Below are 57,520 nucleotides of genomic sequence, written 5' to 3'. Positions count from 1 at the left end.
GCCCACGGTGTGCGCGGCCCTCGGCCTGTGGCCGGCGGACGAGGAGCGCCCGGACGTCTCCCGCCGCGAGGGCTTCCTGCCGGTGGCCCGGGCCGCGGCGGAGGCGGCGTCCGAGGCGGGTACGGAGGTCGCGGCGGCGATGCCGAGCGGTCCCCGGGGCCCGTGGGCGCTGCTCAAGCGCAGGCGCCGGCGGCGGGTCGGGGAGGCGGAACCGTCGCCCACCAGCGCGTCCGGGGTGTGAAGCGGAGGCGGTCCTTCTCCGGGGGCCGCCTTCCGTACACGTACCGTTCACCCCCCGAGCGGTACGGCGTCACCGGATCACCCCCGGCTTTCGCGAAGGTGTGCTTTCGCTGTCATGCCGCTGTCAGGAGCACGCCCCCGCGATGGAAAAGCCGTTTCCGAGATCCACCGGCCAGGACCGGACCCGTGACCCCTGGTGGGACAACGCCCGCTTCGTCTCCGCCGCACTGATCGTGGTCCTGCACACCGTGGGCAGCATCATGGACCGGCACGACTCGCTGCATGTCTTCCATGTAGCGGCCTGGGCCTTCCGGGTTCCCGCGTTCGTGGTGCTGGCCGGTGTCTTCAGCAGTGCGGGGCCGCTCGGGCCGCGCCGGCTGCGCACCCTGCTGACCAGCATCGTGCTGCCCGCGCTGATCTTCAGCGTGCTGTTCTCGCTGGAGACGAAGGCGCTGGGCGGGCCGCTCGATCTGCATGTGGCGCAGCTGCCGTGGACGCTGTGGTTCCTGATGTCGCTGTTCTGCTGGCGGCTGCTGCTGCCGCTGGTGGTCCAGTTGCGCCATCCGCTGCTGGTCACCACCGCGGTGGCGCTCGGGCTCGGGTACGTCGAGGAGTTCGGGCTCCAGTTCTCCGCCAGCCGGACCCTGGTCTACCTGCCGCTCTTCTACTTCGGCTGGCGCCTGGGCCAGGGCATGCTCCGGGACTGGTTCGAGAACCGGTGGAGCCTGCCGGCCGCGGTCGCCGGAGTGCTCGGCTCGATCACCGTGGCGGTGCTGTGGCACCGGGACATCCAGGGGCACTGGCTGTCGATGCGGCACGCCTACCAGGCGGACACCCCGCTGGGCATGGAGGGCGCCTGGCTGATCCGCCTCGCGGTACTGGCCTCGGCGGCGGCGCTGGTGCTGTGCCTGCTGCGGCTGATGCCGAGGCGGAAGGTGCCCTTCGTCTCGGCGCTCGGGGCGGGCGGATTCACCGTCTACCTCCTGCACCCCCTGGTCATCCTCCCGCTGCGCGAGAAGGGCCTGATCGCCCGCGCGAACACCCCGGTGGAGCTGGTGGCGCTGGTCCTGTGCGGGGTCCTGCTCACGGCGGTCCTCGCCTCCCCCTTCATCCGCCGCCTGGCCCGCCCCCTCACCCGCCCGTCAGCGGCATGGCTCCTGACCCCCACCCCACCCCGAGCACCCACACCCACCCAGGGGCCCGCCCCCGACCTCACCGTCGCACCGGGGCCCGCTCCACACCGGATGTCCGTACCGGCCCCCACGCCCGTCCCGACACCCGCACCCGCCCCGGGCCGCGCCTCCGACTAAGCATCCGCCCCGCCCTCGGCACCACCCCGGCCGCCACACCGGGGCCGGCTTGCGCCGGGGTCGCCCGAACCCGCACCCGCCCCGGCCCCGGCACCCGCGCCGCTCACACCCGCATCGGCGCCCTCCACCGACCCGGCATACGCCCCCACACCCGCCCTCACCGCCGCCCGGGGCCGGTCGCCGCACCAGGCTCTGCTCCACACCGCGCGTCCATGCCGGGTCCCCGCGCCGGGGCCCGCGCCGCCCCCGGCGCCCACCCTCGCCCCGGCACCCGAATCGGCGCCAGCCCCCGCGCCAGGGCCCGCCTCCGACTAGGCATCCGCGCCCGCTCCCATCCCCGGCGCCACCCCGGCCGCCACACCGGGGCCCGCTCTCGAGGGGGGTGGACGGGGTGTTCAACCCCGAATCCGCATCCGTCCCCGCTCCAGGGCCCCGCACCTGTCCACGCCCCGGCACCCGCCTCCGTCTCCACCCCGGCCCCCGCACCCGCGCCACGCCGCCCCCTGTCCAGACCCGCGTCGCCCCCGGTGCCCGCGCCCGCGCCCGTCCCCGACTCGGCCTCCACCCCGGCCCCCGCACCCGTCCCCGACCCGGGCTCCGCACCCGACCTCACCGCCGCACCAGGGCCGACCGCCGCACCAGGGCCCGCTTCACACCGGGCGCCCATGCCGGTCCCCGCGCCGGGGCCCGCGCTGCTCCCGGCGCCCACCCTCGCCCCGGCACCCGAATCGGCGCCAGCCCTCGCCCCCACCCGACCTCCACCCCGCAGCCCGCGCCCGCCCGCCCTCCGCCGTACACCCTAAGCAAGCGCTTGGAAAAGAGTTCCGCATCACACCCTGATGGCCGTGACCGATGGCTTACGTACAGGTAACTTCCCAACCAGCCCTCTGCCCCGGACGCCAATGGAGCCGTGATGCCCGAAGCCGTGATCGTCTCGACCGCCCGCTCCCCCATCGGCCGCGCCTTCAAGGGCTCCCTCAAGGACCTGCGCCCGGACGACCTCACCGCCACGATCATCCAGGCCGCCCTCGCCAAGGTCCCGGAGCTCGACCCGCGGGACATCGACGACCTGATGCTCGGCTGCGGTCTGCCCGGCGGTGAGCAGGGCAACAACCTCGGCCGGATCGTGGCCGTACAGATGGGGATGGACCACCTCCCCGGCTGCACCGTCACCCGGTACTGCTCCTCCTCGCTCCAGACCTCCCGCATGGCCCTGCACGCCATCAAGGCCGGCGAGGGCGACGTCTTCATCTCGGCCGGTGTCGAGATGGTCTCCCGCTTCACCAAGGGCAACTCCGACTCGCTGCCCGACACGCACAACCCCTTCTTCGCCGAGGCCGAGGCCCGTACCGAGGCCGTCGCCCAGCAGGAGGGCACGACCTGGCACGACCCGCGTGAGGACGGTCTCGTCCCGGACGCCTACATCGCGATGGGCCAGACCGCCGAGAACCTCGCCCGCTGGAAGGGCGTCACCCGCCAGGACATGGACGAGTTCGGCGTCCGCTCGCAGAACCTCGCCGAGGAAGCCATCAAGAACGGCTTCTGGGAGCGCGAGATCACCCCGGTGACCCTCCCCGACGGCACGGTCGTCGCGAAGGACGACGGTCCGCGCGCCGGCGTCACCCTGGAGGGCGTCCAGGGCCTCAAGCCCGTCTTCCGCCCCGACGGCATGGTCACCGCCGGCAACTGCTGCCCGCTGAACGACGGCGCCGCCGCGGTCGTCATCATGAGCGACACCAAGGCCCGCCGGCTCGGCCTCACGCCGCTCGCCCGCATCGTGTCGACCGGCGTCTCGGGCCTGTCCCCCGAGATCATGGGCCTCGGCCCGGTCGAGGCCTCGCAGCAGGCGCTGCGCCGGGCCGGTCTGTCCATCGACGACATCGACCTGGTCGAGATCAACGAGGCGTTCGCCGCGCAGGTGATCCCCTCCTACCGCGACCTGGGCATCCCGCTGGAGAAGCTGAACGTCAACGGCGGCGCCATCGCCGTCGGCCACCCCTTCGGCATGACCGGCGCCCGCATCACCGGCACGCTGATCAACTCCCTCCAGTTCCACGACAAGCAGTTCGGTCTGGAGACGATGTGCGTCGGCGGCGGCCAGGGCATGGCCATGGTCATCGAGCGCCTGAGCTGACCGTAGCCGTCGCGGTACCCTGAGTGACCCATAGGCCCAGAACCCGGTAACCGCCCCGGTTCTGGGCCTATTTGTGATCCAATCTCCCCCAGGATGTGACCTATCTCCCTCCGTTGAGGGATCTACGCAGGTCAGACGCGTTTTCACGACCCATGCCAGGCCCAAAGTCCTGTCCGATTCGTGACGTTACGCACTGACAGCTGGTTAGTCCGCCCTTCAAGCTGATGTAGGAAGTCGGGGGTCGACTTTGAACCGGGAGTACGTCAGTGAGCGCCATGCCGATTGCCCTCCTGCTCACCACGGCAGCCACCGGCGCCGTGGGCGTCGCCGTCCTGCGCACGCTCTTGGTGCTGCGCCGGCAGGTCGCGGCCCTGCACACCGAGCTGGCCGCGAGCAACGCGGCCGCGGCCCGGGGCCGGGTGCCCGCCGCCCGTCTGTCCGCGGACACCGACGAGATACGCGCCGCGGTGGCCGAGGCCCTGGCCGAGGAGCGTGAACGCGAACTCGCGGAGGCGCGCGCGTTCTGGGCGGCCCAGGAGGCGCGCGACGCCTCCGACGCCCCGACGCTGCTGGGTCTGAGCGACAGCGAGCTGTTCCTGCCCCGGCAGGCGGACTTCGTGGGCCTGGAGCCCCTGGAGCCCGTGGCCGAGGCGTCCGCGGACACGGACGAGTTCGCCGGGGACTCCCCGGAACTGGCCGCGGCCCGTCGCCGGCACCCCTCGCACCCGGACTTCGTGCCGGTGCAGTCACCGGTCGTGAACGACCATGAGCGTACGGTCGCCACCCTGGAGGACCTGGCCGCCTCCGCCACCGAACTGACCGACGTCCGCCCGGGCCCGCTCGGCACCCTCGACGTCTACGTCTTCGCCGACGGCACCACCCTGTGCATGACCCCGGGCCACCGCGAAACAGCGGAACGCCTCTCCCAGGCCCTCCGCGCCGGCCAGACCCCGGTCCTGCTGGGCGGCTCGGGCATCTCAGGCGCGTACACCCTGACCTTCGCCTGCGGCGGGGAAAACGTGTACATCCTGGCCGACAGGGTCATAGCGAGCCTGTAGGCGCGGGGTCCTGGGACTCCCCAGGGGCGCGGGGAACTGCGCGACCGGCCACCACAGGCCCGCACCCGCCGACGGGACCTAGACCCCCGCCCTCTTCTGCGCCTCCGCCACCAACTGCATCGCCTCATCCACCTGGGCCTCGTCCGACAGCACGAGGCCCAAGTCATGCACGGCAACCGTCATTTGGTCAGCCGCCGCGAACATCCCCGCATCCGGCATCACCCGAGGCTCAACCCCCGGCGCCTCCAGAACCTGCGCCCGCCGAGCCAACTCCCGAGCCAGCCCCAGCGCCTCCGCCGCAGCTCCCCGTTGCAACCGGGACTGCGGCGCGGCCCGCAAACGGTCGGCGAAGTGATCAACAGCCCGGGTCAGACGCGTCGTATCCACCACGCCGCAACCGTACGCGCAGCACCCGCACTGTTGCCAACACGCGAACGCTCAGGCACGGTGACCTGAAGGACCGGCTTACATCCCCTGCGTCCGGAGGCGCCGATGTCCCACGTCCTCTCCGAGGAGACCCACCGCAACATGCTCTCCCGCATCCCTCACTGCACCGGTCGTGAAGTCTCCGACTGGCTGCGCACCGTTGAAGAAGGCCCGTCCCTCGCCCGCTTCGAGGAGAAGGTCAGCTGGCTTCGCCACGAATACGACCTCGCGTACGGCCACGCGAAGGCGATCGTCCACGAGTACGACCTGAGGAGGGCCGCGCGCAAGTTCCTCTAGCCGCGCACTGCTTCGCAGACGCCGAAGGGCCCCGGGTCGTGCAACCCGGGGCCCTTCCGAAGCGGCGAGCGATCAGTCGCTGCTGTTGAGGATCGCGATGATCCTCAGGAACTCCATGTAGATCCAGACCAGCGTCAGCGTGAGACCGAAGGCGGCGAGCCAGGCCTCCTCGCGCGGGGCACCGTAGGCGATGCCGTCCTCGACCTGCTTGAAGTCCAGGGCCAGGAAGCACGCGCCGAGCAGGATGCCGACGACGCCCATGATGATGCCGAGCGGGCCGCTGCGGAAGCCGAGGCCGTCACCGCCGCCGAACACCGCGAACAGGAGGTTGACCGCCATCAGCATGATGAAGCCGAGCGCGGCCGCCATCACGAACCCGACGAAGCGGCGGTTCACGCGGATCCAGCCCGCCTTGTACGCCACCAGCACGCTGACGAAGACCGCCATCGTGCCGATCACGGCCTGCATGGCCGCACCGTCGGCGATGCGGTTGTCCACGACACTGGAGACGACGCCGAGGAACACACCCTCGAACGCGGCGTACGCCAGGATCAGCGCGGGCGAGGCCTTGCGCTTGAAGGACTGCACCAGCGCCAGGACCATGCCGATCAGGCCGGCGCCGATGGCGATGCCGTAGGACTTGCCGATGTTGGCGTCGTCGACCGGCAGCAGCGCCCAGGCGAGCGCGGCGGTGACCATCAGGACACCGAGGGTCGTGCCGGTGCGCATGACGACGTCGTCCAGCGTCATCCGGCCAGTGGTGACCGGTGCCTGCGGGGGCGCGCCGTGCTGAAGGTCCTGCTGGGCGTAAGGGTTCTGCGCGTACGGGTTCTGGGCGTAGGGGTTGGCCCCCTGCGGCTGGGCGTACGGGTTGCCCTGCGTGCCCACAGCGGCGCCCCCGGCCTGCGGCTGGGCGCTGAAGCCCGCGTGGCCGTTGTCGCGGCTGAACCCCCGTCGCGAGAAGACCGGGTTGCTGCTCCTCATTTCACTCCTCCATGGCCACCCTGCGTAGCCTTGGCTCAAGAGTAATGGAAAGGCAAAAGAAAGACTCTAGTGCCTGGGGAGGATCTTTCCCTCGCTGTGCTGCGCAACACGCTACGCGGATCCGTGATTCCCGGTACCGGAGGGCCCCATTCATGACCAACCCGGGACATGGCCGGAACCCATCGGTGATCAGTCGGCCGATCAGTCGGCCGATCAGTCGACCGGGAAGCCCGTGTACGCCTCGGCCAGCTCGGTCTCGGCGGCCCGCGAGGACGTGATCCGCGCGAGCCGGGCGAGCTGGAGCCGGTCCTCGAAGGGGGTGGCGTCGGGGGCGCGGTGCAGGAGCGTCGTCATGTCGTAGGAGAACCGCTCGGCCTGCCACACCCGCCGCAGACAGGTCGCCGAGTAGGCGTCGAGCAGCTCGGCCGAACCGGTCTGCCGCTGGTGGGTCAGGGCCCGCGCGAAGGTCACCACGTCCCCCACGGCCAGGTTCAGGCCCTTGGCCCCGGTCGGCGGCACGATGTGGGCCGCGTCGCCGGCCAGGAAGAGCCGGCCGTGGCGCATGGGCTCGTGGACGTAGGAGCGCATGGGGGTGACCGACTTCTGGGTGATCGGGCCGCGGGCGAGCAGCCAGTCGTCGTCCGTCTCGAAGCGGCGCTCCAGCTCGGCCCAGATCGCGTCGTCGGCCCAGGACTCGGGCGCCGTGCCCTCCGGCACCTGGAGGTAGAGGCGGGAGACGGACGGGGAGCGCATGGACAGCAGGGCGAAGCCGCGGTCGTGGCGGGCGTAGACCAGCTCGTCGTGGGAGGGCGGTACGTCGGCCAGGATGCCGAGCCAGGCGAAGGGGTAGGTCCGCTCGAAGGTCCGGCTCAGCTCGGCGGGGACCGCCTTCCTCGCCACCCCCCAGAAGCCGTCGCAGCCCACGACGTAGTCGCACTCCAGGACGTCCTCGCGGCCCTCGTGGCGGAAGCGGATGCGCGGGCGGTCGGTGCCGGCGTCCTCCACGGCCAGGGCCTCGGCCTCGAACAGGAGCGGGCCGCCGTCCTTCAGCTGGAGGGCGATGAGGTCCTTGCAGACCTCGGTCTGGGCGTAGACCATCACCGACCGGCCGCCGGTGAGGGCGGGGAAGTCGACGCGGTGGCGGGTGCGGTCGTAGCGGAGCTCTATGCCGTCGTGGCGCAGGCCCTCGCGGTCCATGCGCTCGCCGGCCCCGGCCGCGCGCAGGACGTCGACGGTGCCCTGCTCCAGGATTCCGGCTCGCTGGCGTTGCTCCACATAGGGGCGGTCGCGGCTCTCCAGGACGACCGAGTCGATGCCGGCGTTGCTGAGGAGCCGGGCGAGGAGGAGGCCCGCGGGGCCGGCTCCGATGATGCCGACGGTGGTGCGCATCGGTCGTTCCCTTCCGCACGGTGTTCGTCTGGTGAAGTTTGTTTCACGAGATGGATGGCATGAGTGTCCGATCGCAATCGGCCGCTGTCAACGGTCCGTGCGGTGAAGTTCTCGATGAAGGGTGCACGGAACGGGCCGCGTACCGGCGGCCGCGCGTGGGTCGGAGGTGCCCGGAACCGGACTTGAACCGGTACGCCCGCGAGGGGCAGCGAGGTTTAAGCTCGCCGTGTCTGCATTCCACCATCCGGGCAGGCCATGGGCTCCGCGTCGAGATTCCGAGCCTATCGGGACGCATCCCCCGAACAGCGGGGAGACGGACCGATGTTGTCTTATTTTATTGACGTCTGAGGGTGCATCAGACCACGGAACGAGCCATCCGCACTTGCCAATAGCCTTGCGTGCGGTGTCCGGCCACGTATGCGGAATGACGGAATTTCACCGCCCGAACAAGGACGCTCCACCTGTTCTCGACAGGGCCCTTGTCAGGGGCCGCCGTCATCCCCAGGTATGACTCCGCCGCCCTCGGTCCGACCCGAGTCTGCCTTCGGAACCGGAACAGCGGCTGACTCCACGGACACCGGCGGCCATGACGATGGAAGACGTCCCCGAAACACTTCGTCTTCTGTCGAGGAGCGCCTACTCGTGACCACCGCATCAATCGCCGGCCGGGCCACCGCCGTGGCCGCGCGCGCCACGGATCTGTCGAAGATCTACGGACAGGGCGAGACCCAGGTGGTCGCCCTGGACCGGGTCTCCGTCGACTTCCGGCAGGCCGAGTTCACCGCGATCATGGGCCCTTCCGGCTCCGGCAAGTCCACGCTGATGCACTGCGTGGCGGGCCTCGACACCTTCTCCTCCGGTTCCGTGCGCATCGGCGAGACCGAGCTGGGCGCGCTGAAGGACAAGCAGCTCACCAAGTTGCGCCGGGACAAGATCGGCTTCATCTTCCAGGCGTTCAACCTGCTGCCGACGCTGACCGCGCTGGAGAACATCACCCTGCCGATGGACATCGCGGGGCGGAAGCCCGACAAGGAGTGGCTGGACTCGGTCATCCGGATGGTGGGGCTGGCCGACCGGCTCTCCCACCGCCCCTCCCAGCTCTCCGGCGGCCAGCAGCAGCGCGTCGCCGTGGCCCGCGCGCTCGCCTCGCGGCCGGACATCATCTTCGGCGACGAGCCGACCGGAAACCTCGACTCCCGCTCCGGCGCCGAGGTGCTGGGCTTTCTGCGCAACTCCGTACGGGAGTTGGGGCAGACCGTGGTGATGGTCACCCATGACCCGGTGGCCGCCGCCTACGCGGACCGGGTGGTCTTCCTCGCCGACGGCCGGATCGTGGACGAGATGTACCGCCCGACCGCCGACGGGGTCCTCGACTTCATGAAGCAGTTCGACGCGAAGGGCCGCACCAGCTGATGTTCCGCACCGCCCTGCGCAACGTCCTCGCGCACAAGGCCCGCCTGCTGATGACCGTGCTCGCCGTGATGCTCGGCGTGGCCTTCGTCTCCGGCACGCTGGTCTTCACCAACACCATCTCCGACGCCTACCGCAACAGCTCCGCCAAGGGCTTCGACCATGTCGACGTGGCCGTCCAGCCCAACCACCAGGAGAGCAAGGGAAATTCGGTCGGCAGGACCCCCGAACTCACCGAGGCGCTGCTCGACGAGAGCGCGCAGGTGCCGGGTGCCGCCTCGGCCACCGGAGTCGTCAACGGCTTCACCGCGATCGCCGACAAGGACGGCGACCTCATCGGCCAGGGCTGGCAGTCGGAGGGCAGCAACTACTCCGGCGCCGAGGACCCCCGCTACCCGCTGGTCAGCGGGCACGCCCCGAGCGGCAGGAACGAGGTGCTGCTCGACGCCAGGACCGCCGAGCGGGCCGGATACCGGGTCGGCGACACCGTACGGATCTCGGTCGACGGACCGGTGCTGAAGCCGACCGTCACGGGCATCTTCACGACCGACAACGGCAATGTCGCCGCGGGCGGCAGCCTGGCCCTGTTCGACACGGCGACCGCCCAGCGGCTGTTCGGCAAGACCGGGACGTACGACGAGATCGACGTCCGGGCGAAGGCGGGCGTCAGCCAGGCCGCGCTCAAGGCCGAGCTGGACAAGGCGCTGCCCGGCGACCTCGTCGAGACGACCACCGGCAGCCAACTCGCCGACGACCAGGCCGAGATGATCTCCTCCGAGATGGGCAGCTTCCGGCAGATGCTGCTCGTCTTCGCGGGCATCGCGCTCTTCGTCGGCACCTTCATCATCGCCAACACCTTCACCATGCTGGTCGCCCAGCGCACCCGGGAGCTCGCGCTGCTGCGGGCGGTCGGCGCCTCGCGCCGGCAGGTCACGCGGTCGGTGCTGATCGAGGCGCTCGTGGTCGGCGCGGTGGCCGGAGTGGCCGGTCTGGTCGCGGGCATCGGCATCGGGGTGGGCCTGCGCTCGCTCATGGGCTCGCTCGACGCGACCGTCCCCGACGGGCCGCTGGTCATCTCGCCCGGCACGGTCGTGACCGCGCTCGCGGTCGGCGTGGTGATCACCATGCTGGCGGCCTGGCTGCCGGGCCGCCGGGCGGCGAAGATCCCGCCGGTCGCGGCGATGAGCAGCCTGCACGCCCAGGCCACGACCAAGTCGCTGGTGCTGCGCAACACGCTCGGCGCGCTGTTCGCCGGCGGGGGTGTCGCGGTGGTCCTGGCGGCGACGGCGATGGACGGCTCGGACGGTCAGGCCCCCATGGGGCTCGGCGCGGTCCTGCTGATCATCGGCGTCTTCATCCTGACGCCGCTGCTGTCCCGTCCGCTGATCGCGGCGGCCTCTCCGGTGCTGCGGATCTTCGGGGTCTCGGGCAAGCTGGCCCGGCAGAACTCGGTGCGCAATCCGCGCCGTACGGCCGCCACCGCCTCCGCGCTGATGATCGGGCTCACCCTGATCACCGGGATGACGGTGATGGCGGGCAGCCTGCAGCAGGCGATCGACAAGATGGCCAGTTCGGCGCTGCGCGCGGACTACGTGGTCTCCATGGCGAACGGCAACGGCCTCTCCCCCGACGTCGACGGCACGCTGCGCGAGCTGGACGGGGTCACGGCCACCAGCCCGCTGCGCAACGCGCCCTCCCGGATCGACGGCGAGACCGAGTACCTGACCGGCGTCGACGGCTCCTCGATCGCCGACCTGACCGAGCTGCCCATGGACAGCGGCGCCTTCGAGGTCGGCGGCACCCGGGTGGTCGTCGACGACGACACCGCCACTTCCCACGGCTGGCGCACCGGCTCGGCCTTCACCGCGCACTACGAGGACGGCAAGGCCGAGCGTCTGACGGTCGCCGGGGTGTACGTGGGCAACGAGATGATCCGCGGGATCATGCTCGACAACCGCACCCTCACCCCCCATCTCACCGACCCGACCGACATGCAGGTCATGGTGAAGACGGCCGCCGGCGCCTCCGACGCCACGAAGGACGCGCTGGAGAAGGCGCTGGGCGCCAACCCGGCGATCAAGGTCCAGGACAAGAAGGACCTCTCCAACGAGATCGCGCAGATGTTCACGCTGATCCTGAACATGGTCTACGGCCTGCTCGCCATGGCGGTGATCGTGGCGGTGCTCGGTGTCATCAACACCCTCGCGATGTCGGTGTTCGAGCGCTCCCAGGAGATCGGCATGCTCCGTGCGATCGGCCTGGACCGCAAGGGCATCAAGCGGATGGTCCGTCTGGAGTCCCTGGTGATCTCGCTGTTCGGCGGAGTGCTGGGCATCGGCCTGGGCGTGTTCTTCGGCTGGGCGGCCGGTGAGCTGGTGGCGTCGCGGATGGCGACGTACGAACTGGTCCTGCCCTGGACCCGGATGGGCGTCTTCCTGCTGCTGGCGGCGACCGTGGGCGTGCTGGCGGCGCTGTGGCCGGCCCGGCGGGCGGCGCGGCTGAACATGCTGGCGGCGATCAAGTCGCAGTAGCGGCGAGGGCCTGGAGCCCCATGCACAGCCGAAGGGCCTCCCGCACCACGGATGGCGGGAGGCCCTTCGGACGGATCAGCCGGATGATCCGCCGGACGGATCAGTGACCGGAGGTCAGGAGGCCTTGGCCTTCTCCTCGGTCTTCTCGCTCTTCTGCGTCTTCGCCGCGGGAGCCGCGGGCGCCGGCTTGGCCGCCTCGTAGAACTCCTCGCGCGGGGACTCCAGAGCGCCCAGGGCGACGACCTCGCGCTTGAGGAACATGCCGAGCGTCCAGTCGGCGAAGACGCGGATCTTGCGGTTCCACGTCGGCATCGCCAGGCCGTGGTAGCCGCGGTGCATGTACCACGCCAGCCGGCCCTTGAGCTTGATCTTCATCTTGCCCATGACGATCATCGCGACGCCCTTGTGGAGGCCGAGGCCCGCCACCGCACCCTTGTTGGCGTGGCTGTAGTCCTTCTGCGGGAAGCCCCGCATGCCGGACACCACGTTGTCGCCGAGGACCTTGGCCTGCCGCAGCGCGTGCTGCGCGTTGGGCGGGCACCAGGCGTTCGGGTTGCCGTTCTTGCGGCCGACGAGGTCCGGGACCTGGGCGTTGTCGCCCGCGGCCCAGATGTAGTCGGTGCCGGTGACCTGGAGGGTCGGCTGGCAGTCGACGTGACCGCGGGGGCCGAGCGGCAGGCCGAAGCGGCTGAGGACGGGGTTGGGCTTGACGCCCGCCGTCCAGACGATGGTGTTGGAGTCGACCTCGAGGCCGTTCTTGAGCACCACGTGGCCGTCGACGCAGGAGTCCATGGAGGTGGAGAGGTAGACCTCGACCCCGCGGGCCTCCAGGTGCTCCTTGCCGTACTGGCCGAGCTTGGGGCCGACCTCGGGGAGGATCTTGTCCGCGGCGTCGACGAGGACGAAGCGCATGTCCTCGCGGGAGACGTTGGTGTAGTACTTGGCCGCGTCGCGGGCCATGTCCTCGACCTCACCGATGGTCTCCGCGCCCGCGAAGCCACCGCCGATGAAGACGAAGGTGAGCGCCTTGCGGCGGATCTCCTCGTCGGTGGTGGAGTCGGCCTTGTCCAGCTGCTCCAGCACGTGGTTGCGCAGGCCGATGGCCTCCTCGATGCCCTTCATGCCGATGCCCTGCTCGGCGAGGCCGGGGATCGGGAAGGTGCGGGAGACCGCGCCCATCGCGATGACCAGGTAGTCGAACGGCAGCTCGTACGCCTCGCCCACCAGGGGGGCGATCGTGGCGACCTTGCGGTCCTGGTCGATGGTGGTGACCCGGCCGGTGAGCACCTCCGCCTTGGGCAGCACGCGTCGCAGCGGGACGACGACGTGGCGCGGGGAGATGCTGCCGGCGGCGGTTTCGGGGAGGAAGGGCTGGTAGGTCATGTACGACCGGGGGTCGACGACCGTGACGGTCGCCTCGCCGTAGCGCATCTTCTTGAGAATGCGCCGAGCTGCGTACAGGCCTACGTACCCACCGCCTACTACGAGGATCCTGGGACGCTCCGTGGTGCTCATGCCATCGAGTATCCACCCGCCTCAGGGGGGTCGCTCGTGCGCCCCTTCACAAGCATCCTCAAGGGGTGTGCTATCCTCCGCCGCTCGCGTGATCCACGTCATGGCCGCGAGGGGGAACCGCGGCCCGCCGCGGACCGTTGTCAATGCCGCGTGAGCTGCCTCTCTGAGGATTCGGGGCCTGAGTGAGGCCCCCGAAACGATCTCTCGCGAGCCCTTCTCGCGGGACCCTCCGAGACCCCTTCCGAACACGCTCAAGCGGGTGTTGGACCCCCGGAAGGGCCAACCGGCCCCCTTCCGCACCCCGACCGGGCCCAATTCCTTGTGAAGAACTTCACGAACTTTCCCGACGGACTGTCGCCGAGGGGCCCTCAAGGACCCCTCGAACGTGCTCAGACGCTACCTGACCTGCTCAGCCGAGGCTACCGATCAGTAACAAAGGAGAGCTACGCCACCGACCAGGCGATGCCGTCGAGGATGTCGTGCTCACTGACGACGACCTCCTCGGCACCGATCCGCTCCATGATCGCCAGCAGGACCAGGGCCCCCGCCGCGATGACGTCCACGCGCCCCGGGTGCATGGCGGGAACCGCGGCGCGCTCGGCGTGGGTGGAGTGCAGCAGCCACTCGGTGATCTCCCGGACGCGGTCGCGGGAGACCCGGGAGTGGTGGATGGCCGCCGAGTCGTACGCGGGCAGCTCCTGCGCGATGGCGGACACCGTGGTGACGGACCCGGCGAGCCCCACCAGGGTGTGCGCCTCCCGCAGCGGCACGGTCCGCTCGGCGAGGTCGAGAGCGGCCTCGATGTCGGCCCGTACGGCGGTGATCTGCTCCTCGGCGGGCGGGTCGCAGACGACGCCGTCCCGCACCAGGTGCCGCTCGGTCATCCGCACGCACCCGATGTCGACGGAGCGGGCGGCGCGTACGTGCTCCTCCCCGACGACGAACTCGGTCGACCCGCCGCCGATGTCCACCACGAGGTAGGGCTTGGGCAGGTGATCCCGTCCGGCCAGCTCCCTGGTGGCGCCGGTGAAGGAGAACTCGGCCTCCTGGTCCCCGCTGATCACCTCGGGCTCGACCCCGAGGATGCCGACGACCCCGCGCACGAAGTCCTCGCGGTTCTCGGCGTCCCGGGAGGCGGAGGTCGCCACGAAGCGGACGCGCTCGGCGCCGTGCTCCTTGATGACCGCCGCGTACTCGCGGCAGGCGGCGAAGGTCCGCTCCAGCGCCTCGGGGGCGAGCCGCCCGGTGCGGTCCACGCCCTGCCCGAGCCGCACGATGGTCATACGGCGGTCCAGATCGACCAGTTCGCCCGTCTCCGGGTCGCAGTCGGCGACGAGGAGCCGGATGGAGTTGGTACCGCAGTCGATGGCGGCGACGCGGGTCATCCGGCCGTCTCCTGCCCCTGGGTCACGCACGTCCCCTTGCGCCACCACTGCGGCAGCATCGCGAGGGCCTCGTCGCCGAGCGGGTTGACCCCGGGGCCGGCGGCCAGCGAGTGGGCCACCAGGACGTGCAGGCACTTCACCCGGTCCGGCATGCCGCCCGCGCTCGGGAAGCCCGTCAGCTCCTCGATCTCGTCCCGGCGCCGGATGTAGTCCTCGTGCGCGGCGCGGTAGGCGGCGGCCAGCTCGGGGTCCCGCTCCAGCCGCTCGGTCATCTCCTTCATCACGCCGTTCGCCTCCAGCGTGCCGATCGCGGAGTTCGCCTTCGGGCACGTCAGGTAGTACAGCGTCGGGAAGGGCGTACCGTCCGGCAGCCGGGGCGCCGTCTCCACCACGTCCGGCTGCCCGCACGGGCACCGGTGCGCGATGGCCCGCAGCCCGCGCGGCGGCCGGCCGAGCTGCTGCTTGAAGGCCTCGACATCCGCGTCGGTCGGCTCGGTCCGCGGAGTAGTGGGCGGGGGCGTATCCATCACAGTCTTTCGTCTCTATCTATCGGTCGGCGGCGTCGGCCTTGTCGACCCCGTCCCAGACGTTCGCGTACCAGGGCCGGTCCGCCGTGCCCAGGTCGGTGCGCGCCTGCTTCGCCGCGTCCGGGTCGATCACGACGAAGCCGGTCTCCCCCGGCAGCACATAGTGCAGGCGCTCGCGGATCCGCTGCTCGGCGTAGGCGTCGTCCTGCCAGCGTGCCTTGAGGTCGCGCAGCTCCTCCACCCGTTGCCGGGCCTGCTGCTTCTGCTGTTGCAGATCGGCGATCTCGGCGCGCTGGGCGACGTACTGCCTTATCGGGTAGGCGAGGGCGACGACCAGGGAGCAGACGACGAGGGCGAGCAGGGCCGCCCGGCCGGTGAGCCGGGAGCGGCGGGCCTGCCGCTTGGTCTGCGAGCGGTAGACACGGGCCGCCGTCTGCTCCCCGAGCAACCGGATCCTGGTCGCGGTGGAGAAACGGTCCCGGTCCTTGACGGCCATCTCTCACTCCCGTTCACACACGCGCGTACGTCCCCGCACACGGTACGGGACCGAGTACGGGGACGTACGTACGACTGGCTATGCCGTCAGCAGCCTCAGCCCTTGAAGCGGGGGAAAGCCGAGCGACCGGCGTACACCGCGGCGTCGTCGAGGATCTCCTCGATGCGCAGCAGCTGGTTGTACTTGGCGACGCGCTCGGAGCGGGCCGGGGCGCCGGTCTTGATCTGGCCGCAGTTGGTGGCGACGGCGAGGTCGGCGATGGTGACGTCCTCGGTCTCGCCGGAGCGGTGGGACATCATGCACTTGAAGCCGCTGCGCTGGGCGAGCTCCACGGCGTCCAGGGTCTCGGTCAGCGAACCGATCTGGTTCACCTTCACGAGCAGCGCGTTGGCGGCGCCCTCCTCGATGCCGCGGGCCAGGCGCTCCGGGTTGGTGACGAACAGGTCGTCGCCGACGAGCTGGACCTTGTCACCGAGCTTCTCGGTGATGGTCTGCCAGCCCTGCCAGTCGTCCTCGAACAGCGGGTCCTCGATGGAGACCAGCGGGTACGCCTCGACCAGCTCGGCGTAGTACTCGGTCATCTCGGCGGCGGAGCGCGCCTTGCCCTCGAAGGTGTAGACGCCGTCCTTGTAGAACTCGGAGGCGGCGACGTCGAGCGCGAGGGCGATCTGCTCGCCGGGGGTGTAGCCGGCTTCCTTGACCGCCTCGAGGATGAGGTCGAGGGCCTCGCGGTTGGAGCCGAGGTTCGGGGCGAAGCCGCCCTCGTCGCCGAGGCCGGTGGCCAGGCCCTTGCTCTTCAGCACCTTCTTGAGGGTGTGGTAGACCTCGGTGCCCCAGCGCAGCGCCTCGGAGAAGGACTCCGCGCCGATCGGGGCGATCATGAACTCCTGGATGTCCACGTTGGAGTCGGCGTGCGAGCCGCCGTTCAGGATGTTCATCATCGGCACCGGCAGCAGGTGCGCGTTCGGGCCGCCCAGGTAGCGGAACAGCGGCAGGTCGCTGGCCTCGGAGGCGGCGTGGGCGACGGCGAGCGAGACGCCGAGAATGGCGTTGGCGCCGAGGGAGCCCTTGTTGTCGGTGGCGTCCAGGTCGAACATCGCCTGGTCGATCAGGCGCTGCTCGGTGGCGTCGTAGCCGACCAGCTCGGGGCCGATCTGCTCGATGACGGCGAGGACGGCCTTCTCGACACCCTTGCCGTGGTAGCGGTTGGGGTCACCGTCGCGGAGCTCGATGGCCTCGAAGGCGCCGGTGGAAGCGCCGGACGGAACGGCGGCACGACCCGTGCTGCCGTCGTCGAGGCCGACCTCGACCTCGACCGTGGGGTTGCCTCGGGAGTCCAGGATTTCCCGGGCTACGACGACGTCGATGGACGGCACGAGCATCTCCTTCTTGGGATGTGACGCTGGAAGTGCGGGGCACGTGAGCCTTGCGGCTAGAGCCTATCCGCCTGCGGGACATAGGCCAGCCGACCGACCGTCCCGTGGACAAGGACAGACGGTACCCATTGTTCGGCAGCGGAACAAAGGGACGGTGACATACCGGAAAAGAAAACCCCGCTCCGGTGCGTACGGGGGAACACGCACCGGAGCGGGGTGCCCGTGGGGACGGGGGTGGCCCGCACGAGGTCTTCAGTGTGAACCAGGCGTCTATGAGCGCGCTGTGGTTCGGCTACGGGACTACTTGAGGTGCAGCTGCTGACCGGGGTAGATCAGGTCGGCATCCGCCACGATGTCCTTGTTCAGCTTGAAGAGCTTCTCCCAGCCGCCCTTGACGTCGTGCTCCTCGGCGATGGTGCTGAGGGTGTCGCCCGTGGTGACCTTGTACTCGCCGTCGCCCTTCTTGACCTTCTTGCCGGTCGGGGTGGTGACGGTCTTCTGCTTCTGCGCCGGACGCTCGGTCGAACGCGAGGCGGACTGCTCCTCGGTCGAGCGGGTGGAGGTCTCGGTGCCGCCCTCGGAGGAGGAGCCGGTGCTGGAGCCGGTGCCGGTGCCGGAGCCGCCGGTGTAGGCGGCGCTCGACAGGCCCGTGCCGCAGTGCGGCCAGGCGCCCTTGCCCTGACCGGCGAGCACCTTCTCGGCGATCTCGATCTGCTGGGCCTTGCTGGCCTGGTCGGCGGTGGAGGCGTACTGGGTGCCACCGTACGCGGCCCAGGTGGAGGCCGAGAACTGCAGGCCGCCGTAGTAGCCGTTGCCGGTGTTGATGGACCAGTTGCCGCCGGACTCGCACTGGGCGACGGCGTCCCACTCGGAGGCGGTGGCGGCGGAGGCGTTGCCGGCCGCCATCAGCGGAGCGGCGACGGCGGCGCCGGTGACGCCGGCGATGGCGATGGCGCGAGTGGCCTTGGACGGACGACGGTGCTTGCCCTTGCCGGAAAACAGCATGGATCGATCCCCTCACCGACGCCTGCGAGGTGAGCTGTCGGGTTCGGGCCGGTTGAGTTGCCCGGCCACGCACCTTGCGGTGCGCGGCTTCACCCCGAGCCGGTTCCGGTGTCGAGTCGCCTCGACTGCCGGACCCGGCGCCTACCTTGGGTCCCCCGCTCCTGCCTACGGCGCATGACGCGACGACTGTTCCCGTACGGCCGCTGGCAGGATTCGGCGTTGCGGCAGCCGGGGCTCGTGTTGGCGAGCGGTCCCGACGGTAGACACGCGATCCGCCGAATTTCAAAGACGATCAGGGCTTCTGAGACTCATCCCACACTTTCGCCAAACCGGACATTCAGCGCGAAGCGTGACGTGAACTACCGCTGCTTTTCGCCCGGTTCGACCCCTACTTCAAGGGTCTGACCGGGGATGATGAGGTCCGGATCGGTGCCGACGGTCTCCTTGTTGGCGGCGTAGAGCCCACGCCATCCGCCGTTCACGTCAAGGGAGTCGGCGATGCCGACGAGACTGTCACCGGCCCGGACGACGTACGAGCCGTCCGACGCGCCTTCTTCGCCGCCGCGGCCGGCGCTCTCGTCGGCGGGTTCGCCGCGGTGGCGGCCGGTGCCGCTGGAGCCGGTGTCGGTGAGGGCGGAATCACCCTCGATCTGGCCGGAGTTGTCCGGGTTGTCCCGCCCGGAAGTGGCCGAGGACTCACTGCCGGCCCCCATGGAGGGGGCGCCCTCGGAGGACCGTGACGGCTCAACGGACTCGACGGACTCAGTGGATTCGGATGACTTGTCCGACTTGGCCGAGTTGTCCGCGGCCTCGGTCGACGGGGAGGAGCTGGGCTCCGACTCGGAGGAGTCACCGTCGAGCGAGTCGAGCAGACCGGACGAACCAGATGAGCCGGAGGAGTTGGCGGACTCCGACGATTCGGGCGAAGCGGACTCATCCTCCGCGACGCCGGTGTCGATGTCGACCGAACCCGACTCGGTGTCGAGACCGGAGAGCGGGCCGCAGGTCGGCCAGGCGGCGAGGCCCTGGTCGGCGAGGATGCGCTCGGCGACCGCTATCTGCTGGGAGCGGCTGGCCTGGTCCGCGGAGGCGGCGTACCGCGTGCCGCCGTACCGCTCCCAGTTCTCCTGGGTGATCTGGAGGCCGCCGTAGTAGCCGTTGCCGCTGTCCTCGCTCCAGGAGGCACCGCTCTCGCACTCCGCGACCCGGTCCCAGGTGGTGCCCTCGGCCGCGCTGGCGCCGGAGGTGCCGAGGAGCGGGATGGCGATGGCGGAGCCGGTCACTCCGGCCGCGACGAGGAGAGCCGGGGCCTGGCGGGGGCGACGGTGACGACCGTTCCCGGAGAGCATGCGGGGGCCTTTCGAAGACAGCGGGGACCGGCGCGGCGCCGGTGAGGCGAGGCGCCGCGCTGACGAGTGAACGTATCGGCAGACGATCACTTGTCACAAGTTCATGCCGCGCAGATCACGTGAAGATCACAGACTTGAGGGTGTGTCACGTTTGACCTGACGGTCCGTCGAGGCGTGCGGGCTCAGCCGCTCGGGGTGAACTCGACCGGGAGCGTGCGCAGTCCGCGCATGATGAGGCCCCCGCGCCAGCGCAGCTCGTCCGGTTCCACCGCGAGCCGGAGGTCCGGGAGGCGGCGCAGGAGGGTGGCCAGTGCGGTCTGGCCCTCCAGGCGGGCGAGCGGGGCGCCGAGGCAGTAGTGGATGCCGTGGCCGTAGCCGAGGTGCTGGTTGTCGCGGCGGGAGAGGTCGAGCGTGTCGGGGTCGGCGAACCGCTCCGGGTCCCGGTCGGCGGCGGCGAGCACGACGAGGACCGGGTCGCCGGGGGCGATGTGCTGGCCGCCGACGGTGAGGGGCTGCGTGGCGAAGCGCCAGGTGGCGAGTTCCACGGGGCCGTCGTAGCGGAGGAGTTCCTCCACGCCGGTTTCGAGGAGGGCCGTCTCCCGCGCGGCGAGGGAATGCTGGAGGCGGGCCCGCTGGTCGGGGTGGGTCAGCAGGGCGAAGGTGCCGTTGCCGATCAGGTTGACCGTGGTCTCGAAGCCCGCGAAGAGAAGGATGAAGGCCATGGCGGCGGCCTCGTTCTCGGTGAGGTGCTCGCCGTGGTCGGAGGCGCGGATGAGTCCGGAGATGAGGTCCTCGCCGGGCGCGGGGGTGTCGGGCAGGGCCGCGCGCTTGCGGTGGATGAGGTCGGCGAGGTAACCGCGCATCTTCTTCACGGACCGCGCGACTCCGCCCCTGGGGCCGCCCTGGTGGCGGATCATCATGCCCGCCCAGTCCCGGAAGTCGTCCTGGTCCTCACGCGGGACGCCGAGCAGGTCGCAGATGGCGTAGATGGGGAGCGGGAAGGCGAACTCGTGGATGAGGTCGGCGGATCCCCGGTCGGCGAACTGGTCGATGAGGTGGTCGGTCAGCTCCTGCACGCGCGGGGCGAACTCGGCGACCCGGCGGGGCGTGAACGCCTTGCTGACGAGCCGTCGCAGCCGGGTGTGGTCCGGCGGGTCGATGTTGAGCAGATGCGTCATCAGCTCGGCCTTGCGCTCGCCGGGGATACCGGTCTTGCCCTTGGCGTGCGCGGGCTCGTCGTGATGCGCGGGGTTCTTGCTGAGCCGCGGATCGGCCAGCGCCTGCTTGGCATCGGCATACCGTGTGACCAGCCACGCCTCCACCCCACTGGGCAACGTCGTCCGACGCACGGGCGCGTACTCCCGCAGCCAGGCGTAGGCGGGATAGGGATCGGCGGCGAACTCCCAGGTGAAGAGGTCGGGAGGATGGGGGGTTGCGGCGCCGTCTGGGGCGGCGGCTGCTGGGCAGGCCGAGGCGGGGGCGGGAGTGGCTGCGGGGGTTGCGGCGCGGTCTGGATCGGGGGCGGGGGTGGGGTGGTCGGTCACTCCTTGACGTTAACCGGCGGAGGGCGGGCGCTTCGCGGCGCGGGGCGAGGGGGCGGGGGCCGGGGGTGGGTGGCTGGGCGGGCGGGGGTGCTGGCGGCCGGCAGGGTTACTGCGGGGTGGGGTTTCGGGCGAGGATCGTGTCCAGGGCGTGGGCGATGGCGCGTTCGGCTGAGAGTGGGGGGACGGGGGACGGGGGCGTGGGGTCGGGGGTGTGGCGGGCCAGGGCGGACAGGAGTCGCTGGTCCGTGAGGGCCGTGCGGAGTGCGGGGAGGACCTCGGCCGCGGCGGGGTTGCCGTTCTCGGCCGCGACGCCGAGCCAGTGCAGGGCGCGCGCGAGGAGCAGGAACCCGAGTTCCTGGGCCGGTTCCCGGCTGCCCGCCTCGGCCGCCCTCTGGATATGGGGAAGGGCTTCGGTCAGCTTGCCCTGCTCCAGGAGCAGGTACCGCCCGAGCATGTACGCCTCTCGCTCGTCCTGCTCCGCGACCTCGCCCCACCAGCGCAGCGCCTCGGGGGCGTCGCCGGCCCACGTCGACAGGACGGCGAGGATCGCCGGGGCGACGGAATCCCCCGCCTCGGCCGCGAGCCGCACCGCCTCGCGAGCCGCCCGGGACACCTCGTCGCGCTCGGGCAGGTCGTACATCGCCGCCATCCAGGCCATCGACCCCCACAGATGCGGAGTCAGCGGCGGCAGGTCGGGACAGCGGATCGCGTCGGCGACCAGCGTCCCGCACGCCTGCCAGGTGTCCTTCTCGGCACCCGGCACCAGCAGCCCCGAGACTCCCAGCCGCGGCTTGGCCGCCCAGTCCAGGTCCTCCTGCGAGACGGGGGTCGCCAGGGCGCACCCGCTCCCGTACATCTGCCGTACGTTGATCAGGAACTCCCAGGTCCGGGGCGACAGGCCACTGGTGACTCCGCAACGGGCCGCGTCGATGGCCGCCCGCACCAGCAGGTGACCGTTGGCCCGCCCGCCGGGACGGCTCGCCCGGCGCCACTCCTCCCACAACTCCGGCCCCGCCGCCAGGAACTGCGTGACACCCAGCTCACCGCGCCGGCGCACCGCGTCCCTGAGCCGCGGGTCCTCCGCCTGCGCGAGCCGTGCGAGTTCCGCCTCGCTCCAGTCGCAGGTCAGATCAACCGTGCGGGCCCCGCGCAGGGCACGGGCCATCGGCAGGTCACCGAAGCGGTGCGCCTCGTACGCGGTGTCCCGCATCGTGGCGAGCACCAGCACCCCCTCGTGCGCGAGCTGCGTCAACGGCCCTGCCACCAGGCCCCGTTCGTCGAAGTGGCTCTCCAGATCGTCGAGCCACACCACATGCGTACCGGCGGGATCGCGCCCGCGCAGCGCGGCGGGCAGCTCGCGCAGCTCGGTGCCGGGGTGCGCGTTGAACAGCCGGGTGCCGTCGTCGGCGTTGCGCCTCAGGGCGGCCCACGCGGTCACCGACTTGCCGGACAGCGGCTCCCCGGTGACGACCACCAGTCCGCCCTCCCGCAGCCCCTGCGCGACCAGCCGGTCGAGTTCCGCGTCCCGGTCGCGCGCGATGTACGGCGGCAGAACGGGCTCGTCCCCGAAGGAACTGACGGGCCGTACGCCCAGGGCGCGGCCCCGTAACTCACCGAGCCGGGGCCAGCTGTCGGCGGACGCGTGCCCCGGGTGGCCGTAGTTGTGCTGCACACCGATGACCGGGACATGGAAGCTGGACCGCCTGAAGTCGACGTGGTCCCCGGGCCGTTCGCCCTGGGCGAGGGGGCCCGGAGCGTCGCGGGAGGGGACGCTCACCGGTACGGCGGCCGGAGCACCCAGCACATCGCCGCATCCCCCGCAGTAGATGTCGTCGCGCTCCACCGAGGTCGCGCAGGACGGACAGGCCAGGTGACCGGTCGGCCGGAAGTCCGCTATGAACCGGTGCACCTCATTGGCGATGACCCCCTTCTTGAACGCCTCCCGGATCTTGCTCCGCCAGATCCGCGCCGCGTCCCGCGCCGACAGCTCCCCGCTGCTCAGCTCGCTCCGGTGGCCCTCCAGAACCGGTCCCACGTCCTCGCTCATGGCCAGCGCGTAGATGTGGACGAACGCCGGCCTGGCCTTCTCCTCCCAGTCGTCGGAGCCCATCGAGGACACCAGAACCCCGGCCGCCGCAGCCGCCAGTTCGTCCAACACGCCTGACATACAAGCCCCCGTGCCCCAGAGCCGGCTCAGGAGGCAACCGTACTAACCTTCCAGGCCCTCGGCAGCCCGCACCGCATCCCGGTACGCCCGCCCCGCCGCCCGCAGCGCCGCCTCCGGATCCACGCCCTCGGCCTCGGCGCGCACCGCGAGGGCGAGGAGTTCGTAACCGACGCCCTCGGTCCTGGGCAGGGGCACGTCGAGCCCGGCCGTTCTGACCCGGGACGCCAGCTTCGCCGCGAGGGCGAGACCGGGCTGGCCGAGGGGGATGCCGTCGGTGACGGACTCGCGGCGCTTCTCCGTGGCCTTGGTGCGCAGCCAGTGCTCCTTGACCTCCTCGGGGGTGGTGGCGGTCTCGTCCCCGAAGACATGCGGGTGGCGGTGGATCAGCTTGGCGACGATGGTCCCGGCGACATCGTCGAGGGAGAAGGGCGCCTCGGGGTCCTCCTCGGCGATGCGCGCGTGGAAGACGACCTGGAGGAGGACGTCCCCCAGTTCCTCGCGCAGTTCGTCCCGGTCCCCCTCCTCGATGGCCTCGACGAGTTCGTAGGCCTCCTCGATGCCGTACTTGGCGAGGCCCTTGTGGGTCTGCTGGGAGGACCAGGGGCACTCGGCGCGGATCCGGTCCATGACCTGGACGAGGTCGAGCAGGCGGGCGCCGGGCAGGTCGTAGGAGGCGGGGAGCAGTTCCAGCTCCGGCATGCTCACGCGGCCGGAGCCGGCGAGGCGGGCGAGGCCGTCGGTCAGCGCCGGTTCGCCCTCGCCGGTGGCCACGACCACCACGGTGCGGCCGCCGGCGCAGGTGTCGACCAGCGCCTCGGCGGTGGGGGCCGCCTCCGTCACCCGTATGCCCGCCTCCCGCAGATACGGCAGCTGCGGGTGGGCGCCGTCCGCGCACAGCACGCTGTCGGCGGAGCGCAGCGCCTGCCAGGCAGGCCAGGACAGCAGGCCGGGGGCGACGCGGTGGCTGGTGGTGAGCAGGACGATACGGCCGGGGGCGGCGGGGGCGGTTTCGGGGCTGGTGGTGTTCACGGTTCGAAGCTAACGCACGGCGGTGACGGACCGGATCGCGTTGTCCACAGGCAGAGGCCGGGGTGTGATCGTATGACCGCTCGTCGTGCCCGCTCGCTCGCCTCGGCGGCTGCTGCGGGTCCGCTCGCTATGCCGGCTGCTGCGGGTCCGCCGCCGTCACCTCACGCACCCACGGCGTCTTGGCGTCGACGCGGCCGCTCTTCTGGACGTCCCAGCTGCCGTAGCGCGGGTTGAGGTCGATGTCGAGCTTCTCGGATGCCTCCGACAGGGCCTTCCAGAACTCCGGCCGCGTGGTGTCGGTGCCGAGCTTGGCGGCGAGCTTCTGGGCCTCCAGCTGCAGGCGGAGGTTCTCCTCCAGACGCGCCGGGGCCACGCCGTACTCCTGGAGCCAGGTCGTCTCCAGTGCCTTGGCACCGCCGGCCTGCTGTTCCAGGCCGTTGCGCATCTCCTGGATCTCCTTGCGGCTGACGGTGATGCCCGCGTCCTGGGCGGCCTGGTGCAGGACCCGGTCCAGGACCATGCCGTGCAGGGTGTCCCGGGTGAGGCTGCCGGTCCGGGACACGGCCTGGGCGTACTGCGCCTCGTCGGAGACGACCGCGCGCTGGGCCGCGCGCACCTCGTTCACCCTGTTCTCCAGCTGGGAGACGGTGATCCGCTGATCACCGACCACGGCCGCCGCGCCAGGGTGCGCGTCGTTTCCGCAGGCGGTGAGGAGAGGCGCCGCCGCGAGGGCGGCGGTGAGGAGGAGCGCGGTGCGACGGCGGCGGTAGCGGCGGTGCAAGGAGACCTCCCGAGGAGATTGTGCGGCGGTGCACAAAGTCTTGCGATGATCGATGGTAGGCAGTGGCCAAGCTCTGGCCAACCCATTCGACCAACGATTCACCGCGACTTCGGGCACCGGCTCGCGGGCGCGGGCGGCCGTCCTCGCTAGCCGCGCACCTGACCCAGCCACTGGAGCGTGCGCCGGATGTCCGTGGCCAGCGGGTGGCCGGGGCCGTGCAGGCGTTCCACGTCGTGCAGGAGACGGACCAGGGTGTCGTGGGCGGCGGGGCGGTCGCCGAGCGCGAGCAGCAGGTGGCCGATGCGGCGGCGGACGTCGTGGGCGAGCTCCGGGTCTCCGGCCACGTACTGGTTCTCGTAGTACGGCAGCAGCGACCGGTACTCCGCCAGCGCCGCCGCCGGGTCGCCGAGCTGCTCCAGGCACTGGGCCGCCTCGTAGCGGAAGCGCAGCGACTGGGGGTCGGCGTGGCCGGCCTCGGCGGCGCGCTCGGTGGCGAGGCCGCGCAGGACGGGAAGCGCGCGCCGGTACTGGCCGTCGTCCATGAGCGTGGCCGCGTACTGCTTGCGCAGGGTGCGCACGACCGGGGACTTCTCGCCGTGCCGCTCGGCGGCGACCGGGAGGATCGCGCCGAGGATGTCGACGGCCTGGGTGATGCGGCCCTCGCCGAGGAGGCGCTTGACCTCGTCCACCGCGCGGGCCACGTCCGGCTTCCCGGCGGCCGGAGCGACCGGGGCGGCGGGGGCGGGCTGGGGCGCGGGGGTGCGGGCGCGGTCCGGCCAGGGGGCGTGCGGTCGCAGGAACGGGCGCGTGGGGTCCAGGGGCGCCCCGGTGGGCGTCCCGCGCGTGGGCAGCAGCAGCGCCAGGTCCTCGTACACCTCCTGCGCGGAGCCGGGGCGGTGCTGCGGGTCCTTGGCGAGCAGCCGCAGCACCAGCGCTTCCAGTGCCTCGGGCACCTCGGGGCGCATCCGGCGCACGGGCAGCGGGGGCTCGTAGAGGTGCCGGTGCAGCACGCCGAGCGCGGTCGAGCCGGAGAACGGGACGTCGCCGCTGAGGAGTTCGTGCAGCAGCACGCCGAGCGCGTACAGGTCGGTGTACGGGCCGACCGCGCCGCCCATGGCCTGCTCGGGCGCCATGTAGGCGGGCGAGCCGATGGGGGTGCCGGTGTGCGTGAGGCGGGTGGTGTCGGCGTCCATCACGGAGGCGACGCCGAGGTCGAGGACGGTGATCGTGCCGTCCTGCTTCACCATCACATTGCGCGGCTTGAGATCGCGGTGGACGATCGGCACGGCGTGCACGGCGCTCAGCACGGCGCACAGTTGCGCGGCGACCGCCACCGCCCACTGCCACGGGTACGGGTCGTGCTCGGCGAGATGGTCGGAGAGGTCCGCGCCGTCGACGTACTGCATGACGAGGAACAGCTCCTCGCCCTCGCTGCCCGCGTCGTGCACGGTGACCAGGCCGGGGTGGTCGACCTGCGCGGTCACCCGGCACTCGCGCACGAACCGGCGGCGCAGTTCGTCCGCCTCCTGCCCCGCCACCTTGTCGGGGCGCAGCAGCTTCACCGCCACGCGCCGGTCGAGCCGCTGGTCGTACGCCGTCCAGACCTGGCCCATGCCGCCTTGCCCGATGAGCGTGGACAGTTCGTAACGGGCGGCGACGACGTGCCCGGTCGTCACGGTCACCTTCCGCCCTCGTGGTCGCCGCGGCCGTCGTGGTTGCGCAGGTAGTCACTGAGTTCGTCCAGCTCGGCGCGCACCTGGTCGATCCGGGCGGGCGCGGGCCGCTGCGGCGGCGTCGGTGCGGGGCCGGGGGGCGGGGTGTCCTGGGGCAGCGGCGGGGCCGGGACCGGGGTCGCCGGGTGCGGTACGGGCGCGGGCGGCTGGTGCTGCTGCGGCAGGGGCTGCTGGACCGGCGTGGTCGTGTACGGCGACACGTGCTGCGGATAGCCGTAACCGGCGGGGCCGTGCGGCGCGTGGATCGTCGTGGCCCCCGGCCGCGCGTAGCCGCCGTACCGCAACCGGAGTCGGTTGTGCACGCGGATGTCGATCACCAGGAAGTACACGGAGCTGAACGCGCCGAGCAGCAGCACCGCGGCCAGCGCGACGTCCGACTTGGGGTCCGTCTCCGGCACCGAGCCGACCACGGCGAAACACGCGATGGACACCGGCAGGCTCACCCACGCCAGCACCCAGTCCGGCCAGCGTCCGCGCAGGATGGCCACCCGGAACAGCGGCACGCACGCGAGGACCCCGCAGGAGAGCAGACCGGCGGCGGCGAACAGCACCCGCAGGGAGATGACCGTTGCCTCGCTGCGGGTGGGCGGCGCCGTGCCGTGGCCGTACATGACTGCTCCTGGACGGTTGGCCGATGGGGACGAACGAACGACAGAGTTCGAGCGTATAGGCCGACACGGACAACCGGTCCCGGGTTGTACCGAACCGTTGTTGTACTGATCACTTCCCCGGCTTCCCGCCCTCCCCCGGTGCCTCAGTCGGGGGCCACCGTCCCGTCGGTCAGGCCGTCGTACATCCCGCGCACCAGCTGGTCCCCGAGCCGGTTCGCGTGCCGCAGCGCCCGCTCGAACTCGTCCAGCGCGCGGAACCGCACGCCGTAGCGCCGCTGCTCGTCGAGCGGGAGCCGGGGCAGCTGGAGGCGGCGCACGTCCAGGCGCGTGGCGGTGGACGCGTAACTGCTGGCCTGGCGGTTGTTGGCGGTGCCGCGCAGGAATCCGGCGAGGAACCACGCGTCGAGCGCCGTGCGGTCGGGGCGCAGGAGGACGAGGTTGCGCCCCAGGGCGGCGCCCCCCGTGGTGTCGTCGATCACGCGCGCCATCGAGCCGCCGCCGAGCACCGGGACGACGACATCGCCCGGCTCCGTCAGCACCGCCTCCTCGTCGCTCTCGGGGAGCGTGCCCGAGGGGGCCGTCCCGGCGAGGACGTCATGGTCGGTGAGCACGGGCACACGCGCGTGGCCGCCGCTTCCGCCGGTACGCATCACCAGGGCGCCCCCGCGCGCGAGTTCCCCGACGGTGGTGAGCGGCCAGCGCACCGGGCGGGCGCCCGCGGCGGGCGGCGGGGTGAGTTCGGCGGCGAGCCCCAGGGTCTGTCCCAGGCGCTCGCGCACGGCCGTGAGCGCCTCGGCGCCGTCGGTCTCGGTGGGGGGCGGCAGATGGCGGGCCGGGGCGAGATCGACGTCGTCGTCGAGGAGGTCGATCACGGGCAGCGCGCGGGCCAGACCGGGCCGCTCGTCGAGCGTGCCGGCCCGGTCGAAGGCGTGCCAGGCGTCGAGCACGGCGTCCCGCACGGCCCGCCAGTCGGGCCCGCCGCGCCCCTCGGTGGCGAACTGCCCCGCGTCCGCCAGCAGCACCTCGGGCTGCGCCGGCGCCTTGTCGGGCCTGCGCAGCACCCACAGGTGGAGCGGGAGGTTGTACGGCGGTGCCGCGCCGACCGGCAGCGCGACGACGGCGCGCAGCGCACCGCGCCGCAGCAGGTCGGCGCGGATCCGGCGGCCGGAGCGGCGGGAGGCGGCGGCGGGCGGCATGAGCAGCACGGCGGTGCCGCCGTCCCTCAGCCGCGCGAGCGCGTGCTGCACCCAGGCCAGCTCGGATTCGGTACGGGCCGGGAAGCCGTACTCCCAGCGGGGGTCGTAGGCGAGTTCGTCATGGCCCCAGTTCCGCTCGTTGAACGGCGGGTGGCACAGGACGGCGTCGGCGCGCAGCTCCGGATGCGCGTCGGCGCGCAGGGTGTCACCGACGGCGGCGCGCACGGCGGCCCGGGTGCGCAGGGCGAGCCGGAGCGCGGTGACGGCGGCGAGGTCGGGAGCGCTGTCCTGGGCGTACAGCTGCTGCTCGGGGCGGGGGGCGACGGCGCGCAGGAGGGCACCGGTGCCGCAGGCCGGGTCGAGGGCGGTACGGGCGGGGCCGGCCAGGTCGGCCATGAGCGCGGCGAGTTCGGCGGGCGTGAGCGTGTACTGGCGCGGGTTGGCGTCGAGGTGCCGGCCGAGCAGGAACTCGAAGGCGGGGCGGGCGCCGCCCATCTCGGCGGCGAGCTCGGCGGCGCCGCGGAGGAGGGGGACGGAGGGGAGGATTTGGGGGCCGGTGGGGGTGTGTACGGCGGGGGTGGGCTTCGTTCGGTCGCGGGGGTTCACATGGGCCGGTCCGTTCACAGCGGCGCCGGGGTTCGATCGGTCGAAACGGGAGTTCACAGAACCCGGCGGATTCACAGAACCTGGCGAGTTCACAGCGCGCGACGAGTTCACGGCGCTCGACGAGTTCACGGCGCTCGACGGCTTCACAGCCCCCGGCGAGTTCACAGCCCCCGGCGAGTTCACAACAGCCGCCCCCCGACGCGCCGACGTCGCCCCGAACCGCGGCGTGAGCACCTGCTCCAGTGCCCCCGGCAGCATCGCCGCGAGCCGTTCGTCGGACCCGGCGCTCACCTCCAGCCAGAGCGTGGGCCGGTCGTGGATGAGGAGGAGCACGCACCCCGCGTGCGTCAGCGCGGTCACCGGACCCTCGGGATGCCCGGCGAGCTGCTGCCAGACCCGCTCGCGCAGCGGTACCTCGGCGAGTTTTCCCTGCTGGCGCAGCCAGGCCTCGACCTCGGCGAGCGCGAAGGACGGGCTGGTCTCGGTGCCGCCCACCGGCTTGGGGAAGTCGGCGTGCCGGCGCCGCCAGTTGCTCACGGCGGCCCGGCCGACGCCCGCCAGCCGGGCGATCCCGGCCGCGGTCACCTCTGTCGCATTGTCCTGCACCGCCCGGCTCCCCTCACCCGCCTGATCGCTCGGGTCCACTCGGTGACGCACGCTTGACGCGCTCTGTGACGCCCGAGCATACCGACGCACGCCAGATCCGAGGGTTCACGGCCGTGTACATCCAACATTCCGTGAACCGTGTTGACTCGGTTCACAGCCTCTGCTCTTATTGACCCATCGAACGAGCGACCTCCGGTGGAGGCGGTCGCCGCTCAGGGGGGGAACAGCCATGGGCATGAAGGGCAAGGTCGCACTGGGCGCCGTCGTGGGGATCGTCGTCATCGGCGCCGTATCGGCGAACGCGGGCGGCGACAGCAGCGGCTCCGGCGGCTCCGGCGACAGGGACTCGTCGGCGTCCGCGGACCGCGGCACCGGCGGGGACAAGAAGAAGACGGACTCGGAGGAAGTCGCCGAGAAGAAGGTCGCGTTCGGGGGAGACGGCGACTTCGAGGTCGGTTCCGACATCAAGCCGGGCACGTATCGCACCACCGGCAACGCCGACGGCCTGTGCTACTGGGAGCGGGCCAAGGACTCGTCCGGCGAGATGGACTCGCTGCTGGCCAACGACAATGTGACCGGCACCGGTTACGTCACCATCAGCGCCTCGGACGCCTACTTCAGGACGTCCGGCTGCCAGGACTGGAAGAAGTCCGCCTGACCCCCGCCATGCGGGGCGCGGCCCACAACGGCACACCCAGCCAACCCACCAGCTCATCCAGCGCCCCGCGCGCTACGTCATCACCGAGGAACCCTCATGCGTCGCACCGCACTCGCCGCCCTCTGCCTCACCGCCGTCACCACCGTGGCCGTCACCGGCTGCCAGGGCGAGGACAAGTCGGAGGGCAAGGCCAAGGACAGGGCCGCCGGCTCCAGCAAGCCGAAGGAAGCGTTCGCCGGTCTGACCGGCGGGCAGATCGCCGACCGGGCGGTGAAGGCGACCCGCGGTGCCGACTCGTTGCGGATCAAGGGTGACATCCCCGACGAGGAGAGCGGCGGCACCATCGGGATGGACATGGCCCTCAACCAGAAGGGCGACTGCGCCGGTCACATGAGCATGGACGGCGAGGGCCGGGCCGATCTGATCAAGTACGGCGACACCGTCTACATGAAGTACGACGAGGCGTTCCTGCGCAGCCAGAGCGAGGGCGAGCCCGAGGCGGAGACCGACGCGGCGGTCGCCATGCTGGCGGGCAAGTGGACCAAGATGTCGGCGACGGGCGAGGGGGCCGAGGACTTCGACGCCTTCTGCGACCTGGACACGCTCCTCGGTGACGCCACCGGCGGCACGTCGGACGCGACGCGCGGCGAGACCAGCACGGTCGACGGCACGCCCGCGATCACCCTGCACGAGAAGGACGGCAAGGAGCGGAACACCCTCTACGTCGCCACCGAGGGCGAGCCCTACGTGCTCAAGCTCGTCAGCACCAGCCCCTCGGACCCCGGCTCGCTCACCTTCAGCGACTACGGCAAGCCGGTCCCGACGGACAAGCCCACCGGCGACATCATCGACCTGGACGCACTCGGCGCCTGAGCCGGGAGGGACGCCGGGGGCGACGCCGGGGAGGACGCCGGGAGCCGGGACACGGTCGGCTCCCCCGTCAGCCTCCGCACTGCCGCAGCATCATCTGCTTGTCGGGCGGCGTCACGGGCAGCTCGTACTTCAGCGAGACCTGGGCGAAGCGCACCGCGTAGGAGCAGCGGATCTGCTTGTTCGGGGGGAGCCAGGCGGCGGGGCCCGAGTCGCCCTTGGAACTGTTGGTGCGGCCGTCGACGGGCATCAGGTTGAGCGGGTCGTTGGCGATGTCCTGGCGCTTGCCCTCGGTCCAGCGGGCGGCGCCCATCTGCCAGTCGTAGGAGAGCGGCATGACGTGGTCGATCTGGACCTCCGTGGCGCGGGACTTGGTCCAGTCGATCGTCCGGCCCGTGTACGGGTCGTCCAGCCGCATCGACATCACCACGCAGTCCGAGCCGGACCGGAAGCGCAGGTCCTCGCCGTCGCGCTGGAGGAGGTCGTTGCGGGTGTCGCAGCCGTTGCGGGCGAAGGGGATGCCGCCCGGCGCCGAGTCCATCCAGGCGTAACCGAACTCGTCCCGGTCGTACCCCGTCTTCGGGCCGCGGCCCTTGGTCGCCACCTTCTCGATCAGGGCCCGCGCCTCGGCCCGGTCGGCGTCGGAGGTGATGGCCGCCAGGCCCGGTTCCGTACCGTCGGGGTTGTCCAGAGGGTTGACCGAACGGCCCGAGCCGGCGCCCTGGGCCGAGCCGGAGGCGGCGTCGTCCAGGGGCAGCTCCTCCAGGTCGTCGCAGCCCGTGAGTACGAGCACCATGCCGAGCACCGCGGCCGACAGCGCCGCCCCGCCCCTACGCCGCATCACTGTGCGCCCCTCCCCTGCATGCCGGTTACCTGTTCCCACCGTAGCCGCCGAGAGGTCCAGACCATATGGGCCGAAAATGCGCATCCGTCGCATCACCGGCGTATTGTCGGTTCTGAGTCACCTCGGAAGGAGCTCTGGATGGGCATCCTCGACAGATTCAAGAGCAACCGCGGCGCGCAGGACAAAGCCAAGGACATGTCCGACACCGCGGAGAAGAAGGTCAACGACAAGACGGGCAACAAGTACGAGAGCCACGTCGACGACGCGCAGCGCAGAGGCGAGGGCGCGCTCGGCATGGACCGCGAAAGGCCCGACCAGCCGTAAGGCCATTCTGAGCCGTAAGGCCATTCTGATAAGAGAAGCCGTCCGCGGAGACCCACCACCCCGCGGACGGCTTCGCCTTTCCGACTCCCGTCGGCGACCGCACCGCCAGCACGGCTACGACCGCACCACGGGCACCGCTAAGACCCGAGGATCGTCGCCAGGAACTCCCCGACCCACCCCAGCAGTTCCCGCCCGACCAGCGGCTTCCCGCCCACCTTCGCCGTCTTCGGGCGCGGCACGAGCACCTGGTGCGCCGCCGGCTTGATCACGCTGCCCGGGTAGAGCCGCTTCAGCCGCAGTTCCTGCGACTCCCGCAACTCCACCGGCGCGAAGCGGATGTTGGTGCCCTGGAGGACGATCTCGCCTACACCGCACGCGCGGGCGAGCATGCGCAGGCCCGCCACCAGCAGCAGGTTCTCCACCGGCTCCGGCAACTTGCCGTAGCGGTCGACGAGTTCCTCGCGTACGGCCTTGACGTCCTCCTCCGTGTTGGCGGAGGCGATCGCGCGGTAGGCCTGCAGGCGGAGGCGCTCGCCGGGGGCGTAGTCGTGCGGGACGTGCGCGTCGACGGGGAGCTCGATCTTGACCTCCAGCGGCGGCTCCTCCTCCACGCCGCCCTCCAGCGAGGCGCGGTAGTCCGCCACCGCCTCGCCGACCATACGGACGTACAGGTCGAAGCCGACGCCCGCGATGTGCCCGGACTGCTCGCCGCCGAGCAGGTTGCCCGCGCCTCGGATCTCCAGGTCCTTCATCGCCACGTACATGCCCGCGCCCATCTCCGTGTGCTGGGCGATGGTCGCCAGCCGCTCGTGGGCCGTCTCCGTCAGCGGCTTCTCCGGCGGGTACAGGAAGTAGGCGTACCCGCGCTCCCGGCCGCGGCCGACCCGGCCGCGCAGCTGGTGCAGCTGGGAGAGGCCGAAGTTGTCGCCGCGCTCGACGATCAGGGTGTTGGCGTTGGAGATGTCGATGCCCGACTCGACGATCGTCGTGGACACGAGCACGTCGAACTTCTTCTCCCAGAAGTCCACCACCACCTGCTCCAGGGCCGTCTCCGACATCTGGCCGTGGGCGATCGCGATGCGCGCCTCGGGGACGATGTCCCGGAGGCGGGCCGCCGCCCGGTCGATCGACTCCACCCGGTTGTGGATGTAGAAGACCTGTCCCTCGCGCAGGAGTTCACGGCGGATCGCGGCGCCGATCTGCTTCTCCTCGTACGGCCCGACGAAGGTCAGCACCGGGTGCCGCTCCTCCGGCGGGGTGGTGATCGTGGACATCTCGCGGATGCCCGTCACGGCCATTTCCAGGGTTCTGGGGATCGGTGTCGCGGACATGGTCAGGACGTCCACGTTCGCGCGCAGCTTCTTCAGCTGCTCCTTGTGCTCGACGCCGAAGCGCTGCTCCTCGTCGACGATGACCAGGCCGAGGTCCTTGAACTTCGTCTCCGACGAGAACAGCCGGTGGGTGCCGATGACGACGTCCACGGAGCCGTCCTTCAGCCCCTCCAGGACCGCCTTCGCCTCGGTGTCCGTCTGGAAGCGGCTGAGGGCGCGCACATTGACCGGGAACTGCGAGTACCGCTCGGAGAACGTCCCGAAGTGCTGCTGCACCAGCAGCGTCGTCGGCACCAGCACCGCCACCTGCTTGCCGTCCTGGACGGCCTTGAAGGCGGCCCGGACCGCGATCTCCGTCTTGCCGTAGCCGACGTCGCCGCAGACCAGGCGGTCCATGGGGATCGACTTCTCCATGTCCTCCTTGACCTCGGCGATGGTGGTGAGCTGGTCCGGGGTCTCGGCGTAGGGGAAGGCGTCCTCCAGCTCGCGCTGCCAGGGCGTGTCGGACCCGAAGGCGTGGCCGGGGGCCGCCATGCGCGCGCTGTACAGCTTGATCAGGTCGGCCGCGATCTCCTTGACGGCCTTCTTCGCGCGCGCCTTGGTCTTCGTCCAGTCGGCGCCGCCCAGGCGGTGCAGCGTGGGCGCCTCGCCGCCGACGTACTTGGTGATCTGCTCCAGCTGGTCGGTGGGGATGTAGAGCCGGTCGCCGGGCTGGCCGCGCTTGGCGGGGGCGTACTCCACGACGAGGTACTCGCGGGTGGCGCCCTGCACGGTCCGCTGGACCATCTCGATGTAGCGGCCGACGCCGTGCTGCTCGTGGACGATGTAGTCGCCGGCCTCCAGGGTCAGCGGGTCGATGGTCTTGCGGCGGCGGGCGGGCATGCGCGCGCCGTCCTTGCCGGCCGCCTTCTGGCCGGACAGGTCGGTCTCGGTGAGGACGGCGAGCTTCAGCGCCGGGTCGACGAAGCCGTAGTCGATCGAGCCGCACGCCACGTGCACGACGGACGGGCTCAGCGCGGTCAGGTCGGCGTCCAGGCGGGCGGCGATGCCCTCGCCGCCGAGCACCTCGACCGTGCGGGCCGCGGGGCCGTGGGCCTCGGTGACGTAGACGGCGCGCCAGCCGTCGGCGAGCCAGCCCTTGGTGTCGGCGAGCGCCTTGGCGGTGTCGCCGCGGTAGGTCTCGGGCGCGTGCATGCCGAGCTTGAGGGTGTCGGCCTCCTCGAGGGCGTCGTCCGCGGCGAACGGCGACACCGACCACCACATCATGTCCAGCTCGCGCGCGTGGTCGCGGACGTCCGCGATGGACCACAGGGAGGCCGCGCCGACGTCGATGGGCGCCTCGCCCCCGCCCGCCGTGGCCGCCCAGGACGCCTGGAGGAACTCCTGCGAGGTCGCCACGAGGTCGGCGGCACGCGTGCGTACCCGCTCCGGATCGCACACCAGGGCCATCGCGCCCTTGGGCAGCACGTCCAGCAGCAGCTCCATGTCGTCCACCAGGACCGGAGCCAGGGACTCCATTCCCTCTACGGCGATCCCCTCGGCGATCTTGCCGAGCAGCTCGCCGAGTTCCGGGTGCTGTTCGGCGAGGGCACGCGCGCGTGCGCGGACGTCCTCGGTGAGCAGCAGCTCGCGGCAGGGCGGCGCCCACAGGCCGTGCTCGGCGACCTCCAGGGAGCGCTGGTCGGCGACCTTGAAGTAGCGGATCTCCTCGACGTCGTCGCCCCAGAACTCGATGCGCAGGGGGTGTTCCTCGGTGGGCGGGAACACATCGAGGATGCCGCCCCGTACGGCGAACTCGCCGCGCTTCTCGACCAGCTCGACCCGGGAGTAGGCGGCGCCGGCGAGGGCCTCGACGATGGCGTTCAGGTCGGCGGTCTGGCCGGTGCGCAGGGCCACCGGTTCCAGGTCGCCGAGGCCCTTGACCTGCGGCTGGAGTACCGAGCGGACCGGTGCGACGACGACGGAGACCGGGCCGGTCTCGGGGTCGTCGGGGCGGGGGTGGGTCAGGCGCCGCAGGACGGCGAGGCGGCGGCCGACGGTGTCGCTGCGGGGGCTGAGCCGCTCGTGCGGCAGCGTCTCCCAGGAGGGGTACTCCACGACGCCCTCCGGGGGGAGGAGGGAGCGCAGGGCGGCCGCCAGGTCCTCGGCCTCCCGGCCCGTCGCCGTCACCGCGAGCACGGGGCGGCCGGCCTCGCGGGCCAGCGCGGCGATCGCGAAGGGGCGGGCCGCCGGGGGGCCGACGAGGTCGACGTGCATGCGGGTGCCGTCGGTGGCCGCGGTGATCGCTTCCGCGAGGGCGGTGTCCTTGACGACGGCGTCGAGCAGACCGTGCAGGCTCATGTGGAGGGAGCTTCCGTCCGAGAGGTGGGGCAACGCGAAGGGCCCGACTCGTCGTACGGGCCGGGGGGTCTCCAGCGTACGACGCCGCACTGACAGGCGCCGGGCGCTGTGGACAACGCGGGACAGGCGCCGGGGCTGTGGACAAGCGGGGTGCCCATATGCCGGTGCCGGGAAGCCCCCCAAGGCTTCCCGGCACCGGTTCCCCCGCAACCCCCGTATGCGGTGGCTGTCCGCCCCGCCCGCTACTCGGTCGCGATCGCGTTCAGGACGTTCATCCGGCCCGCCCGGAAGGCCGGGATCAGGGCGGCGAACAGGCCCACGAAGGCCGAGCCGATGAAGACGCCGCCGATGGTGACCCAGGGGATCTCCAGCACCTTCAGGCCCTCCAGCTCCAGCAGCTGCTGGGCCGTCGCGCCCCAGCCCATGCCGAGGCCGAGGCCGAGCAGGGCGCCGAAGAGGGCGATGACCACCGACTCCATGCGGATCATGCGGCGCAGCTGGCGGCGGGAGAGGCCGATGGCGCGCATCAGGCCGATCTCACGGGTCCGCTCCACCACCGACAGGGCCAGGGTGTTCACCACTCCGAGGATCGCGACGATGATCGCGAGGGCCAGCAGGCCGTAGATCATGTTCAGCAGCTGGCCGATCTGGTCCTTCAGGGCTTCCTTGTAGTCGGTCTGGTCGCGCACGGTGTACTGCGGGTAGTCGTGCAGCGCCGCCTTCAGCGACTTGTACGCGGCGTCCTGCTGCCCGTCCTTCGCCGAGGCGAAGACCAGCTGGTCGAGCGGCATCTTGTCGGCCGGGACGTACTTGGCGAGCGTGGCGATCGAGATGTACTTGGAGCCGGCGTCGATGACGACGTCACTGCTGGTGATCGCCCGGACCGTCAGTTGGGCCGTGGCGCCGTCCTTGAAGGCGACCTTGATCTTCGAGCCGAGCTCGATGTCGTGCGCCTTGGCGAACTTCTCGTGGACGGACATCGAGTCGGGCCGGTAGGCGTCGGCGAGGTTGCCGGCGACCGTCTTGGTGCGCAGGTCCTCGGCGTACGTCGGGTCGGCCGCGGTGATGTCGGTGTCCTTGAGCGTCTTGCCGTCGGGGGTGGTGTAGTCCGCCTCGGTGATCTTGTACTGGGTGACGTGCTCCAGGCCCGGGGTCGCCTTGGCCGCCTTCACGGCATCGGGGGTGACCAGCTGGCCGCTGTCGGACTGGATGATGAAGTCCGTGCCGACGGTCTTGTCGAGCTGGTCCGTCGCCGAGGCGACCATCGAGGAGCCGACGACCGAGAGGCAGGCGACCAGCGCGAGGCCGATCATCAGGGCGGCGCCGGTGGCTCCCGTACGGCGCGGGTTGCGCAGGGCGTTGCGCTCGGCCATGCGGCCGACGGGGCCGAACATCCGCAGGACGAGGGCGCCCAGGACCCGTACCACCCCGCTCGCCAGGAGCGGGCCGATGACGACGAAGCCGATCAGGGACAGGACGATGCCGAGGCCGAGCCAGAGCGAGCCCTCCTTGGCCTTGTCGGCGGCGGTGGCCAGGTAGAGGCCGTAGCAGCCGCCCGCGGTGAGCAGGGTGCCGAGGACGGCCCGCACCCGGCCCGCCTTGGCGTCCGCCGGGGCCCCCGCGTCCCGCAGGGCGGCCATCGGGGAGACCTTGCCCGCGCGGCGGGCCGGCAGATAGGCGGCGAGGACGGTGACGACCACGCCGAGGACCAGGCCGACGGCCGGGGTGGTCCACACGATCGTCAGGTCGGAGGTGGACAGCTCCATGCCCATGGAGCCCATGAGCTTCATCAGGCCGATCGCGAGCCCGACGCCCGCGCCGACGCCCAGCAGCGAGCCGACCGTGCCCAGCAGCAGCGCCTCCACCAGCACGGACCGGTTGACCTGCTTACGGCTGGAGCCGATGGCCCGCATCAGGCCGATCTCCCGGGTGCGCTGGGCGACCAGCATGGAGAAGGTGTTGATGATCAGGAAGATGCCGACGAGGAAGGCGATCCCGGCGAAGCCGAGCATCGCGTACTTCATGACGTTCATGAAGCCCTCGACGTCCTTCTGGTTGGCGTCGGCGGTCTCCTTGGCCGTCTGCACCTTGTAGTCGCCGCCGGTCGCGGCGAGCACGTTCTTCTTCAGCTGCGCGTCGCTGACCCCGCTCACGGCCGTGACGTTGACGTTGGTGTAGACGTCCGGTTCACCGGCGAGCGTCCGCTGGGCGGTGGCGGTGTCCAGGTAGAAGATCGCCGCGCCGGGGTTGGTGACCTCGAAGTCGGCGATGCCGGAGATCTTCGCGGTGTGCGTGCCGACGGCGCTGATGACGCCGATCTCGTCACCGAGCTTCAGGTCGTGCTTGTCGATGGTGTCCGCGTCCACCATGACCTGGTCGGGGCCCTTCGGCGCCGTACCGGAGGTGATCTTCATGGTGCGGGCGTCGTTGCTGTTCCAGCTGCCGACGATGGTCGGGGCGCCGCTGGAGGGCGAGAGGTTGTCCTTGTCGCCGTCGACGACGGTCACCGAGGTGGTGAAGACGGTGCCCTCCGCCGACTTCACGCCCTCGGCGCCGCGCACCCGCTCCACCACGGTGGCCGGCATGACCGGCGGCTTGCCGTTGTCGGCGGTGGTCTCACCGGTGTCCGAGGCGTCCTTCGAGCTGACCGTCACATCGGAGGAGGTGGCGGCGAACAGCTTGTCGAAGGTGGTGTTCATGGTGTCGGTGAACACCAGGGTTCCGCAGACGAAGGCCACCGACAGCATGACCGCCACGGCCGACAGGGCCATCCGGCCCTTGTGCGCGAAGAAGTTGCGCATCGAGGTCTTCAGCACGGTCATGACGTACGCCCCCGGGCGTCGAAGTCCTTCATGCGGTCCAGGACGGCCTCGGCGGTCGGCTTGAACATCTCGTCGACGATGCGGCCGTCGGCGAGGTAGAGCACCCGGTCCGCGTAGGAGGCGGCGACCGGGTCGTGCGTGACCATCACGATGGTCTGCCCGAGTTCGTCGACCGAGCGGCGCAGGAAGCCCAGGACCTCGGCGCCCGCGCGGGAGTCGAGGTTTCCGGTCGGCTCGTCACCGAAGATGATCTCGGGGCGGGCGGCCAGCGCCCGGGCCACGGCGACGCGCTGCTGCTGGCCGCCGGAGAGCTGGGTGGGCCGGTGCTTGAGCCGGTCGGACAGCCCCACGGTGTCCACCACGCGGTCGAGCCACTGCTTGTCGGGCTTCCGCCCGGCGATGTCCATCGGCAGCGTGATGTTCTCGAGCGCGTTCAGCGTGGGCAGCAGGTTGTACGCCTGGAAGATGAAGCCGATCCGGTCCCGGCGCAGCTGAGTGAGCTTCTTGTCCTTCAGCCCGGTGATCTCGGTCTCGTCCAGGTAGATCTGACCGCTGGTCACGGTGTCGAGACCGGCGAGGCAGTGCATCAGGGTGGACTTGCCGGACCCCGAGGGGCCCATGATCGCGGTGAACTGTCCCCGCGCGATGTCCACGTCCACATGGTCCAGGGCCACGACCCGGGTCTCCCCGGACCCGTAGGCCTTCACGACCTGGCGCGCCCGGGCGGCAACGGCCGTACGCCCTCCAGTGCCCCCGTGCCTGGGAATGGTTACGGCCGATGTCATGGCAAATCTCCTATGTCGGTCAACAAGTGCGTCATGCGAAGCTGTGTGAAGCGGTACGACGATGAGTCTGGTCCCGGGAGGGGTCGTGGCGCGCTGGTGCCCAGCGCAGTCTTGTGCGGGGGAAAACCCCACCCCCGCGAGGCCGGTCAGCCGCCCCCCAGCGGCATAAAGCCAGGTTAAGGACCGGCCGGGGCCCGTTCGTCCTCCGCCGGGACGAACCCTCCCCGAGCCCTGGTGGGGAGGTACCCCTAGGGGCAGTGCACCTTTGGGCGGAGGTGTTCTCGGGGTCGCCTCCTCCTTCAGCCTCATCCCTGCCGTGACGTGAGGTTCAAGTGGGATGCTGTCGGGCGGCAGATAGGTGCAAGGGGAAGGCATCCTGTGGGCGGCGACACGAGACCTGCGACCCGCGACTGCGCACAGCGCACCGGGACCGAGCGCCGCGGTGCCGTGGTGGCCGCCCTGATGCTGTCCATGGCGCTGGCCGCGCTGGACTCCACCATCGTCTCCACCGCCGTCCCCCAGATCGTCGGGGACCTCGGCGGCTTCTCCTACTTCTCCTGGCTCTTCTCCGGGTATCTGCTGGCCGTGACGGTGAGCCTACCCGTCTACGGCAAGCTGTCCGACACCTTCGGCCGCAAGCCGGTGCTGGTGGCGGGCGCCGCCGTGTTCCTGCTCGGCTCGCTGCTGTGCGCGGTGGCCTGGAACATGGGGGCGCTGATCGCGTTCCGGATCGTGCAGGGCCTCGGCGGCGGCGCGCTGCAGGGGACGGTCCAGACGCTCGCCGCGGATCTGTACCCGCTCAAGGAGCGCCCCCGGATCCAGTCCAAGCTGTCCACGGTGTGGGCGGTGTCCGCGGTGGCCGGGCCCGGGGTGGGCGGCCTGCTGGCGGCGTACGCGGACTGGCGGTGGATCTTCCTGGTCAACCTGCCCGTCGGGGCGGTGGCGTTGTGGCTGATCGTGCGTCATCTGCACGAGCCGGAGCGGAAATCGCCCGCCACGCGCGCGCGTGTCGACTGGGCGGGCGCGGTCGCGGTGTTCGCGTGCGGCGGCGTCCTGCTGACCGCGCTGGTGCAGGGCGGGGTGGCCTGGCCCTGGCTGTCGGCACCCTCGATCGCCCTGCTGGCGACGGGATGCGCGCTCGTGGGGGTCGTCGTCCTGGTCGAGCGCCGGGCCGCGGAACCGATCATCCCGGGCTGGGTCTGGCGCCGCCGTACGATCGCCGCGGTCAATCTCGCGCTCGGCGCGCTGGGCCTGCTGATGGTCGCCCCGACCGTCTTCCTGCCCACCTACGCCCAGTCGGTGCTCGGACTCGGCCCCATGGCCGCCGGATTCGTGCTGTCGGTATGGACGTTGAGCTGGCCGGTGTCGGCCGCCCTCAGCCAGCACGTGTACCGCAGGATCGGCTTCCGGGACACCGCGCTGCTCGGCATGGCGGCCGCGGCCCTGGTCCTGTTCGCCTTCCCGTTCCTGCCGTATCCGGGCCAGGCCTGGCAGCCGACGCTGCTGATGCTGCTGCTCGGGGGCGCGCTCGGGCTCTTCCAGCTGCCGCTGATCGTGGGCGTCCAGTCGACGGTGGCCTGGTCGGAGCGGGGCACCACCACGGCGTCCGTGCTGTTCTGCCGGCAGACCGGGCAGACGCTGGGCGCGGCGGCCTTCGGCGCCATCGCCAACGCCGTCCTCGCGGCCCGCCTCGGCGGCGCGAGCGACCTGGACCCGGTCACCGGCGCCGTCGGCTCGGGGGCGGCGGCGGAGGCGACGCGGCACGCCGTCGCGGACGCGGTGCACGCCGTGTATCTGGGGGCGGCCTGCGCCGCGGCGCTGGCGTTCCTGGTGCTGCTGTTCCTGGCGCCGCGGAAATTCCCGGTGATCGGGGACTGAACGGGCCTACCCTGGCCGCATGGTGAGGCTGGAGCGGCTGCGGGCCGAGCACGCGGACGCGGTGCTGGCCTTCGAGCGGGAGAACCGCGCGTACTTCGTGCGCACGATCCCCGACCGCGGTGACGCCTACTTCGAACCCGCCGGTTTCGCCGCCCGCCACCAGGCGCTGCTGACCGAACAGGCCCTCGGCATCTGCCACTTCCATGTCCTGCTCGACGACGGGAACCGGCTGATCGGCCGGATCAACCTGATGGACGTCGAGCACGGCGGCGGCGAACTCGGCTACCGCGTCGGGGAGCGGGCCGCGGGCAAGGGCGTGGCGACGGCGGCGGTCCGGGCCGTGTGCGAGCTGGCCGCCACCACGTACGGGCTCACGGAGCTCACCGCGGTCACGACGCTCGACAACCTGGCGTCCCGGGCGGTGCTGGAGCGCAACGCCTTCTCCCCCACCGGCGAACTCGTGATCGACGAGCGGCCCGGCATCGCCTATCACCGCGCGCTGCGGCAGTCGGGGCTCTCGAAAAGTCGGAGTTAACCGGGGTAACACCCGAGGTCAGGCGCGTCGAAGCGAAAGCAAGCGCATACCGACCACTCAGTTTGTCGAAAGCCTCGCGGATCTTGCTACCAGCGAGTAACGTGCGTCACCCGCTCGACCGCCCCCCCACCTCCCTGCGGTCCGTACCGGACCCGAGCCGCCACGCAAGGAGTACGGGATGTCCCCCGACTCGTATCCGCCGTCCCCGCACCGGCCTCCCCAGCCGTATGCCGGCTACCCCTGGCAGCCGACGGCCCCCGCCGAGCCCCCACGGCACCGCGCGCCGCGCCACCCCGCGCTCGGCCACCACAGCGACCTGCGCATCCTGCGCAGCGCCTACCGCTGGCAGCGGCGCACCGCCACCCTCACCGCGCTCGGCTACTTCGTCCTGTTCCTGATCCTGTCGGCGACCGCGCCGGCCTTCATGACGAGCACCGTCACCGACGGCCTGCCCACCGGACTGCTGCTCGCCCTGGTCCAGCTCCCCGTCACCTGGCTGGCGATCGCGCTGTACGAGCACACCGCGCGCCGTTACGTCGACCCGCTCGCGGAGCGCATCCGCAAGCAGGCCGCGGTGGACGCCCGGCGCGAGGAGGCGGCGCAGCGATGACCACGCAGTTCAGCGGTGACGCACAGGCGATGTCCCTGGTGGCGTTCTCCGCCGTCGCCACGATCACGCTGCTGCTGTGCGTGATGACCGGCCCCGACCGGGACGACCTCGACGAGTTCTACACCGGCTACGGCTCCCTGTCCGCCATGCGCAACGGCCTGGCCATCGGCGGCGACTACATCTCCGCCGCGACCGTGCTCGGCACCACCGGCGTCATCGCCCTGTACGGCTACGACGGCATCGTCCTCGCCCTCAGCACGGCGCTGTCGCTGATGCTGCTGATGTTCCTGCTGGCCGAACCGCTGCGCAACGCGGGCCGGTTCACCATGGGGGACGCGCTCGCCCGCCGGATGCCCGGGCGCAGCGTGCGGATCACGGCGTGCGTGGTGACGATCGCCGCGCTGGTGCCGCTGATGGTGGTCCAACTCGCCGGCACCGGGCAGCTGATGGCGTTCATCCTCGGCTTCTCCGGTGACTCGATGAAGACGGGCTGCATCATCGGTCTCGGTGCGCTGATGATCAGTTACGCGGCGATCGGCGGGATGAAGGGCACCGCGCTCATCCAGATCCTGAAGATGGTGATGCTGCTCGGCTCCGGCGCCGTGGTCGCCGTCCTGGTGCTGAGCAAGTTCGACTGGAACCCGGCCGCCCTCTTCGACGCCGCCGCCGAGGGGAGCGGGGTGGGATCCGCCTTCCTCAGCTCCGGGCTGCAGTTCTCGGGCGGGCCGCATCCGGGCCTCGACATGGTCAGCTCCCAGCTCGCCGTCGTCCTCGGCGGCGCCTGTCTGCCGCACGTCACCATGCGCATGTACACCGCCGACAGCGCGCGGCAGGTCCGCCGTTCGATGTCCTGGGCGGTCTCCACGGTCGTGCTGTTCGTGCTGGTCATCACCGTCGTGGGCTTCGGCGCGACCGCGCTGATCGGGCGGGCGGGGATCGCCGGGGCCGACCCGCAGGGCAACACCGCCTATCTGCTCGGCTCCCAGGCCGCGTTCGGGGCCGAGGTCTCCACGGCGGAGACCTTCCTGTTCACCACGGTCACCACGGCGATCTTCCTGACGGTGCTCGCCTCGGTCGCCGGGATGATCCTCGCCTGCGCCAACACCCTCGCCCACGACGTGTTCGCCACCCGGCTGCGGGAGTTGTCGGGGCGCCGCGAGATGACGCTGGCCCGGCTGTCCGCGCTGGCGGTGGGGGCGCCGGCGATCCTCTTGGCCACGATGGTGCAGCACCGCAGTCTGCAGCCGCTGGTGACGCTGTCGTTCTGCCTCGGTGCCTCGGCCATCGCCCCCGCGCTGGTCTACAGCCTCTTCTGGCGCCGGTACACCCGCACCGGCCTGCTCGCCACGCTGATCGGCGGTTCGCTGGTGGTGCTGCTGATGATGCCGGGCACCAACCTGGTCTCCGGATCACCCTTCTCCGCCTTCCCCGAGGCCGACTTCAACTGGTTCCCGTTCACCACCACCGGCCTCGTCTCCATCCCCGCGGGCTTCCTGTTCGGCTGGCTGGGCACGCTGGCCTCGGGCCGCCGAAAGGCCGAGGAGCAACGGCACCAGTACGAGGCGGTAGAGGGCTGGATCCTGGCAGGCGCCACCCGCCACCAGAACTGACGGACCCGGGCCGCGAGGGTGGGCGCCCCGGGGGTGGTCATTCCGCTGCGGCTCGGCCTGTCAGGGTGGTGAGGCTGGTGCGTACGTGATCCATGTGGGCGCGTACGTCGTCCCAGCGCTCGCCGTGTTCGCGCAGTACGCGCTCGGTTTCGGTCGCGATGCGCTCCTCGCGTACCCGCGCCTCCGCGATCATCTCGGCCGCCCGCGCCCGCGCCTCCTCCTGGCTCCGGCGGCCCGCCGCCTCGGCATCGGCGAGCGCCTGCTTCGCGTCGGAGAGCGCGGCCTCCGCGCGGGCCATGCGCTCGGCGTGCCGGACCTCGGCCGCGGCCGCCCGCTCCTCGGCCTCGCGCTCGAACGCGGCCAGCCGTTCGGCGTACTCCCTGGCCTGCTCGGCGAGCAGGCCGGTGGTGCGCTGCCGCACCTCGCGCAGGGCGGCCACCGCCTCCCCGCGGCACTCCTTGACCTCGCGCCGGGCCGTGATCCGGATCTCGTCCGCCTCGGCGCGCGCCGCGAGCAGACGCTGACGCGCGCGCTCCTCCGCCTCGGCCCGTACCGAGTCGGCATGCTCCCGTGCCGCCCCCTGCCCACTCTCCGCGTGCGCCCGCGCCTCCTCCGCGAGGCGCCGCGCCTCCTCCCGAGCGCCCTCCCGCACCGCCGCGGCCTCCTCCGCACCCAGCTCGAAGAGGCGCCGCGCGCGCTCCCCGAGGGCGTCGTACGTCTGGGGCGCGAGCCGGGCCACGGCCTCCCGCATCCGTACCGCCTCGGCCTGCATCTCCTTGGCGAGCACGGTCAGCCGGGCGGCGCGCTCCCACGCGGCGTCCCGGTCCTGGGAGAGGGCGGCGGCGAACGCGTCGACCTGTTCGGGACGGTACCCACGCCCCCGTACGGCCACGAAGCCGTGGGGCGGGACCGGTGTGCCGCTCATGCTGGAACCCCTCTCCATCAGACGGACGCACAATCATGATTTCGCGGCCATCTTCATGTATCGGAAAGAAAGGTACATAACGCGACACTCCGGTCATGGGTCACGCGCCGTCCGGGTCATGCACCGTCCGGGGGTACGAAGAAGCCGGGCCCGGTCGTCCTGACCGGGCCCGGCGTCCACGCGTGCGTGCCGCTCAGCGGCGGCGCGTCACAGCAGGCCGTCCCACATCTGCTCCAGCAGGACCGACCACCAGCTCTCCGGCGAACCGAGCGCCGCCGGGTCCAGCGCGGCCAGCTGCGCCTGGAAGTCGACGGTCCAGCGGCCCGCCTGCTCCTGGTTCAGCCCGAACCGCAGCCGCCACATCCGGCCGAGCAGCGCCAGACAGCGCTGGAACTCGGGCAGCCCGGTGTTCACGAACTGCGGCGGCACGGGCGCCCCGCCCGGCCCTGCCTCCACCGGCACCGCGACGATGTTCGCCGTCCCGTACTGGACACAGATCGCCCGGCCGAAGTCGCTGCCCATCACCAGGTACGAGCCCGCGTCCGAGGCCGGCTGCACCCCGCGCTCGACCGCCAGCTCCGCCAGCGTCGGCACCGGCCGCCCCGGCTGGGCCTGGGCCCAGAAGAAGGGGCCCATGTCCATCGGCAGCCCCGCCGCGACCAGGCTGTGCGCCACGATCGGCGGCACGCCCTGCCGGGACACGGCGGCCTGCTCGAACCGGAACACCCCCGGCCCGAACACCGCGGCCAGCTCCTGCCCGATCGCCTCCGGCGGCACCGGCGGCGCGGGCGGCACCGGCGGCAGCGGCGCCCGCACCGGCGCGGGCCGCGCGGGGCCGTCCGCCACCTGGTGCAGCTCGCCCTGGTGCGCCAGCAACTGCCGCATCCCCTGCTGCCGGCTCGCGTGATCCGTGCCGTACGGCGCGATGCTCGCGATCCGCGCCTGCGGCCACTGCTCCCGGATCATCCGCGCGCAATACGCGCCCGGCAGCTCGCACGACTCCAGCTCGGTGTGCAGCTCCAGCACCTGGTCCGGCGGCACGTTCATGGCGCGCAGCTCGTGGAAGATCTGCCACTCCGGGTGCGGCGTGCCCGGCGCCGAACGCCGGATCAGCTGCTGCTCGGAACCGTCCTGCGCGCGGTAGCGCAGCACGGCCTGGTACCCCGGGCCCACGGTCGGCTGACCGGTGGGCTGCTGCGGGTAGCCGTACGCCGGGGGCTGCTGACCCGGCATGGGCATGGGCATGGGCATCGGCTGACCGGGCGGCGGCATCGCCCCAGGGGGCATCGCGCCGGGCGGCATCGGCGGCTGTACGGCGCCCGGTGCCATACCGGGGGCGCCAGGGGCCTGCGGCGGCGGAGGCGTGCCGGGGCCGCCCACGGGGGGCGCGGACAGCACGGTCTCCGCGTGGTGCACGGCACCGCGGCCGGCGCCGGGGGCGCCGGGCATGCCGGGGGCGCCAGGGGGCTGCGGGGCGCCCGGGGCTCCGGGCGGGTTCGGCATCCCCGGGGCGTTCGGCGCACCGGGCGGGCCAGGAGGCTGCGGCACCCTGCCGCCCCCACTCATCTGGCTCGGATCGGCCAGCATCGTGGCCGCGTGGTGCACACCGCCCGGAGGCGTCCCGCCGGGCGCACCCGGAGCGCCGGGAGGCTGCGGCGCGCCCGGACCGGCCGGACCGCCCGGACCGCCGGGGCCCTCGGGACCGAGCGCGGACACCAGCTGCGTCGGTACGTACCCGCCCGCGGGCGTCCCCGGCGCACCAGGGCCGGACGGCGCGGGCGGCGGCGTGGCTCCCGGGCGCGCGCCCGGCGCTCCGGGGGCGCTCGGCGGAGGCGGCGGAGTCGCCGCACGACGCGGCGGAGGCGTCGCCTTGCTCGTCGCGGCGTCGGCGATGTCCCCGGCGTTCGGCGCGAGCGGCCGGCCCGGCCCGGCGTCGGGGGCGGCACCCGGGCCGCCCTGCTGGTAGCCGGAGGACGGCGCGCCCGCGGGAGGCGGAGGCGTGGCGCCCGGCACGGGGGAGCCCGGCGCGGCCGAGTCGTCGAGCGCCGGCGCCACCGCGGTACGCGGCAGCTGGCTGCCCCCCGACATCAGCGCCGTCTTCGCGTCCGGCACGGCCGGCGGCGGCGTGCTGTCGTCCACCTCGTTCAGCTGCTGCGCGAACACGGTCGCGGGCAGCGGTACGGAACGGTCCTCACCGGCGTCCGCGTTGGTGTCCGTACCGGCCCAGGGAGTCGCATCGGCCACCCCGGCATCGGGCCAAGCCGAACCCGCCCCGGGCGCCCCGGCCTGCGTCTCCGGCAGACCCACGGCACCGGCCCCGGAACCCGCCCCGGACCCGGCCCCCGCACCAGACCCACCCGGCGCATCAGCCACCCCGGCATCCGGCCAAGCCGAACCCGCCCCCGGCGCCCCGGCCTGCGCCTCCGGCAAAGCCCCACCACCAGCACCGACCCCGGCACCGGCACCGACCCCCGCACCGGACCCGTCCGACCCACCGGACCCCTCATCAGGCCCCGCCGACGCACCGGACCCCACACCAGCGCCGGCCGCCGTCCCGCCCGAGGTGTCCCCACCCCGGCGGCCGGGAATCCCCAGCTGATCCGCCGCCTCCTGCAACCACTCCGGAGGAGTCAGCAGGAACGACGTCTGGTTCAGATCCACCCGCGCCGAAGCCGCCGGCGCCGGCTCCGGGGCCTCGTCCGGGCGGCCGTACTCCTCCTCGTACCGGCGGATCACCTCGCCCACCGGCAGCGCGGGCCACAGGCTCGCCTCGCCGCTGTCCCGGGCGATGACCAGCCGCTGCGCCCCGCCGTCCGAGCGCGGCCCGTCCGGGCGGTCCTCGGCCCAGACGACGAACCCCAGCTCGAACTCCCGCACCCGCACCTCCCGGTGCTGGTACGCGGGCACATCACCGTTGACCCACTCCTCCGCGCGCTCCTGCGCCTGAGCGAACGTCACCATCGCGAAACTCACTCCCCAGACACGGAAGTAGACACCGGCACGGAACGGGCGAACCCACCGTCGACCATCAGGTTGGCCACCGTCTCCAGCTCGGGCGGCGAACCCGCCAGCCGGGAGAGGAAACCGTCGAAGTCGTCACCGCAGGGCAGCAGCAGCCGCTCCACCCGTTCCGCCGGCGACCACGCCGGATCGACGTCCCGCGCGTCGTCGTACGCGCAGAACCAGACCGAACCGATCCGCTCGCCCTTCACCTTCACCGCCAGCAGACCGCCCTGGACGAAACCGACGCCCAGATAGTCCTTGGTCAGATGGTCCCGCAGGCACTTGTTGACGTAGACGAGGTCATTGACCGCCGCCTCCTCGCGCACCGTGAAGAAGGGCTGGTCGATCAGCAGGCCCAACTCCGCGTCCAGCGCGGTCCCCACCGGCGCGCAACCGCCCGCCGCCTTCAGGAACGACCGGTACGCGCCCGGCAGCCGGTACCCGAGGTCCTCCTCGACGCCCAGCACCTGCGCCTCGCTCACCGCCACCCCCGACTTGGGCAGACCGATGTGCGCCGGACGCGTCTCCTGGAGCGGCCGGGTGCCCCGCTTGTTCTGGTCCACCGCCGCCGTCGCGATCCCGCCGTGATGCCGCAGCAGCGCCTTGACCTCGACCGGAACCAGTTCGAGCCGCCGCGAAGCCGCCGCATGGTGCCACGTCCAGCCGTGCGGCGTCGCCACCGACGGCACCGTGTCCCACAGCTCATGACCGGAGGCCGCCAGCGCCGCGTTCGCCGACACGTAATCCGTCAGGCGCAGTTCGTCGACGCCGAACCCCTCCGGCGGGTCCGCGATCTCCGCGGCCGCCCGCGCGTAGGGCGAGAAGTCGGGATAGCCGTGCTCGTCGATCCGCACCCCACGCGGGTGACGGGCAGCCCGGACCGGATCCGGGAAGTGCACGACCTGCCCGGCGTAGGCCGCGTTCGGCGGCGCGGCGTGTCCCCCGGCCTGGCGGCCGGGAGGCGCCCCCAGCCCGAGCCGACCTGTCGTCATGGCGGTTGCCCCCTGCGGCGTTCTGGTACGGCACGCACTGACCCTCCTCGGCCACTACGCCCCGTATCGACTGTCTCCACGCGTCAACCGCATGGATCGCGGTGCCGACAGCCTATGCGGTACGGCGACACGGGTCACCGGGCACCGGTCAGGGCCCCTCCGCTTCCGTGACCAGCCGTCACCCCGCCGTGACAGCCTGCCCAAACCCGGGCGTGTCGCGCCGCCCCAGCTTCCGCACCAGCCACGCCATTTGGCACTCTGTGTCGTCCGGGGGGATGCACGGGAGGGGATGACGATCATGAACGCGACGCAGACAGGACCACACGGGGGCCCGAGAACGAGCCCGTCCGGCGACCCCCGGGTCGGCTGGAGCGCCACCGAGGTCCCGCACGCCCCCACCCTGCGCCACCGCCGCGACGGCATACTCCCCACCGTCGCCGCCGCCCTCTCGGTCCGCGGCGCCACCCTCACCGGCACCGCCGCCCGCGGCGACCAGCCGCCCGCGCTGCACCCACTGGTCCAGGACTTCCTCGACACCCTGACCAGCGCCCAACGCGACCGCTTCACCGGCCGCTGCGCCGAGACGATCCTGATCTCCCGGCACATCGCCACCGCCGACGCCGCCCGCAGCAAACGCGCCGCCCGCAAACCGATGACCAACGGCGAGGCCCGCAAAGCCCTCAAGCAGGCCAAGCTCACCGCCCGCCGCATCCGCGAGGACGGCGACCCCCTGCACGGCAGCTTCGCCACACCCTGCCGCGCCTGCACCGCCCTCAGCGCCCACTTCGGCGTCCGGATCGTCGACCCGGCCGGCGCCGGCGACTGACGACCGACGCCCGTCCTTCACACCCGCACGATAGAGGGCAGATGCACCCGGACCGCACCTCCACCACCCGCTTCCCCGTGCCCGTCGACGCCGCCCTGCGCGCCGCCGGCTGGCAGCCCGGACGCTGGGACATCAAGCAGGCCGAGATCTGGGCCGACACCCTGCGCGACCACGCCTCGCCCGCGGGCCACCGGCACACCGTCTTCCCCGCCGCGGTGGAGGCCTGGGCGGAGTTCGGCGGACTGCACATCACCCCGCCCGGACCGGGCCGCCAGGTCGCCCCCGCCAGCGTCCACCTCGACCCGCTGCACGGCCTGCACATGGCCCGCACCCTCGGCGACCTCGGCCGCGCCCTCGACACCGAGGTCTGCCCCCTCGGCGCGGAAACCGACACCGACGCCCTGCTCGCCATCGACGCCGAGGGCCGCGTCTACACCCTCGACCACACCGGCGACTGGTACCTCGGCCCCGACATCGACCTGGCGCTCAGCACCCTCGTCGCGGGCACCGAACCGGTACGGCTCACCGCGCCCTGAGCCGGCCCCACGCCACCCTCACGCCGCCGGAATCACCGCCGACACCCGGAACCCCCCGGCATCCGTCGGCCCGGACACGAACACCCCGCCCAGCGCGGCCACCCGCTCCTTCATCCCCACCAGGCCGTTGCCGCCCGACGGCAACCGCGCCGAGGACGCCGACGCCGCCTCCGGCGGGGGCTCGTTCTCCACCTGCATCGCGATCTCGGCGACCCGATGAGCCAGCCGTACGTGCGTCTTCGCGCCCGCCGCGTGCTTGTGCACGTTGGTCAGCGCCTCCTGCACCACGCGGTACGCCGTCTGCTCCACCTCGGGCGGATAGCCCCGCACGTCGCCCTCGACCGACAGGTCGACCACCATGCCCGCCGCCGCGGACTGCCCGATCAACTCGTCCAGTTCCGACAGACACGGCCCCTCGGCCGAAGCACCCTCGTCCTGCGCGGCCCGGGACGCCGCCGCCGCGGCAGCCGCGCCGACCGCCGCCAGCGGCACCACCGGACGCCGCCCCGCGAGACCGTCGGTGGCGCGCAGCACGCCGAGCATCTCGCGCAACTCCGTCAGCGCCTGCCGGCCCATGTCACCGACCAGGGCGGCGTTCTTGACCGCCTTCTCCGGATCCTTGCGCGCGACCGCCTGCAGCGCCGCCGCATGCACCACCATCAGGCTCACCCGGTGCGCGACCACGTCGTGCATCTCCCGCGCGATCCGCGTGCGCTCCTCACCCCGCGCCCACTCGGCCCGCTCCTCCGCGCGCTCCGCGAGCAGTTGCAGCTCCCGTTCCAGACTGTCCGCCCGCTCCCGCAGCGACTCCATCAGCCGCCGGCGCGCGCCCACGTACAGGCCGAGCAGCAGCGGGGGCGCGGTCATCCCCAGCGAGGTGGTGATCGCGCCGAACGGCACGAACCAGTCCCCGAACTGGAGGTCGCCCTGGTCCACGCCCTGGCGCAGCCACACGAACGTCACGATCAGCATGCCGACCTGGGACATGCCGGCCAGCGCGCCGATGATCCGGCGGGGCAGTTCGGAGGCGGCCAGGGTGTACAGGCCGACGACGATCATCAAGAAGCCCATCTGGGCGGGCATGACGGCGATCGAGACCAGCACGACCGCGATCGGCCACCGCCGCCGCACCACCAGCACCGAACCGGCCAGCACCCCGAACAGCACACCCACGAACGCCGGGATCCCCGCGTCCGCCGCGAAGCCGAACCCTTTCGCCCCGCACTCCAGCGCGGACACCGCGGCCAGACCCATGTCCAGCGCGGCACTACGCCACCTCGCCCACCACCACGGCCCGGCCAGGGCCCCGGTGTGCTCTTCCCCCGTCGTGGTCATGACTCCAGCCTACGGGCGGGGGGCGGGCCATTTCCGGTGAGTTTCCGGGACTGGCCTACACCACAGGACCGGACCGACGGGAGGCGAAACAACCCGAAATACCTCGAACTGCTGAATCGCTCACCGTTCGACACCGGAACCGACCATTCCGTCCGGACGGTATGCCTATGGCACATCCACCGAACAAATACACCGACTTCGAAGCACTCCGGGAACGGGCGACGACCTTGCGCCGAGCGGGCCTCAGCCGACGCCGGATCCGCGATGAACTCCACGTCGACAACAACGACCTCCTCAACCGGCTCCTGGAGGGCGAGCCACCTCCGCAATGGACGAAGCGACCGAACGCGAAGGACGACCTCAGGGGCAAAGCCCGCGAGCTACGACTCCAGGGCTGGACGTACGACCAGATCCAGGTGGAGCTGGGGTGCTCGAAAAGCTCGATCTCCCTGTGGGTACGAGACCTGCCGAAGCCGGAGCGACGCGATCCGGCGGATCAGGCGAAGCTGGCGGCGCAGAAGCGCTGGGAGCACGAACTCGCCGTGCGCGACGAGCAACGGCAGCACGTCAAGGCTGCGGCCGCGGCGGAGGTCGGCAAGCTGTCCAAGCGGGAACTGTTCGTTTTGGGCGTTGGCCTGTACTGGGCCGAGGGCACCAAGGACAAACCGCACGCGCGGCGGGAGCGGGTGGCCTTCGTCAACAGTGACCCCGGCATGATCCGCCTGTTCCTTGCCTGGCTCGACCTGCTCGAAGTCGGCAGAGAGCGCATCGGCTACCGCGTGATGATCCACGAGTCCGCCGACGTCGAAGCAGCCGAGAGGTACTGGGCGGACATCGCTCAGGCCGACCGCAGCGCCTTCGCCAAGACAACCCTGAAGCGGCACAACCCGAAGACCGTCCGCAAGAACACGGGCGATGATTATCGCGGCTGCCTGGTGCTCACCGTCCGGCAGAGTGCCGAGTTGTACCGTCGCATCGAAGGCTCTTGGTACGGCATAGTGTTGGGAGCCACCCAGCAGATCGGCGATATGTCCGATTAGCCGGGTACATTCCCCCGTGGTGTAATCGGCAACACACGTCACTTTGGATGATGTATTTCAGGTTCGAGTCCTGGCGGGGGAGCAACTGCTCGGTTCGGGTCCTGACGGCCAAACAGCGCCAGTCAGGGCCCGCTCCCATAACCACCGCGAAACGCCCCGGTATCCTGCGGATGTCACCCCTCCCCATCCCAAAAGCCGAAGGGCAACCCCGTGAGCGCCATTCGCCCGGCAGCCGTCGTCGTTCTCGCAGCGGGTGAGGGCACCCGTATGAAGTCGGCCACACCCAAGGTCCTGCACGAGATCTGCGGACGCAGCCTCGTGGGTCATGTGCTGGCCGCCGCGCGCGAGTTGCAGCCCGAGAACCTCGTCGTGGTCGTCGGCCACGCCCGCGAGAAGGTCACCGCGCACCTCGCCGAGGTGGACGCCGAGGTGCGTACGGCCGTGCAGGCGCAGCAGAACGGCACCGGGCACGCCGTACGGATGGCCCTGGAGGAGCTGGGCGGCGCCGTCGACGGGACCGTGGTCGTCGTCTGCGGCGACACCCCGCTGCTGACCGGCGCCACCCTCCAGGCCCTGGCCGCCACCCACTCCGCCGACGGCAACGCCGTGACCGTGCTGACGGCCGAGGTGCCGGACGCGACCGGGTACGGCCGGATCGTGCGGGACGGCGCCTCGGGTGCTGTCACCGCGATCGTCGAGCACAAGGACGCCGACGCGTCCCAGCGGGCGATCCGGGAGATCAACTCCGGGGTGTTCGCCTTCGACGGGCAGTTGCTCGCGGACGCGCTGGGCAAGGTCCGTACGGACAACAGCCAGGGCGAGGAGTACCTGACCGACGTCCTGGGGATCCTGCGGGAGGCGGGGCACCGGGTGGGGGCTTCGGTCGCGGGGGATCACCGCGAGATCGCCGGTATCAACAACCGTGTGCAGCTCGCCGAGGCGCGGCGGATCCTCAACGACCGGCTCCTGACGGACGCGATGCTGGCCGGGGTGACGGTCGTCGACCCGGCGACCACCTGGGTCGATGTCACGGTGAGCTTCGAGCAGGACGCCGTGGTGCACCCGGGCACCCAGCTGCTGGGCGCCACGCATCTCGGTGAGGGCGCGGAGGTGGGCCCGAACTGCCGGCTGACCGACACCCGGGTCGGTGCCGGGGCGCGGGTGGAGGCCACGGTGGCGGACCGGGCCGAGGTGGGCGCGGAGGCGACGGTGGGACCGTACGCCTATCTGCGGCCGGGGACCCGGCTGGGTGCGAAGGGCAAGATCGGCACGTACGTCGAGACGAAGAACGCCTCGATCGGTGAGGGGACGAAGGTCCCGCATCTGTCGTACGTCGGTGACGCGACGATCGGGGACCACACGAACATCGGTGCCGCCAGTGTCTTCGTGAACTACGACGGACAGGACAAGCACCACACGACCATCGGGTCGCACTGCCGGACCGGTTCGGACAACATGTTTGTGGCACCTGTCACGATCGGGGACGGGGCGTACACCGCCGCCGGGTCTGTGATCACCAAGGACGTACCGCCCGGTTCGCTGGCCGTGGCCCGTGGTCAGCAGCGGAATATCGAGGGCTGGGTGGCCCGCAAGCGTCCGGGGAGCGCGGCGGCGAAGGCGGCCGAGGCGGCGTCCGGGCGGCCGGAAGACGAAAACTGACTGGAAACAGGCGCGTCGGGGACGGCGTACCGTGATAAGTGCACATCCGCACCTAACCAGCTGAGACGGCCGCTCGCACCCAGTCGGGACGGGCTGGTGCGGCCTCTCGACACCCAGCTGAGACACCTCTGAGGAGACAGTGCTGTGACCGGGATCAAGACGACCGGCGAGAAGAAGATGATGTTCTTCTCCGGCCGCGCCCACCCCGAGCTTGCCGAGGAGGTCGCCCACCAGCTGGGTGTCGGGGTCGTCCCGACGAAGGCCTTCGACTTCGCCAACGGCGAGATCTACGTGCGCTATCAGGAGTCGGCGCGTGGTGCGGACTGCTTCGTGATCCAGAGCCACACGGCTCCGATCAATCAGTGGATCATGGAGCAGCTGATCATGATCGACGCGCTGAAGCGTGCGTCGGCCCGCTCCATCACGGTCATCGTGCCGTTCTACGGTTACGCGCGTCAGGACAAGAAGCACCGTGGCCGTGAACCTATTTCGGCGCGTCTGATCGCGGACCTGATGAAGACGGCGGGTGCCCACCGGATCCTCACGGTCGATTTGCACACGGACCAGATCCAGGGCTTCTTCGACGGTCCGGTGGATCATCTGTTCGCGCTGCCGCTGCTGGCGGACTACGTGGGCCGCAAGGTCGACCGCGCCAAGCTGACGGTGGTCTCCCCGGACGCCGGCCGGGTGCGGGTCGCGGACCGCTGGTGCGACCGTCTGGGTGCGCCGCTGGCGATCGTGCACAAGCGGCGTGACAAGGACGTGGCGAACCAGGTGACCGTCCACGAGGTCGTGGGTGAGGTCAAGGGCCGGGTGTGCGTCCTGGTCGACGACATGATCGACACGGGTGGCACGATCTGCGCCGCGGCCGACGCGCTGTTCGCGCACGGTGCCGAGGACGTCATCGTGACGGCGACCCACGGTGTGCTGTCGGGTCCGGCGGCGGACCGTCTGAAGAACTCCCGGGTGAGCGAGTTCGTGTTCACCAACACGCTGCCGACGCCGGGTGAGCTGGCCGACGACCTCGACAAGATCACGGTGCTGTCGATCGCACCGACGATCGCGAGCGCGGTGCGTGAGGTGTTCGAGGACGGTTCGGTGACGAGCCTGTTCGACGAGCAGTGAGCCGCTAGATCGATTTCGTACGGCCTCCCCTGCCGAGTAGACTGCTCAGGTTGCTCGGCGAGGGAGGCCGTTCTCCGTGAGGCGCACTCATGGGGGTCCGGCGATCCGTTATCGACGCGCTCTTCGTAGCAGGCCGTTCGTGGCCGGGTGACCCTGTCCGTTTCTCACCCATACGAGGAGTGATCGTTATGTCCGAGGTGAAGATCTCCGCCGTCACGCGCAGCGAGTTCGGCAAGGGTGCCGCCCGCCGCATCCGCCGTGACAGCAAGGTTCCCGGTGTGCTGTACGGCCACGGTTCCGACCCGCTGCACCTGACCCTGCCGGGTCACGAGCTGCTGCTCGCGCTGCGTACGCCGAACGTCCTGATCGCCCTGGACATCGACGGCAAGACCAACGAGCTGGCGATCCCGAAGTCCGTGCAGCGTGACCCGATCAAGGGCTTCCTCGAGCACGTCGACCTGCAGCTCGTGCAGCGTGGCGAGAAGGTCAACGTCGAGATCTTCGTGCACACCGAGGGCGAGCTGGCCGCCGGTGGCAACCTGCTGGAGCACGTGCTCAACGCGCTGCCCGTCGAGGCCGAGGCCACGCACATCCCCGAGTCGGTCACGGTGTCCATCGAGGGCCTGGCCGCCGGTGACTCCATCCTCGCCAAGGACATCACCCTGCCCAGCGGTGTGAAGCTCGCCGTCGACGAGGACGCGGTCGTCATCCAGGTCCTGGCCGCGCAGGCGGAGGAGGCCCCGGAGGGTGAGGCCGGCGAGGGCACCGAGGCCACCGAGGCCTGAGCCTGAGCTGTTCACTGCCCACAGCAGGCCGACGGCCGCCGTTTCCCCGGAAGCGGCGGCTGTGGCGTATCAAGGAGACATGGACGTGACTTCCGACCCGAGCGCCCCCTGGATCGTCGCCGGTCTCGGCAACCCCGGGCCCGAGTACGCGATGAACCGGCACAACGTCGGGTTCATGGTGGCGGATCTGCTGGCCGAGCGGATCGGGGGGAGGTTCAAGCGGGCCGGGAAGGCGCAGGCGCAGGTCGTGGAGGGGCGGATCGGGCCGCCGGGGCCGCTGAACCGCCGGGTGATCCTGGTGAAGCCGATGTCGTTCATGAACCTCTCCGGCGGGCCGGTGAACGCGCTGAGGGACTTCTACAAGGTGCCGGTCGCCAACATCGTGGCCGTCCACGACGAGCTGGACATCGACTACGGCACCCTGCGGCTGAAGTTCGGCGGCGGGGACAACGGGCACAACGGTCTGAAGTCGATGACGAAGGTGATGGGCGCCGACTATCACCGGGTGCGGTTCGGGATCGGCCGGCCGCCGGGGCGGATGCCGGTCGCCGACTTCGTGCTGAAGGACTTCTCCGCCGCTGAGCGCAAGGAGCTGGACTACTTCGTGGACCGGGCGGCGGACGCGGTGGAGAGCCTGGTCATCGAGGGGCTGGAGCGGGCGCAGGGGACGTACAACTCGTAGCGCGGTGGGTTTTCAGCCATCTGCGGGCGCGCGCGGAGCCGTCGTCGGCGTCCGCCGTTCGTACGGGTTCGGCCCCGGGCAGGGCGCCCGCGCCCACCCCTTCCCGTACGCCGAAGTCGTCGCCCCAGTAGCACGTCTCGACGGGAGGCGGCGCTGGAGTTCCCGGCAAGTGCGACATTGACTTTCAGCAAGGCAATGGCCAAGGATCGCGGCCATGCCTACCGCCGTCATGTCCAGCCAGGGCGCCGTCACCGCACTGCGGTTCGGACGCGTCGTGGCCATGGGTACGGTCGCGGTGCT

At 71.5% G+C, this 57,520-nt stretch carries 47 protein-coding genes, 2 tRNA genes and 1 riboswitch (2 of these 50 running past the window's edge); of the genes, 23 read left to right on the top strand and 26 right to left on the bottom strand.

Annotated features, from left to right (window positions below; all coding sequences use genetic code 11):
- The 4 genes from ACWD1Z_RS11985 to ACWD1Z_RS11970 all read left to right on the top strand — a co-directional run.
- Positions 1-241 carry the 3' end of an SGNH/GDSL hydrolase family protein gene (locus ACWD1Z_RS11985; RefSeq protein WP_451117814.1) on the top strand. Its footprint begins 788 nt before the window's first position, so 241 of the gene's 1,029 nt are visible here — the last part of the coding sequence; its start codon lies off the left edge, out of view; it ends in the stop codon at positions 239-241.
- 142 nt (positions 242-383) lie between these two features.
- On the top strand, positions 384-1,550 hold the full coding sequence (locus ACWD1Z_RS11980) for an acyltransferase family protein (RefSeq protein WP_451117812.1): 1,167 nt from the start codon (positions 384-386) through the stop codon (positions 1,548-1,550).
- A gap of 913 nt (positions 1,551-2,463) precedes the next feature.
- A complete protein-coding gene (locus ACWD1Z_RS11975; RefSeq protein ID WP_451117810.1) occupies positions 2,464-3,684 on the top strand; it encodes an acetyl-CoA C-acetyltransferase in 1,221 nt (406 codons plus the stop codon).
- Positions 3,685-3,959: 275 nt separating this feature from the next.
- A complete protein-coding gene (locus ACWD1Z_RS11970) occupies positions 3,960-4,742 on the top strand; it encodes a hypothetical protein (RefSeq protein WP_451117808.1) in 783 nt (260 codons plus the stop codon).
- 78 nt (positions 4,743-4,820) lie between these two features.
- Here the strand turns inward: ACWD1Z_RS11970 and ACWD1Z_RS11965 are convergent, their stop codons facing one another.
- On the bottom strand, positions 4,821-5,132 hold the full coding sequence (locus ACWD1Z_RS11965) for a hypothetical protein (RefSeq protein WP_451117806.1): 312 nt from the start codon (positions 5,130-5,132) through the stop codon (positions 4,821-4,823).
- Between the two features lie 102 nt (positions 5,133-5,234).
- Between ACWD1Z_RS11965 and ACWD1Z_RS11960 the strand changes: the two genes are divergently transcribed.
- Positions 5,235-5,465, top strand: a complete 231-nt coding sequence (locus ACWD1Z_RS11960) for a DUF4287 domain-containing protein (protein ID WP_451117805.1) — start codon at positions 5,235-5,237, stop codon at positions 5,463-5,465.
- Positions 5,466-5,537: 72 nt separating this feature from the next.
- Here the strand turns inward: ACWD1Z_RS11960 and ACWD1Z_RS11955 are convergent, their stop codons facing one another.
- The 3 genes from ACWD1Z_RS11955 to ACWD1Z_RS11945 form a co-directional block, all read right to left on the bottom strand.
- Complete coding sequence (locus ACWD1Z_RS11955; RefSeq protein WP_451117803.1) at positions 5,538-6,449, bottom strand: Bax inhibitor-1/YccA family protein; 912 nt, start codon at positions 6,447-6,449, stop codon at positions 5,538-5,540.
- A gap of 213 nt (positions 6,450-6,662) precedes the next feature.
- Entirely contained in the window at positions 6,663-7,838 is a 1,176-nt protein-coding gene (locus ACWD1Z_RS11950) for a 4-hydroxybenzoate 3-monooxygenase (RefSeq protein WP_451117801.1), read from the bottom strand.
- A gap of 167 nt (positions 7,839-8,005) precedes the next feature.
- Positions 8,006-8,088, bottom strand: a tRNA-Leu gene (locus tag ACWD1Z_RS11945).
- 392 nt (positions 8,089-8,480) lie between these two features.
- Between ACWD1Z_RS11945 and ACWD1Z_RS11940 the strand changes: the two genes are divergently transcribed.
- Entirely contained in the window at positions 8,481-9,251 is a 771-nt protein-coding gene (locus ACWD1Z_RS11940) for an ABC transporter ATP-binding protein (RefSeq protein WP_451117799.1), read from the top strand.
- On the top strand, positions 9,251-11,779 hold the full coding sequence (locus ACWD1Z_RS11935; protein ID WP_451117797.1) for an ABC transporter permease: 2,529 nt from the start codon (positions 9,251-9,253) through the stop codon (positions 11,777-11,779). The genes ACWD1Z_RS11940 and ACWD1Z_RS11935 overlap by 1 nt, the downstream gene beginning before the upstream one ends.
- 114 nt (positions 11,780-11,893) lie before the next feature.
- On the opposite strand, the gene ACWD1Z_RS11930 is transcribed toward ACWD1Z_RS11935, so the two are convergent.
- The 14 genes from ACWD1Z_RS11930 to ACWD1Z_RS11865 form a co-directional block, all read right to left on the bottom strand.
- The gene (locus tag ACWD1Z_RS11930; protein ID WP_451117795.1) at positions 11,894-13,294 is read right to left on the bottom strand and encodes an NAD(P)/FAD-dependent oxidoreductase; all 1,401 of its coding nucleotides are present in this window, start codon (positions 13,292-13,294) and stop codon (positions 11,894-11,896) included.
- Positions 13,295-13,737: 443 nt separating this feature from the next.
- The gene (locus ACWD1Z_RS11925) at positions 13,738-14,679 is read right to left on the bottom strand and encodes a Ppx/GppA phosphatase family protein (protein ID WP_451117793.1); all 942 of its coding nucleotides are present in this window, start codon (positions 14,677-14,679) and stop codon (positions 13,738-13,740) included.
- Positions 14,676-15,206: a DUF501 domain-containing protein gene (locus tag ACWD1Z_RS11920; protein WP_451117791.1), complete on the bottom strand. Its 531-nt coding sequence runs from the start codon at positions 15,204-15,206 to the stop codon at positions 14,676-14,678. The genes ACWD1Z_RS11925 and ACWD1Z_RS11920 overlap by 4 nt, the downstream gene beginning before the upstream one ends.
- Before the next feature lie 19 nt (positions 15,207-15,225).
- Positions 15,226-15,702, bottom strand: a complete 477-nt coding sequence (locus tag ACWD1Z_RS11915) for an FtsB family cell division protein (protein ID WP_451117789.1) — start codon at positions 15,700-15,702, stop codon at positions 15,226-15,228.
- 95 nt (positions 15,703-15,797) lie between these two features.
- On the bottom strand, positions 15,798-17,078 hold the full coding sequence (eno, locus tag ACWD1Z_RS11910; RefSeq protein WP_389418349.1) for a phosphopyruvate hydratase: 1,281 nt from the start codon (positions 17,076-17,078) through the stop codon (positions 15,798-15,800).
- 300 nt (positions 17,079-17,378) lie between these two features.
- A complete protein-coding gene (locus ACWD1Z_RS11905; protein ID WP_451117787.1) occupies positions 17,379-18,083 on the bottom strand; it encodes a transglycosylase family protein in 705 nt (234 codons plus the stop codon).
- Positions 18,084-18,087: 4 nt separating this feature from the next.
- Positions 18,088-18,266, bottom strand: a riboswitch (cyclic di-AMP (ydaO/yuaA leader).
- A gap of 176 nt (positions 18,267-18,442) precedes the next feature.
- Positions 18,443-19,432, bottom strand: coding sequence for a transglycosylase family protein (locus tag ACWD1Z_RS11900; protein ID WP_451117785.1), 990 nt, complete (start codon positions 19,430-19,432; stop codon positions 18,443-18,445).
- Between the two features lie 182 nt (positions 19,433-19,614).
- A complete protein-coding gene (locus ACWD1Z_RS11895) occupies positions 19,615-20,976 on the bottom strand; it encodes a cytochrome P450 family protein (RefSeq protein ID WP_451117783.1) in 1,362 nt (453 codons plus the stop codon).
- Between the two features lie 106 nt (positions 20,977-21,082).
- Positions 21,083-23,143 (bottom strand): sel1 repeat family protein, encoded by a 2,061-nt coding sequence (locus ACWD1Z_RS11890; RefSeq protein ID WP_451117782.1) that lies wholly within the window; start codon positions 23,141-23,143, stop codon positions 21,083-21,085.
- A gap of 42 nt (positions 23,144-23,185) precedes the next feature.
- On the bottom strand, positions 23,186-24,172 hold the full coding sequence (locus ACWD1Z_RS11885) for a nucleoside triphosphate pyrophosphohydrolase (RefSeq protein WP_451117781.1): 987 nt from the start codon (positions 24,170-24,172) through the stop codon (positions 23,186-23,188).
- 127 nt (positions 24,173-24,299) lie between these two features.
- Positions 24,300-24,953, bottom strand: coding sequence for a SurA N-terminal domain-containing protein (locus tag ACWD1Z_RS11880; protein ID WP_451117779.1), 654 nt, complete (start codon positions 24,951-24,953; stop codon positions 24,300-24,302).
- Between the two features lie 146 nt (positions 24,954-25,099).
- Positions 25,100-26,593 (bottom strand): protein kinase domain-containing protein, encoded by a 1,494-nt coding sequence (locus ACWD1Z_RS11875; RefSeq protein ID WP_451117857.1) that lies wholly within the window; start codon positions 26,591-26,593, stop codon positions 25,100-25,102.
- A 38-nt stretch (positions 26,594-26,631) separates the two neighbouring features.
- Entirely contained in the window at positions 26,632-27,297 is a 666-nt protein-coding gene (locus tag ACWD1Z_RS11870) for a hypothetical protein (protein ID WP_451117777.1), read from the bottom strand.
- Positions 27,298-27,440: 143 nt separating this feature from the next.
- Positions 27,441-29,705, bottom strand: a complete 2,265-nt coding sequence (locus tag ACWD1Z_RS11865; RefSeq protein WP_451117775.1) for an N-6 DNA methylase — start codon at positions 29,703-29,705, stop codon at positions 27,441-27,443.
- A gap of 229 nt (positions 29,706-29,934) precedes the next feature.
- Between ACWD1Z_RS11865 and ACWD1Z_RS11860 the strand changes: the two genes are divergently transcribed.
- Complete coding sequence (locus ACWD1Z_RS11860) at positions 29,935-30,363, top strand: hypothetical protein (protein WP_451117773.1); 429 nt, start codon at positions 29,935-29,937, stop codon at positions 30,361-30,363.
- 96 nt (positions 30,364-30,459) lie between these two features.
- Positions 30,460-31,236: a hypothetical protein gene (locus tag ACWD1Z_RS11855; RefSeq protein WP_451117771.1), complete on the top strand. Its 777-nt coding sequence runs from the start codon at positions 30,460-30,462 to the stop codon at positions 31,234-31,236.
- 67 nt (positions 31,237-31,303) lie between these two features.
- Here ACWD1Z_RS11855 and ACWD1Z_RS11850 read toward each other — a convergent pair whose 3' ends face one another.
- A complete protein-coding gene (locus tag ACWD1Z_RS11850) occupies positions 31,304-32,074 on the bottom strand; it encodes an HNH endonuclease family protein (protein ID WP_451117769.1) in 771 nt (256 codons plus the stop codon).
- Between the two features lie 141 nt (positions 32,075-32,215).
- On the opposite strand from ACWD1Z_RS11850, the gene ACWD1Z_RS11845 reads away from it, so the two are divergent.
- The gene (locus ACWD1Z_RS11845; RefSeq protein WP_451117767.1) at positions 32,216-32,401 is read left to right on the top strand and encodes an Rv0909 family putative TA system antitoxin; all 186 of its coding nucleotides are present in this window, start codon (positions 32,216-32,218) and stop codon (positions 32,399-32,401) included.
- A gap of 137 nt (positions 32,402-32,538) precedes the next feature.
- Here ACWD1Z_RS11845 and mfd read toward each other — a convergent pair whose 3' ends face one another.
- The 3 genes from mfd to ACWD1Z_RS11830 form a co-directional block, all read right to left on the bottom strand.
- On the bottom strand, positions 32,539-36,072 hold the full coding sequence (gene mfd / locus ACWD1Z_RS11840) for a transcription-repair coupling factor (RefSeq protein WP_451117765.1): 3,534 nt from the start codon (positions 36,070-36,072) through the stop codon (positions 32,539-32,541).
- Positions 36,073-36,314: 242 nt separating this feature from the next.
- Positions 36,315-38,894: an ABC transporter permease gene (locus tag ACWD1Z_RS11835; protein ID WP_451117763.1), complete on the bottom strand. Its 2,580-nt coding sequence runs from the start codon at positions 38,892-38,894 to the stop codon at positions 36,315-36,317.
- Complete coding sequence (locus tag ACWD1Z_RS11830; RefSeq protein WP_389418334.1) at positions 38,891-39,679, bottom strand: ABC transporter ATP-binding protein; 789 nt, start codon at positions 39,677-39,679, stop codon at positions 38,891-38,893. The genes ACWD1Z_RS11835 and ACWD1Z_RS11830 overlap by 4 nt, the downstream gene beginning before the upstream one ends.
- A gap of 378 nt (positions 39,680-40,057) precedes the next feature.
- On the opposite strand from ACWD1Z_RS11830, the gene ACWD1Z_RS11825 reads away from it, so the two are divergent.
- From ACWD1Z_RS11825 to ACWD1Z_RS11810, 4 genes are all read left to right on the top strand, one after another.
- Positions 40,058-41,557, top strand: coding sequence for an MFS transporter (locus tag ACWD1Z_RS11825; RefSeq protein WP_451117760.1), 1,500 nt, complete (start codon positions 40,058-40,060; stop codon positions 41,555-41,557).
- Between the two features lie 19 nt (positions 41,558-41,576).
- Complete coding sequence (locus ACWD1Z_RS11820) at positions 41,577-42,092, top strand: GNAT family N-acetyltransferase (RefSeq protein ID WP_451117758.1); 516 nt, start codon at positions 41,577-41,579, stop codon at positions 42,090-42,092.
- 178 nt (positions 42,093-42,270) lie between these two features.
- Entirely contained in the window at positions 42,271-42,702 is a 432-nt protein-coding gene (locus ACWD1Z_RS11815; protein WP_451117756.1) for a DUF485 domain-containing protein, read from the top strand.
- Positions 42,699-44,312 carry a sodium/solute symporter gene (locus ACWD1Z_RS11810; protein WP_451117754.1) on the top strand — a complete coding sequence of 538 codons (1,614 nt, stop codon included), beginning with the start codon at positions 42,699-42,701 and terminating at the stop codon, positions 44,310-44,312. The genes ACWD1Z_RS11815 and ACWD1Z_RS11810 overlap by 4 nt, the downstream gene beginning before the upstream one ends.
- A 37-nt stretch (positions 44,313-44,349) precedes the next feature.
- On the opposite strand, the gene ACWD1Z_RS11805 is transcribed toward ACWD1Z_RS11810, so the two are convergent.
- The 3 genes from ACWD1Z_RS11805 to ACWD1Z_RS11795 form a co-directional block, all read right to left on the bottom strand.
- Positions 44,350-45,237: a cellulose-binding protein gene (locus ACWD1Z_RS11805; RefSeq protein ID WP_451117752.1), complete on the bottom strand. Its 888-nt coding sequence runs from the start codon at positions 45,235-45,237 to the stop codon at positions 44,350-44,352.
- Positions 45,238-45,444: 207 nt separating this feature from the next.
- On the bottom strand, positions 45,445-48,198 hold the full coding sequence (locus ACWD1Z_RS11800; RefSeq protein WP_451117750.1) for an SUKH-4 family immunity protein: 2,754 nt from the start codon (positions 48,196-48,198) through the stop codon (positions 45,445-45,447).
- A gap of 8 nt (positions 48,199-48,206) precedes the next feature.
- Complete coding sequence (locus ACWD1Z_RS11795) at positions 48,207-49,232, bottom strand: SMI1/KNR4 family protein (RefSeq protein ID WP_451117748.1); 1,026 nt, start codon at positions 49,230-49,232, stop codon at positions 48,207-48,209.
- A gap of 289 nt (positions 49,233-49,521) precedes the next feature.
- On the opposite strand from ACWD1Z_RS11795, the gene ACWD1Z_RS11790 reads away from it, so the two are divergent.
- Both ACWD1Z_RS11790 and ACWD1Z_RS11785 read left to right on the top strand, forming a co-directional pair.
- Complete coding sequence (locus ACWD1Z_RS11790; protein ID WP_451117746.1) at positions 49,522-50,058, top strand: YwqJ-related putative deaminase; 537 nt, start codon at positions 49,522-49,524, stop codon at positions 50,056-50,058.
- A 41-nt stretch (positions 50,059-50,099) separates the two neighbouring features.
- A complete protein-coding gene (locus tag ACWD1Z_RS11785) occupies positions 50,100-50,594 on the top strand; it encodes an SUKH-3 domain-containing protein (protein ID WP_451117744.1) in 495 nt (164 codons plus the stop codon).
- Positions 50,595-50,612: 18 nt separating this feature from the next.
- On the opposite strand, the gene ACWD1Z_RS11780 is transcribed toward ACWD1Z_RS11785, so the two are convergent.
- Positions 50,613-51,929 (bottom strand): sensor histidine kinase, encoded by a 1,317-nt coding sequence (locus ACWD1Z_RS11780; protein WP_451117742.1) that lies wholly within the window; start codon positions 51,927-51,929, stop codon positions 50,613-50,615.
- A 167-nt stretch (positions 51,930-52,096) separates the two neighbouring features.
- Between ACWD1Z_RS11780 and ACWD1Z_RS11775 the strand changes: the two genes are divergently transcribed.
- The 7 genes from ACWD1Z_RS11775 to ACWD1Z_RS11745 form a co-directional block, all read left to right on the top strand.
- Entirely contained in the window at positions 52,097-52,969 is an 873-nt protein-coding gene (locus tag ACWD1Z_RS11775) for a hypothetical protein (protein WP_451117740.1), read from the top strand.
- Between the two features lie 10 nt (positions 52,970-52,979).
- Positions 52,980-53,051, top strand: a tRNA-Gln gene (locus ACWD1Z_RS11770).
- 128 nt (positions 53,052-53,179) lie between these two features.
- Entirely contained in the window at positions 53,180-54,628 is a 1,449-nt protein-coding gene (gene glmU / locus ACWD1Z_RS11765) for a bifunctional UDP-N-acetylglucosamine diphosphorylase/glucosamine-1-phosphate N-acetyltransferase GlmU (RefSeq protein ID WP_451117738.1), read from the top strand.
- Between the two features lie 144 nt (positions 54,629-54,772).
- Positions 54,773-55,753, top strand: a complete 981-nt coding sequence (locus tag ACWD1Z_RS11760; RefSeq protein WP_383309840.1) for a ribose-phosphate diphosphokinase — start codon at positions 54,773-54,775, stop codon at positions 55,751-55,753.
- A 188-nt stretch (positions 55,754-55,941) separates the two neighbouring features.
- Positions 55,942-56,538: a 50S ribosomal protein L25/general stress protein Ctc gene (locus ACWD1Z_RS11755; protein WP_451117736.1), complete on the top strand. Its 597-nt coding sequence runs from the start codon at positions 55,942-55,944 to the stop codon at positions 56,536-56,538.
- Between the two features lie 79 nt (positions 56,539-56,617).
- Entirely contained in the window at positions 56,618-57,220 is a 603-nt protein-coding gene (gene pth / locus ACWD1Z_RS11750) for an aminoacyl-tRNA hydrolase (protein WP_451117734.1), read from the top strand.
- A gap of 214 nt (positions 57,221-57,434) precedes the next feature.
- A protein-coding gene (locus ACWD1Z_RS11745) for a hypothetical protein (RefSeq protein ID WP_451117732.1) crosses the window boundary here: on the top strand, positions 57,435-57,520 show its 5' end (the start). Its footprint extends 403 nt past the window's final position; 86 of the gene's 489 nt are visible here — the first part of the coding sequence; its start codon is at positions 57,435-57,437; its stop codon lies off the right edge, out of view.

The sequence above is a fragment of the Streptomyces sp. NPDC002784 genome (assembly GCF_053592135.1).
The sequence above is the reverse complement of the archived record's forward strand: the minus strand, read 5'-3'. Positions and strand labels throughout refer to the sequence as shown.

Bases quoted from the DNA above. Each gene is read 5' to 3' on its own strand.
- ACWD1Z_RS11980 (WP_451117812.1), top strand. From the start codon at position 384: ATGGAAAAGCCGTTTCCGAGATCCACCGGCCAGGACCGGACCCGTGAC.
- ACWD1Z_RS11975 (WP_451117810.1), top strand. From the start codon at position 2,464: ATGCCCGAAGCCGTGATCGTCTCGACCGCCCGCTCCCCCATCGGCCGC.
- ACWD1Z_RS11970 (WP_451117808.1), top strand. From the start codon at position 3,960: ATGCCGATTGCCCTCCTGCTCACCACGGCAGCCACCGGCGCCGTGGGC.
- ACWD1Z_RS11960 (WP_451117805.1), top strand. From the start codon at position 5,235: ATGTCCCACGTCCTCTCCGAGGAGACCCACCGCAACATGCTCTCCCGC.
- ACWD1Z_RS11955 (WP_451117803.1), bottom strand. From the start codon at position 6,449: ATGAGGAGCAGCAACCCGGTCTTCTCGCGACGGGGGTTCAGCCGCGAC.
- ACWD1Z_RS11950 (WP_451117801.1), bottom strand. From the start codon at position 7,838: ATGCGCACCACCGTCGGCATCATCGGAGCCGGCCCCGCGGGCCTCCTC.
- ACWD1Z_RS11935 (WP_451117797.1), top strand. From the start codon at position 9,251: ATGTTCCGCACCGCCCTGCGCAACGTCCTCGCGCACAAGGCCCGCCTG.
- ACWD1Z_RS11930 (WP_451117795.1), bottom strand. From the start codon at position 13,294: ATGAGCACCACGGAGCGTCCCAGGATCCTCGTAGTAGGCGGTGGGTAC.
- ACWD1Z_RS11925 (WP_451117793.1), bottom strand. From the start codon at position 14,679: ATGACCCGCGTCGCCGCCATCGACTGCGGTACCAACTCCATCCGGCTC.
- ACWD1Z_RS11920 (WP_451117791.1), bottom strand. From the start codon at position 15,206: ATGGATACGCCCCCGCCCACTACTCCGCGGACCGAGCCGACCGACGCG.
- ACWD1Z_RS11915 (WP_451117789.1), bottom strand. From the start codon at position 15,702: ATGGCCGTCAAGGACCGGGACCGTTTCTCCACCGCGACCAGGATCCGG.
- ACWD1Z_RS11905 (WP_451117787.1), bottom strand. From the start codon at position 18,083: ATGCTGTTTTCCGGCAAGGGCAAGCACCGTCGTCCGTCCAAGGCCACT.
- ACWD1Z_RS11900 (WP_451117785.1), bottom strand. From the start codon at position 19,432: ATGCTCTCCGGGAACGGTCGTCACCGTCGCCCCCGCCAGGCCCCGGCT.
- ACWD1Z_RS11890 (WP_451117782.1), bottom strand. From the start codon at position 23,143: ATGTCAGGCGTGTTGGACGAACTGGCGGCTGCGGCGGCCGGGGTTCTG.
- ACWD1Z_RS11870 (WP_451117777.1), bottom strand. From the start codon at position 27,297: ATGTACGGCCACGGCACGGCGCCGCCCACCCGCAGCGAGGCAACGGTC.
- ACWD1Z_RS11860 (WP_451117773.1), top strand. From the start codon at position 29,935: ATGGGCATGAAGGGCAAGGTCGCACTGGGCGCCGTCGTGGGGATCGTC.
- ACWD1Z_RS11855 (WP_451117771.1), top strand. From the start codon at position 30,460: ATGCGTCGCACCGCACTCGCCGCCCTCTGCCTCACCGCCGTCACCACC.
- ACWD1Z_RS11850 (WP_451117769.1), bottom strand. From the start codon at position 32,074: ATGCGGCGTAGGGGCGGGGCGGCGCTGTCGGCCGCGGTGCTCGGCATG.
- ACWD1Z_RS11845 (WP_451117767.1), top strand. From the start codon at position 32,216: ATGGGCATCCTCGACAGATTCAAGAGCAACCGCGGCGCGCAGGACAAA.
- mfd (WP_451117765.1), bottom strand. From the start codon at position 36,072: ATGAGCCTGCACGGTCTGCTCGACGCCGTCGTCAAGGACACCGCCCTC.
- ACWD1Z_RS11835 (WP_451117763.1), bottom strand. From the start codon at position 38,894: ATGACCGTGCTGAAGACCTCGATGCGCAACTTCTTCGCGCACAAGGGC.
- ACWD1Z_RS11830 (WP_389418334.1), bottom strand. From the start codon at position 39,679: ATGACATCGGCCGTAACCATTCCCAGGCACGGGGGCACTGGAGGGCGT.
- ACWD1Z_RS11820 (WP_451117758.1), top strand. From the start codon at position 41,577: ATGGTGAGGCTGGAGCGGCTGCGGGCCGAGCACGCGGACGCGGTGCTG.
- ACWD1Z_RS11815 (WP_451117756.1), top strand. From the start codon at position 42,271: ATGTCCCCCGACTCGTATCCGCCGTCCCCGCACCGGCCTCCCCAGCCG.
- ACWD1Z_RS11810 (WP_451117754.1), top strand. From the start codon at position 42,699: ATGACCACGCAGTTCAGCGGTGACGCACAGGCGATGTCCCTGGTGGCG.
- ACWD1Z_RS11805 (WP_451117752.1), bottom strand. From the start codon at position 45,237: ATGAGCGGCACACCGGTCCCGCCCCACGGCTTCGTGGCCGTACGGGGG.
- ACWD1Z_RS11800 (WP_451117750.1), bottom strand. From the start codon at position 48,198: ATGGTGACGTTCGCTCAGGCGCAGGAGCGCGCGGAGGAGTGGGTCAAC.
- ACWD1Z_RS11795 (WP_451117748.1), bottom strand. From the start codon at position 49,232: ATGACGACAGGTCGGCTCGGGCTGGGGGCGCCTCCCGGCCGCCAGGCC.
- ACWD1Z_RS11790 (WP_451117746.1), top strand. From the start codon at position 49,522: ATGACGATCATGAACGCGACGCAGACAGGACCACACGGGGGCCCGAGA.
- ACWD1Z_RS11785 (WP_451117744.1), top strand. From the start codon at position 50,100: ATGCACCCGGACCGCACCTCCACCACCCGCTTCCCCGTGCCCGTCGAC.
- ACWD1Z_RS11780 (WP_451117742.1), bottom strand. From the start codon at position 51,929: ATGACCACGACGGGGGAAGAGCACACCGGGGCCCTGGCCGGGCCGTGG.
- ACWD1Z_RS11775 (WP_451117740.1), top strand. From the start codon at position 52,097: ATGGCACATCCACCGAACAAATACACCGACTTCGAAGCACTCCGGGAA.
- ACWD1Z_RS11755 (WP_451117736.1), top strand. From the start codon at position 55,942: ATGTCCGAGGTGAAGATCTCCGCCGTCACGCGCAGCGAGTTCGGCAAG.
- pth (WP_451117734.1), top strand. From the start codon at position 56,618: ATGGACGTGACTTCCGACCCGAGCGCCCCCTGGATCGTCGCCGGTCTC.